This is a genomic window from Microvirga sp. GCM10011540, assembly GCF_042650665.1.
Lineage (GTDB): Bacteria > Pseudomonadota > Alphaproteobacteria > Rhizobiales > Beijerinckiaceae > Microvirga > Microvirga lenta.
In genome coordinates, this window is sequence record NZ_JBHSBQ010000005.1 from 165,902 (window position 1) to 221,779 (window position 55,878).

At 67.8% G+C, this 55,878-nt stretch carries 50 protein-coding genes and 4 tRNA genes (2 of these 54 only partly in view); 33 read left to right on the forward strand and 21 right to left on the reverse strand.

The window, feature by feature from the left end; translation table 11 throughout:
- The 3 genes from ACFOYU_RS01435 to htpX form a co-directional block, all read right to left on the reverse strand.
- A protein-coding gene (locus ACFOYU_RS01435) for a heparinase II/III family protein (RefSeq protein WP_377032167.1) crosses the window boundary here: on the reverse strand, positions 1-1,458 show its 5' portion. It extends 306 nt beyond the left edge of the window; 1,458 of the gene's 1,764 nt are visible here — the first part of the coding sequence; the start codon lies at positions 1,456-1,458; its stop codon lies beyond the left edge, outside the window.
- Positions 1,459-1,552: 94 nt separating this feature from the next.
- Positions 1,553-2,866: a 16S rRNA (cytosine(967)-C(5))-methyltransferase RsmB gene (rsmB, locus tag ACFOYU_RS01440; protein WP_377032168.1), complete on the reverse strand. Its 1,314-nt coding sequence runs from the start codon at positions 2,864-2,866 to the stop codon at positions 1,553-1,555.
- Between the two features lie 6 nt (positions 2,867-2,872).
- Entirely contained in the window at positions 2,873-3,796 is a 924-nt protein-coding gene (htpX, locus tag ACFOYU_RS01445) for a zinc metalloprotease HtpX (RefSeq protein ID WP_377032169.1), read from the reverse strand.
- A 129-nt stretch (positions 3,797-3,925) separates the two neighbouring features.
- Here htpX and ACFOYU_RS01450 point away from each other — a divergent pair, with 129 nt between their 5' ends.
- The 4 genes from ACFOYU_RS01450 to ACFOYU_RS01465 all read left to right on the forward strand — a co-directional run bounded on the left by ACFOYU_RS01450 (position 3,926) and on the right by ACFOYU_RS01465 (position 6,969).
- Complete coding sequence (locus ACFOYU_RS01450; RefSeq protein WP_226737987.1) at positions 3,926-4,162, forward strand: DUF1674 domain-containing protein; 237 nt, start codon at positions 3,926-3,928, stop codon at positions 4,160-4,162.
- Positions 4,163-4,247: 85 nt separating this feature from the next.
- Positions 4,248-4,709: a carboxymuconolactone decarboxylase family protein gene (locus ACFOYU_RS01455; RefSeq protein ID WP_377032479.1), complete on the forward strand. Its 462-nt coding sequence runs from the start codon at positions 4,248-4,250 to the stop codon at positions 4,707-4,709.
- Positions 4,696-5,598, forward strand: coding sequence for a sigma-70 family RNA polymerase sigma factor (locus tag ACFOYU_RS01460; protein ID WP_377032170.1), 903 nt, complete (start codon positions 4,696-4,698; stop codon positions 5,596-5,598). Before ACFOYU_RS01455 ends, ACFOYU_RS01460 begins: the two co-directional genes overlap by 14 nt.
- 69 nt (positions 5,599-5,667) lie before the next feature.
- Entirely contained in the window at positions 5,668-6,969 is a 1,302-nt protein-coding gene (locus ACFOYU_RS01465) for a class I SAM-dependent methyltransferase (protein WP_377032171.1), read from the forward strand.
- Here the strand turns inward: ACFOYU_RS01465 and ACFOYU_RS01470 are convergent.
- The 6 genes from ACFOYU_RS01470 to tsaD all read right to left on the reverse strand — a co-directional run bounded on the left by ACFOYU_RS01470 (position 6,966) and on the right by tsaD (position 12,610).
- The gene (locus ACFOYU_RS01470) at positions 6,966-7,475 is read right to left on the reverse strand and encodes a L,D-transpeptidase (protein WP_377032172.1); all 510 of its coding nucleotides are present in this window, start codon (positions 7,473-7,475) and stop codon (positions 6,966-6,968) included. The two genes, ACFOYU_RS01465 and ACFOYU_RS01470, sit on opposite strands and share 4 nt — an antisense overlap.
- Before the next feature lie 67 nt (positions 7,476-7,542).
- The gene (locus tag ACFOYU_RS01475; protein WP_226737980.1) at positions 7,543-7,809 is read right to left on the reverse strand and encodes a DUF6356 family protein; all 267 of its coding nucleotides are present in this window, start codon (positions 7,807-7,809) and stop codon (positions 7,543-7,545) included.
- A 167-nt stretch (positions 7,810-7,976) separates the two neighbouring features.
- The gene (gene acs / locus ACFOYU_RS01480; protein WP_377032173.1) at positions 7,977-9,938 is read right to left on the reverse strand and encodes an acetate--CoA ligase; all 1,962 of its coding nucleotides are present in this window, start codon (positions 9,936-9,938) and stop codon (positions 7,977-7,979) included.
- Positions 9,939-10,146: 208 nt separating this feature from the next.
- The gene (locus tag ACFOYU_RS01485; RefSeq protein WP_377032174.1) at positions 10,147-10,560 is read right to left on the reverse strand and encodes an EVE domain-containing protein; all 414 of its coding nucleotides are present in this window, start codon (positions 10,558-10,560) and stop codon (positions 10,147-10,149) included.
- Between the two features lie 8 nt (positions 10,561-10,568).
- A complete protein-coding gene (locus tag ACFOYU_RS01490) occupies positions 10,569-11,555 on the reverse strand; it encodes an NAD(P)H-dependent glycerol-3-phosphate dehydrogenase (protein ID WP_377032175.1) in 987 nt (328 codons plus the stop codon).
- On the reverse strand, positions 11,555-12,610 hold the full coding sequence (gene tsaD, locus ACFOYU_RS01495) for a tRNA (adenosine(37)-N6)-threonylcarbamoyltransferase complex transferase subunit TsaD (RefSeq protein WP_226738177.1): 1,056 nt from the start codon (positions 12,608-12,610) through the stop codon (positions 11,555-11,557). Before tsaD ends, ACFOYU_RS01490 begins: the two co-directional genes overlap by 1 nt.
- Positions 12,611-12,735: 125 nt before the next feature.
- Between tsaD and hemC the strand changes: the two genes are divergently transcribed.
- From hemC to ACFOYU_RS01540, 9 genes are all read left to right on the forward strand, one after another.
- On the forward strand, positions 12,736-13,662 hold the full coding sequence (gene hemC / locus ACFOYU_RS01500) for a hydroxymethylbilane synthase (protein WP_377032176.1): 927 nt from the start codon (positions 12,736-12,738) through the stop codon (positions 13,660-13,662).
- The gene (locus ACFOYU_RS01505) at positions 13,662-14,360 is read left to right on the forward strand and encodes a uroporphyrinogen-III synthase (RefSeq protein ID WP_377032177.1); all 699 of its coding nucleotides are present in this window, start codon (positions 13,662-13,664) and stop codon (positions 14,358-14,360) included. Before hemC ends, ACFOYU_RS01505 begins: the two co-directional genes overlap by 1 nt.
- A gap of 151 nt (positions 14,361-14,511) precedes the next feature.
- A complete protein-coding gene (locus ACFOYU_RS01510; RefSeq protein WP_377032178.1) occupies positions 14,512-16,233 on the forward strand; it encodes a hypothetical protein in 1,722 nt (573 codons plus the stop codon).
- A gap of 17 nt (positions 16,234-16,250) precedes the next feature.
- The gene (locus ACFOYU_RS01515; protein WP_377032179.1) at positions 16,251-17,915 is read left to right on the forward strand and encodes a heme biosynthesis HemY N-terminal domain-containing protein; all 1,665 of its coding nucleotides are present in this window, start codon (positions 16,251-16,253) and stop codon (positions 17,913-17,915) included.
- 85 nt (positions 17,916-18,000) lie between these two features.
- A tRNA-Thr gene (locus ACFOYU_RS01520) sits at positions 18,001-18,076 on the forward strand.
- A gap of 146 nt (positions 18,077-18,222) precedes the next feature.
- Positions 18,223-18,298, forward strand: a tRNA-Ala gene (locus tag ACFOYU_RS01525).
- A gap of 23 nt (positions 18,299-18,321) precedes the next feature.
- A tRNA-Gly gene (locus tag ACFOYU_RS01530) sits at positions 18,322-18,396 on the forward strand.
- 13 nt (positions 18,397-18,409) lie between these two features.
- Positions 18,410-18,486: transfer RNA gene (locus ACFOYU_RS01535), tRNA-Asp, on the forward strand.
- A gap of 915 nt (positions 18,487-19,401) precedes the next feature.
- Entirely contained in the window at positions 19,402-19,677 is a 276-nt protein-coding gene (locus ACFOYU_RS01540; RefSeq protein WP_226737917.1) for a hypothetical protein, read from the forward strand.
- A 63-nt stretch (positions 19,678-19,740) separates the two neighbouring features.
- On the opposite strand, the gene ACFOYU_RS01545 is transcribed toward ACFOYU_RS01540, so the two are convergent.
- The 4 genes from ACFOYU_RS01545 to ACFOYU_RS01560 all read right to left on the reverse strand — a co-directional run bounded on the left by ACFOYU_RS01545 (position 19,741) and on the right by ACFOYU_RS01560 (position 26,914).
- Positions 19,741-20,628: a cation diffusion facilitator family transporter gene (locus tag ACFOYU_RS01545; RefSeq protein ID WP_377032180.1), complete on the reverse strand. Its 888-nt coding sequence runs from the start codon at positions 20,626-20,628 to the stop codon at positions 19,741-19,743.
- A gap of 159 nt (positions 20,629-20,787) precedes the next feature.
- Positions 20,788-22,764, reverse strand: coding sequence for a CHASE2 domain-containing protein (locus ACFOYU_RS01550; RefSeq protein ID WP_377032181.1), 1,977 nt, complete (start codon positions 22,762-22,764; stop codon positions 20,788-20,790).
- Position 22,765: 1 nt separating this feature from the next.
- The gene (locus tag ACFOYU_RS01555; protein ID WP_377032182.1) at positions 22,766-26,380 is read right to left on the reverse strand and encodes a FecR domain-containing protein; all 3,615 of its coding nucleotides are present in this window, start codon (positions 26,378-26,380) and stop codon (positions 22,766-22,768) included.
- A 147-nt stretch (positions 26,381-26,527) separates the two neighbouring features.
- A complete protein-coding gene (locus tag ACFOYU_RS01560; RefSeq protein ID WP_226737909.1) occupies positions 26,528-26,914 on the reverse strand; it encodes a response regulator in 387 nt (128 codons plus the stop codon).
- Positions 26,915-27,387: 473 nt separating this feature from the next.
- Between ACFOYU_RS01560 and ACFOYU_RS01565 the strand changes: the two genes are divergently transcribed.
- Both ACFOYU_RS01565 and ACFOYU_RS01570 read left to right on the forward strand, forming a co-directional pair.
- The gene (locus tag ACFOYU_RS01565) at positions 27,388-28,122 is read left to right on the forward strand and encodes a glutamine amidotransferase (RefSeq protein WP_377032183.1); all 735 of its coding nucleotides are present in this window, start codon (positions 27,388-27,390) and stop codon (positions 28,120-28,122) included.
- Between the two features lie 9 nt (positions 28,123-28,131).
- Complete coding sequence (locus tag ACFOYU_RS01570) at positions 28,132-28,644, forward strand: GNAT family N-acetyltransferase (protein WP_226737905.1); 513 nt, start codon at positions 28,132-28,134, stop codon at positions 28,642-28,644.
- Between the two features lie 2 nt (positions 28,645-28,646).
- Here the strand turns inward: ACFOYU_RS01570 and ACFOYU_RS01575 are convergent, their stop codons facing one another.
- Complete coding sequence (locus ACFOYU_RS01575) at positions 28,647-30,080, reverse strand: short-chain fatty acyl-CoA regulator family protein (protein WP_226737903.1); 1,434 nt, start codon at positions 30,078-30,080, stop codon at positions 28,647-28,649.
- Positions 30,081-30,268: 188 nt separating this feature from the next.
- Between ACFOYU_RS01575 and aceA the strand changes: the two genes are divergently transcribed.
- The 12 genes from aceA (at position 30,269) to ACFOYU_RS01635 (ending at position 42,443) form a co-directional block, all read left to right on the forward strand.
- The gene (gene aceA / locus ACFOYU_RS01580) at positions 30,269-31,588 is read left to right on the forward strand and encodes an isocitrate lyase (protein WP_377032184.1); all 1,320 of its coding nucleotides are present in this window, start codon (positions 30,269-30,271) and stop codon (positions 31,586-31,588) included.
- Positions 31,589-31,631: 43 nt separating this feature from the next.
- On the forward strand, positions 31,632-31,838 hold the full coding sequence (locus tag ACFOYU_RS01585; protein WP_226737899.1) for a hypothetical protein: 207 nt from the start codon (positions 31,632-31,634) through the stop codon (positions 31,836-31,838).
- A gap of 184 nt (positions 31,839-32,022) precedes the next feature.
- On the forward strand, positions 32,023-32,937 hold the full coding sequence (locus ACFOYU_RS01590; protein ID WP_377032185.1) for an ABC transporter substrate-binding protein: 915 nt from the start codon (positions 32,023-32,025) through the stop codon (positions 32,935-32,937).
- 90 nt (positions 32,938-33,027) lie between these two features.
- On the forward strand, positions 33,028-34,197 hold the full coding sequence (locus tag ACFOYU_RS01595) for an ABC transporter permease (protein WP_377032186.1): 1,170 nt from the start codon (positions 33,028-33,030) through the stop codon (positions 34,195-34,197).
- On the forward strand, positions 34,190-35,128 hold the full coding sequence (locus tag ACFOYU_RS01600) for an ABC transporter ATP-binding protein (protein ID WP_377032187.1): 939 nt from the start codon (positions 34,190-34,192) through the stop codon (positions 35,126-35,128). Before ACFOYU_RS01595 ends, ACFOYU_RS01600 begins: the two co-directional genes overlap by 8 nt.
- A complete protein-coding gene (locus ACFOYU_RS01605) occupies positions 35,125-35,877 on the forward strand; it encodes an ABC transporter permease (protein WP_226737892.1) in 753 nt (250 codons plus the stop codon). Before ACFOYU_RS01600 ends, ACFOYU_RS01605 begins: the two co-directional genes overlap by 4 nt.
- 108 nt (positions 35,878-35,985) lie before the next feature.
- Positions 35,986-36,552, forward strand: a complete 567-nt coding sequence (locus ACFOYU_RS01610; protein ID WP_377032188.1) for a biliverdin-producing heme oxygenase — start codon at positions 35,986-35,988, stop codon at positions 36,550-36,552.
- Positions 36,549-38,789, forward strand: coding sequence for an ATP-binding protein (locus tag ACFOYU_RS01615; protein ID WP_377032189.1), 2,241 nt, complete (start codon positions 36,549-36,551; stop codon positions 38,787-38,789). The genes ACFOYU_RS01610 and ACFOYU_RS01615 overlap by 4 nt, the downstream gene beginning before the upstream one ends.
- Positions 38,790-39,236 (forward strand): response regulator, encoded by a 447-nt coding sequence (locus ACFOYU_RS01620; RefSeq protein ID WP_226737887.1) that lies wholly within the window; start codon positions 38,790-38,792, stop codon positions 39,234-39,236.
- An 8-nt stretch (positions 39,237-39,244) separates the two neighbouring features.
- The gene (locus tag ACFOYU_RS01625) at positions 39,245-39,931 is read left to right on the forward strand and encodes a histidine kinase dimerization/phosphoacceptor domain -containing protein (RefSeq protein WP_377032190.1); all 687 of its coding nucleotides are present in this window, start codon (positions 39,245-39,247) and stop codon (positions 39,929-39,931) included.
- A gap of 50 nt (positions 39,932-39,981) precedes the next feature.
- Positions 39,982-40,302: a hypothetical protein gene (locus ACFOYU_RS01630; RefSeq protein ID WP_377032191.1), complete on the forward strand. Its 321-nt coding sequence runs from the start codon at positions 39,982-39,984 to the stop codon at positions 40,300-40,302.
- Positions 40,299-42,443 (forward strand): sensor histidine kinase, encoded by a 2,145-nt coding sequence (locus ACFOYU_RS01635; RefSeq protein WP_377032192.1) that lies wholly within the window; start codon positions 40,299-40,301, stop codon positions 42,441-42,443. The genes ACFOYU_RS01630 and ACFOYU_RS01635 overlap by 4 nt, the downstream gene beginning before the upstream one ends.
- A 15-nt stretch (positions 42,444-42,458) precedes the next feature.
- Here ACFOYU_RS01635 and ACFOYU_RS01640 read toward each other — a convergent pair whose 3' ends face one another.
- From ACFOYU_RS01640 to ACFOYU_RS01670, 7 genes are read right to left on the reverse strand one after another with little or no spacing between them, the layout of a single operon-like run.
- A complete protein-coding gene (locus ACFOYU_RS01640; RefSeq protein ID WP_226737881.1) occupies positions 42,459-43,427 on the reverse strand; it encodes an isoaspartyl peptidase/L-asparaginase family protein in 969 nt (322 codons plus the stop codon).
- A gap of 12 nt (positions 43,428-43,439) precedes the next feature.
- The gene (locus ACFOYU_RS01645; protein ID WP_226737879.1) at positions 43,440-44,489 is read right to left on the reverse strand and encodes a P1 family peptidase; all 1,050 of its coding nucleotides are present in this window, start codon (positions 44,487-44,489) and stop codon (positions 43,440-43,442) included.
- Positions 44,489-45,388 (reverse strand): polysaccharide deacetylase, encoded by a 900-nt coding sequence (locus tag ACFOYU_RS01650; RefSeq protein ID WP_377032193.1) that lies wholly within the window; start codon positions 45,386-45,388, stop codon positions 44,489-44,491. The genes ACFOYU_RS01645 and ACFOYU_RS01650 overlap by 1 nt, the downstream gene beginning before the upstream one ends.
- A gap of 50 nt (positions 45,389-45,438) precedes the next feature.
- On the reverse strand, positions 45,439-46,194 hold the full coding sequence (locus ACFOYU_RS01655; protein WP_377032194.1) for an SDR family NAD(P)-dependent oxidoreductase: 756 nt from the start codon (positions 46,192-46,194) through the stop codon (positions 45,439-45,441).
- Positions 46,191-47,207 carry a ketopantoate reductase family protein gene (locus tag ACFOYU_RS01660; protein ID WP_377032195.1) on the reverse strand — a complete coding sequence of 339 codons (1,017 nt, stop codon included), beginning with the start codon at positions 47,205-47,207 and terminating at the stop codon, positions 46,191-46,193. The genes ACFOYU_RS01655 and ACFOYU_RS01660 overlap by 4 nt, the downstream gene beginning before the upstream one ends.
- On the reverse strand, positions 47,207-47,902 hold the full coding sequence (locus ACFOYU_RS01665) for a creatininase family protein (protein ID WP_377032196.1): 696 nt from the start codon (positions 47,900-47,902) through the stop codon (positions 47,207-47,209). Before ACFOYU_RS01665 ends, ACFOYU_RS01660 begins: the two co-directional genes overlap by 1 nt.
- The gene (locus ACFOYU_RS01670) at positions 47,899-48,975 is read right to left on the reverse strand and encodes a GntR family transcriptional regulator (protein ID WP_377032197.1); all 1,077 of its coding nucleotides are present in this window, start codon (positions 48,973-48,975) and stop codon (positions 47,899-47,901) included. The genes ACFOYU_RS01665 and ACFOYU_RS01670 overlap by 4 nt, the downstream gene beginning before the upstream one ends.
- Positions 48,976-49,071: 96 nt before the next feature.
- Between ACFOYU_RS01670 and ACFOYU_RS01675 the strand changes: the two genes are divergently transcribed.
- From ACFOYU_RS01675 to ACFOYU_RS01700, 6 genes are all read left to right on the forward strand, one after another.
- Positions 49,072-50,652 carry an ABC transporter substrate-binding protein gene (locus tag ACFOYU_RS01675; RefSeq protein ID WP_377032198.1) on the forward strand — a complete coding sequence of 527 codons (1,581 nt, stop codon included), beginning with the start codon at positions 49,072-49,074 and terminating at the stop codon, positions 50,650-50,652.
- 164 nt (positions 50,653-50,816) lie between these two features.
- On the forward strand, positions 50,817-51,791 hold the full coding sequence (locus tag ACFOYU_RS01680; RefSeq protein WP_377032199.1) for an ABC transporter permease: 975 nt from the start codon (positions 50,817-50,819) through the stop codon (positions 51,789-51,791).
- Positions 51,788-52,699 carry an ABC transporter permease gene (locus ACFOYU_RS01685; protein ID WP_226737862.1) on the forward strand — a complete coding sequence of 304 codons (912 nt, stop codon included), beginning with the start codon at positions 51,788-51,790 and terminating at the stop codon, positions 52,697-52,699. The genes ACFOYU_RS01680 and ACFOYU_RS01685 overlap by 4 nt, the downstream gene beginning before the upstream one ends.
- Positions 52,696-53,715: an ABC transporter ATP-binding protein gene (locus ACFOYU_RS01690; RefSeq protein WP_377032200.1), complete on the forward strand. Its 1,020-nt coding sequence runs from the start codon at positions 52,696-52,698 to the stop codon at positions 53,713-53,715. The genes ACFOYU_RS01685 and ACFOYU_RS01690 overlap by 4 nt, the downstream gene beginning before the upstream one ends.
- Entirely contained in the window at positions 53,667-54,671 is a 1,005-nt protein-coding gene (locus tag ACFOYU_RS01695; RefSeq protein WP_377032201.1) for an ABC transporter ATP-binding protein, read from the forward strand. The genes ACFOYU_RS01690 and ACFOYU_RS01695 overlap by 49 nt, the downstream gene beginning before the upstream one ends.
- A gap of 18 nt (positions 54,672-54,689) precedes the next feature.
- Positions 54,690-55,878 carry the 5' portion of a carboxypeptidase M32 gene (locus ACFOYU_RS01700; RefSeq protein ID WP_377032202.1) on the forward strand. Its footprint extends 335 nt past the window's final position, so 1,189 of the gene's 1,524 nt are visible here — the first part of the coding sequence; the start codon lies at positions 54,690-54,692; its stop codon lies beyond the right edge, outside the window.

The following is a 55,878-nucleotide window of genomic DNA, read 5'->3' on the forward strand; positions in this document are numbered from 1 at the left end:
GCTCACGCTCGTGCCCTCGCCCCAGAACACGTCCTCGCCCTCCAGCACCTCGCCGTCGGGATGGAACTGCCAGCGCCGCTCGTGGGTGAGGCCGAAACGGGCCCGGTAGCCGTCATGGTTCGCGTTGAGGAGCTGGATGTGATCGCGCTCGCTGCGTTCCGCCGTCACCTTCTGGGGGCCGTTGATGACCACGGGCCCGGTCCGGCGCAGCACCCAGGCCGCCACGCGCCTGTCGATCCAGTTCCCCTTCACGGCCACGATCTGGCAGGAGGACACGTCGTCAATGGAGGCGGTGGAATGCGCCACCGTCGAGCGCGCGGCCTGGATCACGGCCTCCGTGGCGATGCGCGGCGTGCCGCAATTCACCACGATGCGCTGCGCGCCGCTGGAGAACTCGAAGGAGAGGCAGCCGGCGCCCGCTTCCGCCGAGAGAGGCGTCGGCGGGGCGGGTCCCACATCGGCCACCAGCAGGGAGCGCCCGGCTTCCAGGCGCTCGTAGCCGGAATGGGGCGCGTGGTGGATCGGCTGGCTGCGCATGTCGTCGTAGGTGAGGAGCGTCGCCAGATGGTCGGCCGCCGTCACGCCCATGCCGTTGAAATGCGAGAGGGTGCCGTCCCCGTGCCGGAACAGGCGCACCATCGGCAGCATCCGGTCGATGGCGTGGAGCAGCGCTTCGGGCGTATCGACCTCGCGGCTGGCATACATCTGGCGCAGGGGCAGAAGGTCGAACAGCAGCTCGACCACCAGGCGCGGATTGCGGCTCGCATGGCCTCCGTCGGCGAGGATCTGGCGGTAGAGTTCCCGCGCCAGGAGGCGCGTCGAGCGCTTGAGCGTGCGTTCCAGGCCCTCGCAGCACAGGCCCGCATAGCACAGGGCGATGGCCGCCATGAGCTGCTCGAAGGGAAGCGCGCCGGACCGGACGCGGCGTTCCAGGTCGCGGACCGCCTGCCCCAGGATCCTCAGGAAGCGCTGGTAGAAGGCGTGGTCCGCCCCCTCCAGGATCAGCGGCGACTGGCTGATGAAGGACATGAGGCGGCGGGCGACGATCTGCGTCTCGCAGGCGGTGCGCTTGTCGCCCAGACGCGATGTGACGAACTCGTCCACGAGGGAGCGGGCATTGGCCTGCGCCAGCGCGGTGCCGGCGGCGCGCAGATGCCTGAGCCAGCCGAAGCCGTAGAGCGCCTCGGCCCAGGCGCGGCTCGGCGGCACGAAACTGAAGGGCGAGCGCCCGCCCGTGGTGATGGCGCGGCCCGCAAAGGCGAAGAAGCCGGAATAGATGTCGGTGGCGATCGTCGGATCGGCCGTGCGCAGATCCTGCGGGGCGAACAGCAGCCGGTGCGGAACCGGCGTACTGAGCCGGAGCTTCGACAGGCTCCAGCCCATGGCTCCGCGCGTGGCGCGACCGGCCTCGCGCAATGCGAGACCGTATAACCGCCAGCGGTCGGGCCCGAAATCCACGCGTGGCGCTCCTCTTCTCATGCCGAATTCGACTGCAGCCTAAGGAAGGAGTTCCAGCTTTTTGGTTAACATCCGGTAAGCGGGCCGTCTTTTGTCAGGAGCCGCCGCGCACGAACCGGGCCATGAAGAACCCGTCGAGGCCGCTGCGGTCGTGGCCGGCCACCGTGAGATGGCAGGGCAGGGTGCGCACGTCGCCCGCGGGCGTCAGGCACTCCGCCAGGCCGCCGACCTCCTCGGGCGTGACCGGGCTGCGCACGAAATCCGGGTGCCGGGCCAGGAAGGCCTCCGCCTGGCGTTCGCCTTCCTCGGCCTCGAGCGAGCAGGTGCAATAGACCAGCCGGCCGCCGGGCTTGAGCAGGCCCGCCGCCTTGTCGAGCAGGCGGGACTGGAGGCCGGCGAGCTTCTTCACGTCCTCCTCGCCCTTGGTCCAGGCCACGTCCGGATGGCGGCGGATGGTGCCGGTGGCCGAGCAGGGCGCGTCGAGCAGGATGGCGTCGAAGGGCGGTTCGTCGAGCTTTTCCGCATCGACGGCCCGCGTTTCGGCCTGGAGCCTTAGGCGGGCGAGATTCTCCTCCAGTCGCTTCAGGCGCTTGGCCGAGCGGTCCACGGCCAGCACTTCGGCTCCGGCGGCGGCGAGCTGGGCGGTCTTGCCGCCGGGCGCGGCGCAGAGATCCGCGACGCGCTCCCCGGGCTTGGCGCCGAGCAGGCGCGCCGGCAGGGCGGCGGCGGCATCCTGGACCCACCAGGCGCCTTCCTCGTAGCCGGGAAGGTCGCGGATCGAGGTGCGCTCGGTGAGGCGGATGCTGCCGGTGGGCAGGAGAATGCCCCCCAGGCGCTCCGCCCATCCTTGCGCATCCTCCTTCACGGTCAGGTCGACGGAGGGCAGGGCCTGGTGCGCCCTGGCGATTTCGGTGGCGAGCTCCTCGCCGTATTGCGCGGTCCAGCGCTCCTCCAGCCAGTTCGGGGTGTCGAGCCAGGGCTCGGCCGAGGCCAGAATGGCGTCGCGCTCCCGCGCCACCCGGCGCAGGACGGCGTTGATGAGGCCGCCCGCATGTTTCAGCCGCCGGTCGTCCTGGGCGAGCTGCACGGCGGTGTCGACCGCCGCATGGTCCGGCACGTCGAGGAAGAGGATCTGCGCCGCCCCGATGGCGAGGAGGTTGAGCAGGCGCTCGTCGCGGGCGCCCTTGTCGAGCCGTTCGCGCAGGGCCCAGCCGATGGTGCCGAGCCGCCGCATGGTCACGATGGCGATGGCCCGGGCCAGGGCCTCGTCGCGGCCCGACAGGCGCTCCTGGGGCGCGAACTCGTCGAGCATGTCGTCGAGGGGGACGCGCCGCTTCAGCGCCTCCGTCACGGCGTTCCAGGCGAGGCGGCGCGGCCCGAGGCCGGAATGTGCGTCTGACTGATCCACGATGCCCTAACCCCACGGTCCGCGGCGGGAGGCGGAGCCCCAGGGGCTCCCCGAGGACGGCCGGGGGGCTGGGCCGCTCCGCAGGGCGGGGCCCATCTGCCGGGCCAGGGCCTGGAGGGCGGCGATCCGGTTTTCCGTCGCCGGGTGAGTCGAGAACAGGTTGTCCATGCCGTGGCCTGAAAGGGGGTTGACGATGAAGAGCGGCGCGGTCGCCGGGTGGCGCTCCGCGTCCATGTTGGGAATATGGGCGACGCCGCCCGCGATCTTGGCGAGCGCCGAGGCCAGAGCCATGGGCTGGCCGCAGATCTCGGCGCCCATCTTGTCCGCGTCATACTCCCGCGAGCGGCTAATGGCCATCTGAATGATCATGGCGGCGATGGGCGCGATCAGCGCGGTCGCCAGCATCACGATGGGGTTGGGCCTTTCGCCGCCCCTGCCGCCGAAGAGAAAGCCGAACTGGGCCAGCGTCGCGATGGCGCCCGCGATGGTGGCGCTCACGGTCATGATGAGGGTGTCGCGGTTCTTGATGTGGGCGAGCTCGTGCGCCATCACGCCCGCCAGCTCGTCGTAGGAGAGCATCTGCAGGATGCCGGTGGTCGCCGCCACGGCGGCGTTCTCGGGGTTGCGCCCGGTCGCGAAAGCGTTGGGCTGGGGATTCTCGATGATGTAGACCCGCGGCATCGGCAGGCTGGCGCGCTGCGCCAGGTCCCGCACCATGCGCACGAGTTCGGGCGCCGTGCGCTCGTCCACCTCGACCGCGCGGTGGGCGGCGAGCGCCAGCCGGTCGGAGTTCCAATAGGCGTAGATGTTGGTCGCGACCGCCAGGCCCAGCGCGATGAGCATGCCGTTCGCCCCGCCGAGCATGTAGCCGACAACGCCGAAAAGGGCCGTCAGGGCCGCCAGAAGCATCCCGGTCTTGACGGTGTTCATCAGGGTCTCCACCTCGTGTCCAACGCGGATCGTCCGCACGACCCTCATGTGGGAACGGTCCAGGTCTCTCCCAAGGCCCGTTCCCGCAGCGCTCGAAAAAAACCGGGCGCGCATGACATAAGGCGCCCCATGACTCCGAACGACAAGACAGACCTCGATCCGGCGGCCTTCCTCGAAGGTGCCGCCCCCGACAAGCCCCTCTCGCCGGCCGCCCGGCGGGCCCTGGAGGAGGCGGCCGAGCGCCGCCGCGCCATCGACGCCCGCGCCGCGGAGCTGGCCGCCCGCAAGGAGCACAACGGCCGCGGCGGGCTGGAGCCGGTCCGCTACGAGGACTGGGAGGTGAAGGGACTGGCGAGCGATTTTTAAAAATTCCGGCGGGGCATGTCACATCCGGCCCCGCCGTCTCGTCTTGATCCCGTCAACCCAATTGGCAGAGGATTGTAGGACGATGATCGAACCTCGTTTGGACTTCTTCGCGGCCGCCCCCGCCACCATGAAGGCCATGCTCGACCTGGAGAGCAAGGTGAAGGTGAGCGGGCTGGAGCCCAGCCTGATCCATCTGGTGAAGACCCGGGCCTCGCAGATCAACGGCTGCGCCTATTGCATCCACATGCATACCCGCGAAGCGCGGGCCGACGGCGAGACCGAGGAGCGCCTCTATCTTCTCGATGCCTGGCGTGAATCCTCCCTTTACAGCGACCGGGAGCGGGCGGCACTCGCCTGGACCGAAGCCTTGACGCTGGTGGCCCAGACCCATGCGCCCGATGAGGACTACGCTCTCCTGAGGGCCCATTTCTCGGACGAGGAGCAGGTGAAGCTCACCCTGGCGATCAGCGCCATCAATGCATGGAACCGCTTCGCCATAGGGTTCCGGTCGATCCACCCGGCCGGAGCGCAGCGTGCAGCCGCCTGACGAACCCGCGGCGGACCCGTTCCGGCCGCTCCGGCCGCGGCTGGTCCGCCTCGCCTACCGGATGCTCGGTTCGATGGCCGAGGCGGAGGACATCGTCCAGGAGGCTTGGCTTCGCTGGCACGGGGCGGACCGCGCGGCGGTCCGGGATCCGGCCGCGTTTCTCTCCCGGACGGTGACCCGCCTGTGCCTCGATCACCTGAAATCGGCGCGCGTGCGGCGCGAGACCTATATCGGGCCCTGGCTGCCCGAGCCGGTCTTCGATGGTGACGCTGAGGAAGGCGGGGACGACCTGTCCCTGAGCCTGATGATGGCGCTCGAACGGCTGTCCCCGCTCGAGCGCGCCGCCTTCCTGCTGCACGACGTGTTCGGGGTCGGTTTCGACGAAATCGCCGCGACGCTGGGCCGGGAGCCCGCCGCATGCCGTCAACTCGCGGCACGGGCGCGCCGCCACGTGCGTGCCGCCCGGCCGCGCTTCCCGGTGCCCGACGACGAGGGGCAGCGCATGGTGGAGGCCTTCTTCGCGGCCTCGCGCAGCGGCGACCTCCAGGGTCTGCAGGCGCTGCTCGCCGAGAACGTGGTTGCCTATACGGACGGCGGCGGCATCAAGAATGCGGCCCTCAATCCGCTCCTCGGCATCCGCCGGGTTACGGGGCTACTCGTAGGCGTCGCCCGGAAAACCGGCTTCGTGAAGCCGCCGGTATTGTATCGCGGGCTGATCAACGGCCTGCCGGGCTTCGCGACCCTCGAGGCCGGCGACACCCTTCAGACCACGGCGCTCCAGATCGAGGGCGGGCGGATCACCGCCATCTACGTGGTGCGCAATCCCGAAAAACTCCGTCACGTTGCGGAACTCGCTTCCTCAGGGCCCGTGCCGACACCCGGAACCTGAGACCGACAAAGGGACCATTGTTCCGCTCCCCAGCACCCGCTACCGTGCTGCCAACAGGGGAGGGGTGGAGTGAGCGGGGCGGCACGCCTGGAAATCTTCCGGGATCTTCTCGACGAGGCGCACCGGGCGCTGAATCTGGAGTTCGGGTTCGAGCTGTGGGACGGCTCGACCGTGCCGCGGAACCTGCCGTCCTACGCCATGCGCCTCGTGATCAAGCGGGAGAGCGTGATCGCCAGTCTCGTGCGGCGGCCGACCCTCGACACCGCCGTGAACGCCTATGTGGCAGGGCTCCTCGACCTCAAGAACGGCACCCTCTTCGATCTGGCGGGGCAGCGCCCGCAGGGGAAGGTCGGGCGGCGCCTCCGGGGCGTGAGCAAGCTCAAGGCGCTCAAAGCCGCGTTCCGGTTCTTCCGCGCGCCCGCCGACATGCCGCGCCCCCTCGACCGGCCGGCGCAAGGCACCGGCTCCCGCGACGGCAAGCCCTCCACCAACAAGGCCAACATCGCCTATCACTACGACGTGTCGAACGCCTTCTACCGGCTCTTCCTCGATCCGGAGATGGTCTATACCTGCGCCTACTTCCAGCCCGACTGGCACGACGACCTCGCCCGCGCCCAACGGGACAAGCTCGACATGATCTGCCGCAAGCTGCGCCTGAAGCCCAACGAGCGCCTGCTCGACATCGGCTGCGGCTGGGGCGCGCTCATCTGTCATGCGGCGCAGCATTACGGCGTGAAGGCCGTGGGCGTGACGCTCGCCGAGGAGCAGGCGGCCCTGGCGCGGGAGAAGATCGAGCGCCTGGGCCTGCAGGACCGGGTCGAGGTGGTGCTCAAGGACTTCACTCAAGTTGAGGGCGAGTTCGACAAGATCTCCTCCATCGGCATGTTCGAGCATGTGGGGATCGCCAACCATCCCGCCTATTTCCGCACCGTGCACCGGCTGCTGCGGCCGCGCGGCCTCTACCTGCATCACTGCATCGCCCGCCGGGCGAAACGGTCTGACAAGGCGTTCCGCCGGCTCAAGCCCGAGGCCAGGGCGATCATGCGCTACATCTTCCCCGGCGCGGAGCTCGACCATCTCGGCATGTCGGTGGCCAATCTCGAACGGTACGGTTTCGAGGTGCACGACGTGGAGGCCTGGCGCGAGCACTACCGGCGCACCACGCGCCTGTGGTGGGAGAACCTCAACGCGAACCGCGAGAAGGCGGTGGCGGAGGTCGGTCCCGAGACCACCCGCGCCTGGCTTCTCTACCTGGCGGGCGTGTCGCTGGGCTTCGAGCGCGGCGTGATCGGCGTCAACCAGACCCTCGCCTCGAAGCGGACCAAAGGCCCGTCGGGCCTGCCGCCGTCACGGGCGGATCTTTACGCCTAAGGCGTCACCACCACCCGCGTCCCCACGCTCACCTGATCGTAGAGGTGGATGATGTCCTCGTTCAGCATCCGGATGCAGCCGTAGGACGCGAAGGTGCCGATGGAGCCCGGGCGGTTGGTGCCGTGGATGGCGTATTCGTCGAGGTTGAGGGTCAGGGCCCGCGCGCCCATGGGGTTGTTAGGAGCCCCGCCGGGGATCACGTTCGGCAGCCTCGGGTTGTCGCGCTTCACCTCCGCGGGAGGCGACCAGGCGGGACGCACGTATTTGCCGTCGATGCGCGCCTCGCCGAACCATTGCTTGCCGGGCTTGCCCACCGCCACCCGGTAACGCAGGGCGGTGCCGTCCCCGCGCACGTAATAGAGGCGCCGCTCCCCGGTCTTGATCACGATGGTCCCGGGCGAGACCCGGGCCTGGAACGGCACGATCTCGCGGGCCGAGGCTCCCGACGGCGCGAGGGTGAAAGCGCCCGTCGCAAGGGCAAGGGTGAAGGCGATCCGCCCGACCATGTCCGATCCTCCTGGCAAAGCTGCGCAGGAGGGAGACGCGAAACGAAAGGCTACGGTTCCAGACGGGTCAGATCACCGGGTCCCACGCCATCATCCCGTCCTGGGCCGGCGCATCCCGCACCGGGCGCGGCGCGCGGTTCACCATGCGGGCATGGAGGCGCTTCACGGTGGAACTCGCCGTGGTCACGCAGAGAAACGGCAGCACGGCGTGAACGAGCGCCGCCAGCCCGGCGACGAGCAGCGGCCCCGCGAAGCTCAGGGCCACGCCCATATGTTCGAAATAGGATTCGCCGACCGCTTCCGGATGTTCGGTGAACAGACGCTTCAGGGACATGGCACCCTCCTTAGGGAACGCTGTAGCGTAGGCGTGAAGCGAGAAAGGCTCAAGGCATCCGGAGGGATGAGCGGTTCAGGTGCCGCCGGCCCGTGACGGCTCGCAAAAAACGAATGGCCGGGCGAGCCCGGCCATCACGGTGAACGGATGCGGAGGACCGGCGCCCCTCAGGCCGCCTGCACCCGCTTGTTCTGGCGGTTCTGGACGAGGTCGTCGACCACGGCAGGGTCGGCGAGCGTCGAGGTGTCGCCCAGATTGCCGAACTCGTCCTCGGCGATCTTGCGCAGGATGCGGCGCATGATCTTGCCCGAGCGGGTCTTGGGCAGGCCCGGCGCGAACTGGATCAGGTCCGGCGACGCGATAGGGCCGATTTCCTTGCGAACCCAGGCCACCAGCTCCTTGCGCAGCTCTTCCGATGGCTGCTCGCCCGCCATCAGGGTCACGTAGGCGTAGATGCCCTGGCCCTTGATGTCGTGCGGATAGCCGACGACTGCGGCCTCGGAGACCTTCGGATGGGCGACCAGCGCCGATTCCACTTCCGCCGTGCCCATGCGGTGGCCGGACACGTTGATCACGTCGTCTACGCGGCCGGTGATCCAGTAATAGCCGTCCTGGTCGCGGCGGCAGCCGTCGCCCGTGAAGTACTTGCCCGGATAGGTGGAGAAGTAGGTCTGCACAAAGCGCTCGTGGTCGCCGTAGACCGTGCGCATCTGGCCCGGCCAGGAATCGGCGATCACGAGATTGCCCTCGCAGGCGCCCTCCAGCACCTTGCCCTCCGCGTCCACCACCTGCGGCTTGATGCCGAAGAAGGGCCGCGTGGCCGAGCCGGGCTTGAGCTTGGTGGCGCCGGGGAGCGGCGTGATGAGGATGCCGCCGGTCTCGGTCTGCCACCAGGTGTCGACGATGGGGCAGCGGCCGTCGCCCACCACCCGGTGATACCATTCCCAGGCTTCCGGGTTGATCGGCTCGCCCACCGAGCCCAGCAGGCGCAGGGTCTTGCGCGAGGTCTTCTTCACCGGGTCCTCGCCCGCCTGCATGAGCGACCGGATGGCGGTGGGCGCGGTGTAGAAGATGTTCACGTTGTGCTTGTCGATCACCTCCCAGAAGCGGGAGATCGACGGATAGGTGGGCACGCCCTCGAACATGAGGGTCGTGGCGCCGTTCGCGAGCGGGCCGTAGACGATGTAGGAATGGCCCGTCACCCAGCCCACGTCGGCGGTGCACCAATAGACGTCGCCGTCGTGGTAGTCGAAGACGTGCTGATGGGTCATCGCCGTGTAGACGAGGTAGCCGCCCGTGGTGTGCAGCACGCCCTTCGGGGTTCCGGTCGAGCCCGAGGTGTAGAGGATGAAGAGCGGATCCTCCGCGTTCATCTCCTCGTAGGGGCAGTCGTCGGAAACCTGGGCCGCCGCCTCGTGGTAATAGACGTCGCGGCCCGGCTCCATGTTCACGGGCGAGCCGGTGCGGCGCACGACCAGCACGTGATCGACGCCGGCGCCGTTGCCGAGGCGTGCGATGGCCGCGTCCACGTTCTCCTTGAGCGGAACCTTGCGGCCGCCGCGCAGGCCCTCGTCCGCCGTGACGATGAAGGCGGATTTGGCGTCCTGGATGCGGCTGGCGAGCGAGTCGGGCGAGAAGCCGCCGAACACCACCGAGTGGATCGCGCCCAGCCGCGCGCAGGCCAGCATCGCATAGGCCGCTTCCGGGATCATCGGCATGTAGATCGTGACCCGGTCGCCCTTGGAGACGCCCCGGTTGCGCATGACATTCGCCATGCGGCCGACCTCCGCATAGAGCTCGCGATAGGTGATCTTCTTCGACTCCGACGGATCGTCGCCTTCCCAGATGATGGCGATCTGGTCGCCGCGGGTGTCGAGATGCCGGTCGACGCAGTTATAGGCGACGTTGGTGGTGCCGTCCTCGAACCAGCGGATCGCCACGTTGTCGGGGCCGAAATTGGTGTTCTTGATTCGCGTGGGCTGCTTGAACCAGTGAATGCGCTTGGCTTCCTCGGCCCAGAACCCTTCCGGGTCCTTGAGCGAGGCCTCGTACTTCGCCTGGTAGCCCGCATCGTCCAGATAGGCCCGGCGGCTCCATTCCGGCGACACGTCGTAGATCTTGTCTTCCATGGCGCTTCTCCCAGTCGCTCGTCCCAGTCCCTGGGACTTAGTTGGCACTAGCTTTACGGAAAGTGGGGGGCATCGGGAAGCCGCCCCGGATCGGACTTTGGTCGTTCATACTTTTGTCAGTGCGGCGCGGGATTTGCCGGGAGGGGAGCGGTTCGGTGCCATCGGTGCGTTTCGCCGAACCGGCGAAACCATCGCTGTGAGGCAGCGGTCACAATCCGCCCATGCGACAGACGATGTCCCATTCCTCGTCCGTGACCGGCTGCACCGAGAGGCGGGAATTGTTGACGAGGATCATCTTTTCGAGGCCGGGCTGCCTCTTGATCTCGTCCAGCGTCACGGGCTTCGGCAGGGCTTTGACGGCCTTCACGTCCACCATGCCGAACTTGCCGCTCTCGTCGGTGTGGTCGGGATAGTACTCCTTGATCACCTCCACGATGCCGACGACCGCCTTGCCCTCGTTGGAATGGTAGAAGAAGCCCCGCTCGCCCAATTTCATCGCCATCAGGTTCTGCTTGGCGACGTGGTTGCGCACCCCGTTCCAGTGCGTGCCCTTGTCGCCTTGCGCGACTTGGTTGTCCCAGGACCAGACGGAGGGTTCGGATTTATAGAGCCAGTGGGCCATGCGGTTACTCAATGCTCGGACTTGATCGGACGGTTCATGAGGGAATCGACGGCTTGGTCCAGGGTCCAGCCGCCGCTGAGGACTTTCTCCACCGCCTCCGAGATCGGCATGTCGATCCCCTTGGCGCGGGCGAGCGTCACCAAGGCCTTGGCGGTCGTGGCGCCCTCCACCAGCTTGCCGCCGGCGGCCTCGTCGGGGGACAGGCCCTGGCCGAGGCGCATGCCGAAGGCGAAGTTGCGCGACTGCGCCGAGGAGCAGGTCAGCACCAGGTCGCCGAGGCCCGACAGCCCCATGAGGGTCTCGGGCGTGCCGCCATAGGCGCGGGCGAAGCGCAGGAGCTCGGCGAAGCCGCGGGCGATGAGCGCCGCCTTGGCGCTCTCGCCGAGGCCGCGCCCGACCACGGCGCCGCAGGCGATGGCCAGCACGTTCTTGGCCGCGCCGCCGATCTCGACCCCGCGGATGTCGGTGCGGTGATAGACGCGCAGGGTGGGGCCGGAGAGGGCGGTGGCGATTCCCTCGGCCAGGGCGGCCTCCTTACAGGCCAGGGTCACGGCGGTGGGCAGGCCGCGCGCCACGTCGTGGGCGAAGCTCGGGCCGGACAGCACCGCGACCGGCGCACCGGGGCGCGCCTCCTCGACCACGTCGCACAGGAAGGCGCCGGTCTCCCGCTCGATCCCCTTGGCGCAGAGCACGAGGGGCGTGGCCGGCGGCAGGAGGCGCGCGAGCGCGGCGGTCATCTCACGGGTGGTCTGGGCCGGAGTCACGAGCAGCACGGATCGGGCCGGGGCGAGATCCGATAGATCGGCGGTGGGGCGGATGCGGTCGTGGAGCCGGATGCCGGGTAGGAAACGCTCGTTGGTGCGCGAGGCGGAAAGCTCCGCCGCCTGCTCGGGCGAGCGCATCCACAGCACCACCTCGTTGCCGGCGGACGCGGCCGCATTGGCGAGCGCCGTGCCCCAGGCGCCAGCCCCGGCAATCCCGATCGGAGCAGGCATCAGGCCTTGGCTCCCGCCTCGTCCCGGCTCGAATCGAGAGGCCAGCGGGCGCGGGCGGGGGCCGTGATGTCGTCGATGAGGCCGAGGCGCATGCGCTCGAGGCCGGCCCAGGCGATCATGGCGCCGTTGTCGCCGCACAGGGCCAGGGGCGGGGCCACGAGGCGAAGCCCCGTCTCCACCGCGAGGCGCTGCAGGGCCTGGCGCATGGCCTGGTTGGCGGCGACGCCGCCCGCCACCACCAGGGCGGCGGGATGGCCCGCGATTTCCCGGAAGGCGCGCAGGCCCACGCGGGTGCGGTCCACCACCACGTCGACCACGGCGGCCTGGAAGCTGGCGCAGAGATCCGCGACGTCGCTCTGGGTCAGCGGCGCGATGCGCTCCGCCTCCAGGCGCACGGCGGTCTTGAGGCCGGAGAGCGAGAAGTTCGGCTCGGGCCGTCCCTGCATGGGGCGGGGCAGGGCGAAGCGTTCCGGGTTGCCCTTGGCGGCTTCCGCCTCCACGTGCGGACCGCCCGGATAGGGCAGGCCCAGGAGCTTCGCCACCTTGTCGAAGGCCTCGCCGATGGCGTCGTCGATGGTGGTGCCGATGCGCACGTAATCGCCGACCCCGCGCACGGCCACGAGCTGGGTATGGCCGCCCGAGGCCAGGAGCAGCAGATAGGGAAAGCCGATCCCGTCGGTGAGCCGCGCGGTCAGCGCATGCGCCTCCAGGTGGTTCACGGCGAGCAGGGGCTTGCGGGTCACGAGGGACAGGGCCTTGGCGGTGGTCAGGCCCACCAGCACCCCGCCGATGAGGCCGGGGCCGGCCGCCACCGCGATGCCGTCGAGGTCCTTGACGGTGCAGCCGGCGGCCTTGAGCGCCCGCGCCACGAGGCGGTCGATCACCTCCACATGGGCGCGCGCCGCGATCTCCGGCACCACGCCGCCGTAGCGGGCGTGCTCGGCGATCTGGCTCAGGACCTCGTTGGAGAGGATCTCGCCCTTGCCGTCGAAGCCGACGCCGACCACCGCCGCGGCGGTCTCGTCGCAGGTGGTCTCAATCCCGAGAATGCGCATGGTCGTGGTGGCGTCCCTTGAGGATACTCTTTCGGGCTTCACGGCCCGCCTGTCCTCCCCCTATAGTCCGCCGCGCCGCACAAGATCAAACGCCGATCGCTCTCAGACAAGGAAACCCAGCCAGAATGGCCGACACATCCACCCTGGTCATCGGAACGCGAGGCAGCCCCCTGGCGCTCGCCCAGGCGCACGAGACGCAGGCCCGGCTGGCGGCGTCCCACGGCTGGACGCCCGAGAGGCTGCCGCTCTCGATCATCAAGACCACCGGCGACGCCATTCAGGACCGGCCCCTGTCGGAGGCGGGCGGCAAGGGATTGTTCACCAAGGAACTCGACATCGCGCTCCTCGACGGCTCCATCGACCTCGCCGTCCATTCGGCCAAGGACCTGCCCACGGCCCTGCCGGAGGGCATCGTCATCGCCGGCTACCTGCCGCGCGAGGACGTGCGCGACGCCTTCATCAGCCGCCGCTACAAGAGCCTGCGCGACCTGCCCCAGGGTGCGGTGGTGGGCTCCGCGTCCCTCAGGCGCCAGGCGGAGATCCGCCGCCTGCGGCCCGACCTCCAGGTCACGCTCCTGCGCGGCAACGTGCAGACGCGCCTCGCCAAGCTCGACCGGGGCGAGGTCGATGCGACGCTTCTCGCCATGGCGGGCCTGCGCCGCCTCGGGCTCACCGACCACGTGACCGCCGTTCTCGACGTGGAGGATTTCCTGCCGGCGGTGGGGCAGGGCGCCATCGCCATCGCCACCCGCGCCGACGACGACCGGGTCCGGCAGGCGGTCGAGACGATTCTCGATGCGCCGACGGGCCATGCGCTCGCCGCCGAACGGGCCTTCCTGACGGTGCTCGACGGCTCGTGCCGCACCCCGATCGCGGGCCATGCGCGGCTCGACGGCGGTGCGCTCGAATTCCGAGGGCTCGTGCTGCGTCCCGATGGCTCCGAGACCCTGGAGGCCGTCCGGCGGGGCGACGCGTCCGATGCCGCCGCCCTCGGGCGCGAGGCCGGGCTCGAGCTGCGCTCGCGCATGCCGGCGGGGTTCCTGAACGCCTGATGCGGGTCCTCGTCACACGCTCGCCCGGCGATGCCGAGCGCACCGCGCGCAAGCTCGCGGCGCTGGGGCACGCGCCCGTCGTCGCCCCCGTCACGCGGATCGTGCCGACGGACGAACCCCGGCCCGTGGAGGGCTGGGATGCCCTCGTGGTCACGAGCGCCCATGCCCGCGACGCCCTAGCCTTGCTGCCCGACAAGGCGCCTCAGGTTTTCGCGGTGGGCCCCCACACGGCCGCCGCCGTGCGGGAGGCCGGTTTCGCCGATGTCGTGGCCGCCGAGGGCGATGCCCGTTCCCTCTCCGGGCTAATCCGGGGCTCCCTGCCGGGCGGCAGGACGCTCCTCCACGTCACCGGACGCCACCACAAGGAGGAGCCGGCCGCTTCGCTCGCGGCGGCGGGTTTCCGGGTCTTGGCCTGGAAGGCCTACGAGGCGCAGCGCGTCGAGGCCCTACCTCCATCGGCGATCGGGGCGCTGCGGACTGGCCAAATCGACGCCGCGCTCCATTATTCCCGAAGGAGCGCCGACATTGTCCTTCGGCTGGCGGAGGAGGCAGGCCTGACACCGACCCTTCGGACCTTTCCCCACCTGTGCCTGTCGGCGGACGTGGCGGCATCCTTCCAAGGTCTCGGAATGGCGACCCTCGCCGCCGCCCGGCCGGACGAGGAGGCGCTCCTTGCTTTGCTGAAGGGCCTCCCGTGACGGTCGGCGCCGCTTCGTCTACGATCCTTCAGTGAAGATCATCGTCGTCCAGGCATGGTCCCGAAAACCGGTGGTTTTTCGGAATGATGCCCCAGACAGGGAACGAAACGCTGCGCTCAAGCTTGCCATATTTGCATCTCAAGAGTGATCCGTGACCGATTCATTTGACCCCAAACGTCCGAAATCCTCCCGCAAGAAGCCCGGGCGCGAGCCGGCGACCATCGACCTGAAGGCGACCGTCGTCGATCCCGGCGCCAAGGGTCCCGGCGTAAACCCGGATGAAACGCAGCCACCGGAACGGAACCCGGCGGCGGAGCCCACGGCCGTGGCCGAGAACGCGGCGGCGGAGCCCTCCGCAACGCTCGATTCGGGGCCGGGAACGGATTCCATCGAAGCCGCAGCGCCCGCTTCGGATGCGCCGGCACAGGACGGTTCAGGTCGGGACACCCTCGGGAAGGACACCCTGGGCCAGGATGCCGCCGGGCAAGACACTCCCTCGCCGCAGGACACTCCCTCGCCGCAGGACATTCCCGTGGCCGAGACGCCGCCCCCGGACAGCCCCGCCTGGGAGAACGCGGCCCGCGACGAGGCCGAGCGGAACGACCCGCAGGGCGCCTCTTCCGGAGCCACGGTGCCCCCGGTCGGCGGGTTCTCGGACGGGCCTTCCCGTGCGGAGCCGGCCCGGCGCAGCAATGTCGGCGCCATGATCGGTTCGGGCCTCCTCGGCGGTCTCGTCGGCGCAGGCCTGCTCTACGGCCTGCAGGAATGGCAGCAGCCCGCCGCACCCGTGCAGCAGAACGATCAGCGCATCGCCCAGCTGGAGCAGCGCATCGGCGCCCTGTCGCAGCAGCAGGGCGGCGCGCCGGCGCAGCCCGCCGATACCGGCCCGCTGGAGGAGCGCCTCGCGGCGGTCGAATCGGCCACGCAATCCTTCGATCAGCGTCTCCAGGCCGCTCAGGGCGCCGCCGAGCAGGCCACCGCCCAGGCCCAGGAAGCCCTGAACCGGCCGTTGCCCGAGGCTCCCGCGCCGCAGAACGAGGCGGCCGTGGGCGAGCTCTCCGCGCGCCTTGCCGGCGTGGAGGACCAGGTCCAGACCGCCCTTCAGCAGGGGCAGCAGATCCAGCAGGTCCAGGCCGGCCTGCAGCAGGTCCAGTCGGATATCGAGCAGGTCCGGGCCGACATGCAGCAGATCCGCGGCGAGATTCAGAACGCGGCCCAGTCCGCCCAGCAGACCGTGGAGGCGCGTGCGGCGGAACTCGAGCGCCGTCTGGCCGAGCAGAACCAGCGCGCCGCCGAGCAGGAGCAGCGCCTTGCCGACCTGTCCCGCCAGGCCACGGAACGGGCCGAGGCGACGACGCAGCCGGCGATCCGCGTCATCCTGGCCGAACGCCTCGGCACCGCGCTGCGGAACGGGGAGCCGTATGCGGACGTTCTGTCCGCCTTGAGGGGCGCGGAGGCCGAGCCCGGCCGGCTCGGCGCCCTCGAACCCTTCGCCGAGCAGGGCGCGCCGACGGCGGCCGAGCTCGCGCAGAGCTTCGAGCCCCTGGCGGCGACGATGGTGCGCGACGAGCGCCCCGCCGACGGAACCTGGGCCGACCGGCTGATGCGCATGGCCGACCGGGTGGTCACCATCCGGCCGGTGGACGCGCCGGAATCCGCCGGCGCCACCGGCACGATCGCCCGGATCCAGCGGGCGCTGGAGCGGGGCAACGTGGCCGAGGCGGTCGCCGCCTGGGAGACGCTGCCCGAGCCGGCGCGGCGCGCCTCCGAGGATTGGGCCCGTCAGGCCAGGGCCCGCGCCGAGGCGGAGGCGGCATCGCAGGCAATCGCCTCCGACGCCGTGACCGCCCTCAACAACCGTACGACGCAGTAAGTAAGGATCTGGCCAGCATGTGGCGCGCTCTCGTCTTTATCGGTCTTCTCTGCCTTGCCGCCTTCGGTGCGGTCTGGCTTGCCGACCGCCCCGGCACGGTCCTGGTCACCTTCGGCGGCTACGAGCTGCAGACCTCGGTCGCGGTGGCGGCCGTCGCGCTGGCGGGCCTCGCGCTTCTGCTCGCGATGATGTGGGCGGCCGTGACCACCATCATGAACCTGCCGTCCCGTCTCAGCTTCGCCTCGAAGGCCCGCCGCCGCGCCCGGGGCTATCAGGCCGTTTCCCGCGGCATGGTGGCGGTCGGCGCGGGCGATCCCATCGCGGCGCGCCGCTATGCGGGCGAGGCCGAGCGCCTGCTGGGCCACGAGCCGCTGACGCTGCTCCTCAAGGCGCAGGCCGCCCAGGTCTCGGGCAACAGGGCCGCGGCGGAGACCGCCTTCAGCCAGATGATGGACGAGGACGAAACCCGCGTGCTCGGCCTGCGGGGCCTCTTCGTGGAGGCGCGCCGGCGCGGCGACAATCTGGCCGCCCGGGAATATGCGTCCGAGGCGGTGCGGATCGCGCCCGCCGCCGCGTGGGCGAGCGACGCCGTTCTCGAGGCGCGCTGCGCCGAAGGCGACTGGCGCGGGGCGCTGGAATCCATCGACCGCCGGGCGTCGCTCGGACTGCTCGACAAGGCCACCGCGAAGCGTCATCGCGCGGTGCTTCTCACCGCCGATGCCCTCGACCGGGCCGAGCGCGATCCGGACGGTGCGCTCAGAAGCAGCCAGGACGCGGTCAAGCTCGCGCCCGATCTCGTGCCCGCCGCGGCCCTTGCCGGAAAGATCCTGTCGCACAAGGGCGACCTGCGCCGCGCCGCCAAGATCGTCGAGGCCGCCTGGCGCAGCCAGCCCCATCCGGATCTCGCGGACGTGTACCTCAACCTGAGGCCCGGCGATTCGGCCCTCGACCGCCTGAAGCGCGCCGAGACCCTGCAGCGGCTGTCGAATCACGCGCCCGAGGGCCAGCTCGCGGTGGCGCGCGCGGCCCTGGAGGCCCGCGAGTTCGAACGGGCCCGCCGTGCCCTCGAACCCCTGCTCGAGGACCGGCCCACCATGCGGGTCTGCCTCCTCATGGCCGATCTGGAACAGGCGGAGCACGGCTCCACCGGCCGCAGCCGCGAATGGCTCGCCCGCGCCACGCGGGCGCCGCGGGATCCGGCCTGGATCGCGGACGGCGTCGTGTCGAACCGCTGGGCGCCGATCTCGCCCGTCACCGGCCGCATCGATGCCTTCGTGTGGCAGGCGCCGCCCGACGTGCTCGTGGCGCCCGAGCTGACCATGAGCGACGATGTCACGGGCGACGTGGACGTGGAGCCCAAGATCCTGCCGCCGATCGTGCCGGACGAGGTCGCGGTCGCTCCCGCAGACGAATCGCCGCAGCCCGCAGAGCCGCAGCCGCCCGAACCGCCCCACACGGAGCAGCCGAAGGTAGAAACCGTCCCCGTTCCGCCCGCGGACGAAGTTGTTCTGGAGCCGGTGAAGAAGGAAACGGCACAGGAGCCCGCCAGCGACAAGCCCACCAACGACAAGCCCGCCGAGCCGGGCCAGCCGCGGCCGGAACCGGTGGTTTTCCCCGCCACGCCGCCCGATGTTCCGAAACTGAAGGAGGCCGGCGGCACCCGGCGCGGATTTTTTCGCTAGGGAAGGCCTTCAAGGCGCGAGCATCCCTTGCCAAGCGCCGGGCTTGGGGTTATGAGGTCGCCCTCTTCGATCGCAAGGTCGCAGCGCCGCAATAGCTCAGCTGGTAGAGCACCTCATTCGTAATGAGGGGGTCGGGGGTTCGAATCCCTCTTGCGGCACCATTCCTTTTTTCCTTGCAAAACAAGGGGCTAGGAGTTAGGCAGGCAAGCCTCCCAGGGCTTGCTGGTTTCCCGGTCTTCTCCGGGAGACGGCGACGGGGAGACAGGCTCCGGACCGCAAGGTCCGAGGCCGGATTAGATTGGTAGTTGGGGCCGTAGCTCAGTTGGGAGAGCGCGTGAATGGCATTCACGAGGTCAGCGGTTCGATCCCGCTCGGCTCCACCAATCTAATGAGGACGTTGGAGTGTGCGGGTGTAGCTCAGGGGTAGAGCACAACCTTGCCAAGGTTGGGGTCGAGGGTTCGAATCCCTTCGCCCGCTCCAAACGAACTGATACGCGGGCGTAGCTCAGTCGGTTAGAGTGCCGGCCTGTCACGCCGGAGGTCGCGGGTTCGAGCCCCGTCGCCCGCGCCACTCAGTTCCTTTCCCGGTTCGTCACCGGTTCATTCCCGACATCGATGATCGAACATGGCAGAAGCAGGTTGCGCTCAAAAGAAGAGCGCCTGTCCGGCTGGCGCTCGAGGTAGGCCGCCTTTCGCGACCAGATCCAGGGAGAGCTACACAATGTGCCCCTCGGGGCACGGAAGAAGGCTGCGCCCGAAGCGTAAACAAATCGTTAACCGGCTTAGGACGAACCCCTGTTCCCGAGGCTCTAGAACCCACGTGCGGCAGTCTGCCTCAACGCCTCATCCTGAGACGATGCTGGAGGTTCGAAGAACGACCGGGTGCTCCCTGGATCACCCTTCGAGACGGCGCTTTGCCTCCTCAGGATGAGGGCTGGAGGCCGGTTTCGATGCGTGAGTGCGACCGGGCTCTCTCTTTCGCATAAATGTAGACTCTGTCGAAGACTCGCCGGAAGCGTCGCGTTGCTCTCCTCCCCCTTGTGGGGAGGAGGTGGAGGTGGGGGTGTGGGCGATAGCCTATGAAGGCATGGCGCCGGCACCCCCACCCTGGCCCTCCCCACAAGGGGGAGGGAAGACCGTTGCGCTGAACACCGCACATCCACGACAGTCGCAACCACTCCCAACCTCATCCTGAGGAGCCGCGCGGCGGCGTCTCGAAGGAGGGTCCGGTTCACTCTGGAGACGCCCTCGTCCTTCGAGACGGTCGCGCGCGATCTCCTCAGGAGAGGCTGCGGGTGTGCGGGACAACCCAACCGGCCGCAACGTTGGATGAGTTTAATCCCAATATAGACAGCTGTTCGCCAAGTAGTCTGAATAGGCGTTCAGGTTACTTGCAGGGAATACGTTCATGATCGTTTTATTCGGAACCACGACATCGAAAAGGACGTTCATTTCCCACGTTTTCTCTGTGATGGAGACTTGAGAAATGCCCAAGAACATCTTGCTGGCGGCAGCCGCCGTCCTGGGCTTCGGAAGCATCATGGCCTCCGGCGCCCCGGCTCAGGCCCAGGTGGGACTCGAGATCGGCCCCGGCGGCGTACGCGTCTACGAGGACCGGCCCCATCGGCCCGTTGTCGAACGTCGTCGTGTCGAGCGTCGCGTCATCGTCGAGGACGAAGGCGAGGATTGCCGGGTGGAGGTGCGTCGCCGCATCAACCGCTTCGGTGAGCGCGAGGTAAGGCGCGTCACGATCTGCGAGTAAGGCGACAGCCTTCGAGAGCAGGCGCGGCCCGACGGGGCGCGCCTGTCTTCACGTTCCGGCTTGCTAGAGCACCACGATGCCGGCGTGCTTGGCCTTGTCGTCGGGCTCCACGTGGATCGTGATGAGGGCGTCCTCGACCTCCGCCTTCAGTGCCCGCTCCAGGCGGTCGCAGATGTCGTGGGCGTCGGTGACGCTCATGGCGCCCGGGACCACGAGATGGAAGTCGATGAAGGTCATGCGCCCGGCATGGCGCGTGCGCAGGTCGTGGGCCTCGATGGCCCCTTCGGCATTGATCGCGATGATCTCGCGCACCCGGTTCAGAACGGTCTCCGGAAGAGCCTCGTCCATGAGCCCGCCGATGCTCTCCTTCATGAGGCTCCAGCCCGACCAGACGATGTTGAGCGCCACGACGATGGCCAGCGCCGGATCGAGCCAGAGCCATCCCGTCACTGAAACCAGCAGCAGGCCGGCGATGACGCCGGCCGAGGTGATCACGTCCGTGAAGAGGTGGCGTCCGTCGGCGGCGAGCGCCGGCGAGCGCAGGCGGCGTCCCTGCCGGATCAGCACCTGGGCCCAGACCGCATTGATGGTGCTGGCGACCGCGTTGACGGCGAGACCTTCCATCGGCGCATCGATCGCGCGAGGGTCCAGGAGTGCAAAATAGGCCTCCCGCAGAATCGCCAAGGCCGCCACGATGATCAGCACGCCTTCGAGCACGGCCGAGAAATACTCGACCTTGTGGTGGCCGTAGGGGTGGTTGGCGTCGGCGGGCTGGGCGCTCAGGCGCACGGCCAGGAAGGCCGCGATCGCGGTCACCACGTTGATGACGCTCTCCAGGGCATCCGAATAGAGCGCAATGCTGCCCGTGAGGTAATAGGCAGCATATTTCAGGACGAAAACGACGGTTCCGACGAAAATGCTGCCGATGGCAAGTTTCTGGATCTTGTCCATGGCATCGCAGGGCAAAACGGGTCAGCGGGAAAGACGGAGGCGACCTTATAAAGCCGGCGGCTCAGGCCGCAAGGCATTGTTTCTCTTTGCAAATGGCTCGCAAAAGCACTCGCGGCGGCCAAGCCGCTGTGCCTGAAAGCGATCCGTTCCCGAAGGCCCTCAGGCGATCCTGGCAAAACGCGCCGCCAGCCGGTCGTAATAGCCCGCAAGGGAGGGAGCCAGGGTCCGGCAGCGTTCGACGAGCCTGGCCGCGTCCTCCATCTCGCCGGCGCGCAGGCTCGCGAGGAGGCGGGGATGCAGGTCCTCGAGCTCGGCAACCGCCGGATCGGCTCTCCCGTCCGCCGGCGCGACGACCGTGTAGATGGCGGATTCGGTGGCGCGCCCGCGCACGGCGATGCGGTCGAGCTCGATCAGCACGTAATGGTTCCGCACCGCCTCCGCGGTGGCCGGACCGAGGATGAGCGAGACGCCGAACTCCTTCGACAGGCTCTCCAGGCGCGAGGCGAGATTCACCGCGTCGCCGAGGACGGAATAGTCGTAGCGCCAGCGGGAGCCCACATTGCCGACGACGCAATCGCCCGTGTTGATGCCGACGCCCACCGCGAAGCTGGGGGCGTTCTCGCCCTCCTCGCGGCGCAGGGTCCGGTTCAGCTCTCCCACCGCCTCCATCATCCCGAGCGCCGCGCGCACGGCGCGCAGGGGATGGTCCGGATTGCGCAAGGGGGCGTTCCAGAACGCCATCACGCAGTCGCCCATATACTTGTCGATAGTGCCGCGCTCGGCCAGCACGGCTCCCGACAGGGCGTCGAGCAGGCGGTTGATCAGCGTGGTGAGCCGCTCGGGCTCGTCCTTGAGCCGCTCGGACATGCTCGTGAAGCCGCGCACGTCGCAGAACAGGATCGTGAGGTTCCGGCGCTCCCCGCCCAGCTTCAGCGCACTCGGGTCGCGGGCGAGCTGCGCCACCAGTTCCGGCGCGAGATAGCGGGAAAAGGCTTCCGAGACCGCGTGGCGCAGCTGCCGCTCGCGGATGAAGTCCAGGCCGAAGCGGGCGCCGAAGACGCCGAGCGCCGCCCCCACCGGCAGGGCCGGAGGCGCCCAGATGCGGCCGAAGCGCAGGAGCGCCCAGGCTCCCACGAGAAGCGAAGCGATTCCGAGAACGGCCAGGAAGCCCGCCCGCCTGGACATGCCCCGCAGACAGAGCGCGGCGGCCAGCAGGGCCGAGAGGACGATGAGCCCGGCCATGGCGAGACGGGAGACCGGCACCGCGTAAAGGCCGTGGCGCAGGTTGTCGAGGATCGTCGCCTGAACCTCGACGCCCGCGGTCAGATTGCCGGTGGTCAGGGTATAGGCGGTGGGAAAGGTGTCGGGGGCGCCGGTATCGGTCGAGGTCGCGGCCTTCAGGCTCAGGCCGATGAAGACCGTCTGGCCCCGGAGGCGCCCGGGCGGCAGGAAGGTCTCGGGGTCGAGGGCTTGGTAATAGGAGATTGTCGGGTAGGTCCGGGGCGGTCCGAAATACTGGATCAGCGCCCCCTCCGGCGGCGGAGCGACGGGGGTTCCCGCCAGGCGCAGGGCCTCGGCGGCGAAACCGTCGGGTCCACGGGGCATGAGGCGCAGATAGGCGTCGCCGTCGAGATCGACGGAGGTCACGCCGGGGACGGCACCGGCATCGAGAAAGGGGTCGACGGGATTGACCCGGGTGGTCTGGACGCCCTGGTCGAGAAGGGTCGTCACGTCGTCCGATGCCAGCACGACATCCGGACCGAGGGCGGATGCGAGCGCCCGGTCCGCCTCTTCGGTGGAGGGTTCGGAGAAGATGATGTCGAAGGCGATGACCTTGGCGCCCGCCCGGCGCAGGCTTTCGATGAGCTGCGCGTGCAGGCTGCGCGGCCAGGGCCAGCGCTGCCCCACCTCGGAGAAGGAGGGCTCGTCGATGGCCACGATCACCGCGCCCGGCTGCGGGGGCAGGGGCGGCGCGATGGTCGAGAAGATGTCGTAGAGCCGCCCCTCGACGAGGTGGAACGGCTTGAAGAACGAGACCGGGACGAGCAGGGCTGCGATGAGCCCCGCCATCGCGAAGTGGCGCCAGACCGAATCGTGGCGCCCGTCTCCGTCTTCCGCCGAGCGGCTCTCGGTCACGTCAGAAACGCGCCTTGATGCTCGCAGCGACGGTTCTTCCGGGACCCGGAATGGAGGGTGCGAGCTCGTATCCCCGGTCGAACAGGTTGAGCACCGTCACGCCCAGGAGCAGCCGCCGGTCAGGCGTCTCCCAGGTGACGGAGGCGTCCGTCGTCCAGTAATCGTCGAGCGGCGCACCGGCAATGTTGCCTGCGATGTCTCCGAGGAAGGTCTGTGCCAGGGTCACCTTGAGGCGGCTCGGATGGACGAAGGTGACGCCGGCGCGGGCGAAGCGCTCCGCCACGTAAGGAACCGGCAACCCATAGACGTTGCCGGAGCGGATCTCCGACGAGGCGGCGCCGACCGTGCCGAACACGCCGATGCCATGGCCCAGCCAGAGATTGGCCGTCGCGGCCACCCGCTCGATCTTCGCCTCGTCGATGGGGATCGTGTCGAAGCTTTCCGGAATCGGAAGGCTCAACGAGGTCACGTCCTGCCGCTGGTATTCCACCGACGTGAAGAAGCGATCCGACCATTCCGCGTCCCAGCGCAGGGCGAGCGTGTCGGTCCTCCCGCCGACCCCCACGGGGAGGGCGTTCGGGAGGAGACCGACCGTCGTCAGCGGCGCGAGGGTGGATGTGGCCGGCAGGGACACGTCGCTGCGGTAGGCGGCCCGCAGCCAGTGTCCTTCGAAGGGCGAGACGCCGATGCCCATGCGGGGCAGGGCGTACATGTCCGAAGGCTCGTTCTCGATGTCGAGCGAAAGGCCCTCGATCCCAGCCTGCGCCTCGAACCAGTCGTTGGGGCGCCAGAAGGCGTCCGCATAGAGCCGCCCGCCGTCGAACGAGGCGTCGCCGCCTTCCGACGGAAGGACGACGCCGTTGAGGCGCCTGTCGACCTGGGCCTTCGTCTCGCCCACGAAGCCCTCGGCTCCATAGCGGAAGGTGAGGTTGTCGAGGCCGAACATGTGGCTCAGGGCGACAAGGGTCGCGTTCGAGCGGGTCCGCCGGTTCTGGAGCAGCTCGAAGAGGGAAAGATTCTCGTCGAAGCCGACGATCTGTTCCCCGATCCGGTCTTCGCTGCGGGCGGCGAAGACGGCGGCCGTGAGCACGTTGCGGTATCCGAAGGTGTGGCTCCAGCCGGCGCCGAGCTGATACTCCGTCGTGTCCCTCATGGCCGCCGTGGCCTGCGTCGGAAATTCGAGGGTGATGGATCCGGGTTCGAGCCTCGCCAGGGTTCCGAAGGCCAGGAACCGGTCGGCGGCGGAGGGAGCCGCTCCGATGAAGAGGGCCGCGTTGTCGAGCCTCTCGTCGTCGAACGAATAGGGCCCGTTGGTCCGCAGGCGTCCCGCCGTGAAGGAGAATGCCGTCGGCACCGGCTCGTTGGAGAAGCCGTTGACCGTCGCGGTCGACTGCCAGCCGATCCGGCCTTCCTGGGAAATGATGCTCCCGCCGATTTCCGCGTCGAGGAACGGGCGCCGCAGGAGGTCGATCCGGCCGATGCGGCCGCCTGCCGCGAGCGGATCGAGAAGCAGGCCCTGAACGATGAGATTGAAGGCGGAGAGGCCGGGATCGGCGCCGGTCTCCACGCTCGAAAGGCTGGGCTCTCCGCTGAGGACATTGGCGCGGACGTTCGCGGCCTGATCGAAATAGCTCGATGACGCGAACGGATCGAAGGTGCGGTCGCCGTAGAAGCGCCCCCATTCGTGCAGGCCGATGAACCGGTAGGCGTCGGCCGGGTAGGATCCGCTTTGCCGGTTGGCCGACAGGCCGGCATAGTCGCCGCCGCGGGCCCGGGAGCGCTTCACGGCCTCGCGGGCGAAGCGGACGGCATCGTCGGCCCGGTACTGGTCCAGGGCGATGGCGGTGCGCACGATCGACGTCACGGGATCGTTCGGGTCGAGCCGGTTCGCATTGTCGAGGGCCTGGTCGGCGAGCTCGACCTCCCCGTTCTGGTAATAGGCGACGGCGGCGGCCACGAGACCGTTGGAATAGGCCGGGTTCGCCGCCGATCCGGCCAGGATCGACTCGATGGCGCCGGGAAGATCGCCCTTCTGCAGGAGGTAGCGACCCCGCGCGATGTAGGCGACGTGAAACTCGGGATCGAGATCGAGGGCCTTTTCGACCAGCGCCCCGGCCTCCTCGACCCGGCTTTGGTCGAGCAGGTGGATGGCGAGATTGCCATAGGCGATCGGGTCCTCCGGATCGGCCTCGATCGCCTTCCGGAAGGCCGCCTCCGCCTCAAGGGGGGCGTCGAGTTCCGCCTGCACCATGCCGATCTCGTTCCAGATGTCGGCATTGCCCGGAGCCGCTTCGGCGGCCTGATAGAGATCGGCCAGCGCCCCCTTCCGGTCGCTCTCGAGATCCGCCTTGATGCGGCCGCTCATGGCCAGCACCAGATGGTCGCCGGGATCGACCGAACGCGCACGCTCCACGGATGCGCGCATCTCGTCGTGGCGATTGAGCGCGAGCGACAGTTGCGCGGAGAAGATGGCGAGCCGCGTATCGTTCGGGAATTGCTTCTCCGCCTGCTTTGCGAGTTCGGCGGCGACGTTCAGGTCCTGCTTGAACCCGGCCACGAAGGCATTCGCGAGAGCCGCGTCGGCGCTGCTCCGGCCGGTTCTCGGCTCCGTCAGGGCACGTTTGGGATCTGCCAGGGAAGCGGCGATGTAGCGGCCATAGGCCGCCGTCACGCGCCGGGTCGAATCCACGCCCCGTTCGGCGCGGGCCAGCAGGGCGACGGCGTCGCTCCACCGGCGCTCCCGTCCCGCGATCAGTCCCTCGACGAGATCGGCGCGGGCGCGCTGAGATGCCGTCAGCCTGTGCTGGCGGACCTGGGCGAGAGCCTCGGTCGCAATCCGCCGATTGGCGTTGGTGATGGTCACCTCGGCAAGGTTCAGCCAGTCCTCGACGCGCCGCGCCTCCGGAGGAATGGCCAGAACGCGAGCGCGTTCCGCGCGGCGGGCAGCGCCGCGCAGGGGGCTCGCCGGCAGCCAGGTGAAGCCGTCGCGCAGAGTCAGATAGAACAGCATCTGCTCGCGGTCGTTCGGCCGGACGAGGATGAACTTGGTCGGGGCCTGGCCGATGGCCGCCACGGCGCCTTCGCCTTGGCGGACCGTGACGGAGCCCTGCGGGTTCGACAGCTCCACCACGCCTTCGAGCACGATCAGCGAGGTCTTGCCCGAGCCGTCCACCGACAGGGACCAGTCGGTCCCGCGGATGGCCGCCACGGCCGCCGGGGTCTTGACGTCGACGCCGGTGCCGCCGCGATTGGCGCGGGCCCAGATGTTGCCGGCCTGGAGGTTGAGCTGCGTCGCCCCGTTGCCGGGTCCGGCGACGTCGTTCACGGTCAGGGTCGAGTTGCGTCCGACGCGGATCTGGGTCTGGTCGGCGAACAGAATGGCCAGGTTGCCGATCGTGTTTGTGCGCAGCACGTCGCCGCCCAGGAGGTCCTGCCGGATCTCCGCGGCCCGCCAAGTCTCTTCGCGGGTGAAGCGCAGTTCCTCGCCGCCCTTGGCGGCGACGATGGAGCCGGCCGGGGGAGCCGCTCGCGGGACGGGGGACTGCGCCTGCGCCGCGGCCAAAGAAAGAGCCATGGCGCTGGTGGCGACCAGAAACCGGAGAGAACAGGCGTGCATAGGAAGATCGACTTTAAAGTTACAACATACCCGGGCTAAGCCAACCTTAGCAGGGATAACATAACTTCAAAGCGAATTCCGCAGCGAAATGCCGTGTTTTACGGCACACCGTGAACGCCGCGGCGAAAAAGGAGGGGTGTGCAGCCCTCAGACGGCGGTGCTGCGCGCCATCAGAAGCTTCTGCTTCAGATCGTTCTGCGCGAAGGGCTTCTGCAGCACGGGACGGTCGCGGAAAGTGTCGCGGATGCCGGCGCTGCCGTACCCGGTCGAGAAGACGAACGGGATCGAGCGCTGGGCGAGGGCCTCGGCGACCGGGTAGATCGGCTCGCCGGCGACGTTCACGTCCAGGATGGCGAGGTCGACCTTTTCGCGCGAGACGGCATCGAGGGCCGCAGACAGCCGGGCCGCGGGGCCGATGACCTCGCAACCGAAGTCGAGCAGCATGTCCTCCAGAAGAAGGGAGATTGCCGCTTCATCCTCGACGACGAGAATCCGAAGGCCATTGAGGTCGCCGCTGGTTACGCTTTCGGTCACAGGTCCACTTTCTTCCACGAATGGCTCCGCAAGGGTGTTACGGCAGCCCGAATCAACCGCTTCTATCATCCCCCCGACGCACTGCGAAAGTGCGACGGAAGACTCAAGGACCGAGAGCTAGCCGGCCGTCGTTGAATTTAGGGTGAACGATCCCAGTTGCAAAGGTCCGGAAGAGCTTGACTTTACTCGGGAAAGCGATGGCGGGGCACCAGGTCGCTTCACGGCCCCGGTGCGACTCTTCGCCTTGGCCCTGGCCCGGTTCCGCCGCCGGGATCCGGGGCAGGATCCGGGGACGGAAGCCTTCGTGCATACAGGCCATTCGGCAGGAGCCTCTTGCGGAGAATGCCGTCCCGCCCGAATAATCCGCCCCATGTCCGCGATCCCCCGTCCGCATCACGCTTCCACCCTGTCCGCTGCCGCCCTGTTCTCCCGTGGGGCCGATACTCAGACGAATCCCGCTCCGGATGGCGCCCATGGCTAGGGCTCAGGCGCGCCGCTCGCGAAAGGCGCCGGTCCTCGTCGTCCTGCACCAGGAGCACTCGACCCCCGGAAGGGTCGGGCGTCTCCTGCAGGAGCGCGGCCATCCCCTCGACATCCGCCGGCCCCGGTTCGGCGATCCGCTGCCCGAAACCCTGGCGGACCATGCCGGCGCGATGATCTTCGGCGGACCGATGAGCGCCAACGACCCCGACGACTTCATCAAGGCCGAGATCGACTGGATCCGCGTGCCCTTGAAGGAGAAGAAGCCCTTTCTCGGCCTCTGCCTGGGGGCGCAGATGCTCGCCAGGCACCTCGGCGCCGGGGTCTGGGCGCATCCGGACGGCCGGGCGGAGATCGGCTATTATCCGCTGCTCCCGACGCCGGCCGGGCAGGCCTTCGGCGAGAGCCTCGGCGCGCCCTGGCCGACGCATGTCTATCACTGGCACCGGGAAGGCTTCGATTGCCCGACGGGCGCCGACACCCTCGCCACGGGCGACGATTTCCCGACTCAGGCCATCCGGGTGGGGGACGCGGCCTTCGGCCTCCAGTTCCACCCGGAGGTGACCCACGCGATGATGTGCCGGTGGACCGTCGTGGCCGCCGAGCGTCTGGAAATGCCCGGGGCTCAGGACCGCATCCGCCAGATCGACGGCCGCTTTCAGCACGACCCCTACGTGGCGCGCTGGCTCGACATGTTCCTCGATCACTGGCTCGCCGAGAAGAACTGAGAGCCGGAGATGAATAGCCCCGTTCTACAGAGCGAGCGCTTGTGCTTCCACCCTTGGGATCCGGAGGATTTTCCGCTGCTGGCCGTCCTGCACGGCGACCGAGAGGTGCAGCACTTCCTGCAGATGGGCGATCCGCCATGGGACGAGCCTTATCTGCGGGCGAAGTTCCATGGCTTCCTGGCCGATTACGAAGCCCATGGCTGGACGAAGTTCAAGGTCACGGACAAGGACGGGATCTTCCTCGGCCGTGCCGGGTTCGGGTGCTTTGGCCCGACCGGGGAGCTCGAACTTGGCTACAGCTTCAAGCGCCCGCTCTGGGGGCGGGGCTACGCGACGGAAGCGGCCGCAGCGCTGCTGGCTTGGATCTACCGGGTCGAGCCCGTCGATCACGTCATCGGCTTCGCGGTGGCCGAGCACGGGGCCTCCCGCAGGGTTCTGGAGAAGGCCGGCATGTCCTTCACGGGCATCCGTGACGTCGACGGCATTCCCAACGCCTTCTACCGGCACGATCGCCCGGCCTAACCTCAGGTCGCGTCGAACTCGAACGGCGAGACGCCGCGCTTCATCTCGTCGACGATCAGGGCGTGCATGAGCGGCGGGGCGGCCCGCTGCGGGCAGGCGACACGCTCGCACAGGCGGCAGTTGATGCCGATGGGGGTCGGGTCCGGCGCCGACAGGTCGAGGCCGCGGGCATAGACGAGCCGGTGGGCGTATTTCAGTTCGCAGCCGAGGCCCACGACGAAATGCGGGTCGGGCATGCCCCAGGGATTGAAGGCGCGCTTGACCGAGCGGGCGACGGAGAACCAGCGCGAGCCGTCCGGCAGTTCGACGATCTGCGTCACCACCTGTCCGGGCGTGCGGAAGGTGGTGTGGAGGTTCCACAAGGGGCAGGTGCCGCCGAACTGCGAGAACGGGAACCGCCCCGACGAGAAGCGCTTGGAGACGTTCCCGGCCGAATCGACCCGCACCAGGAAGAACGGGATGCCCCGTGCTCCGGGCCGCGCGAGGGTGGTGAGCCGATGCGCCACCTGCTCGAAGCTCGCGCCGAAGCGGGCGCCCAGCACCTCCACGTCGTATCCGAGCGCCTCCGCCGCCGCGTGGAACTTGCCGTAGGGCATCATCAGCGCGCCGGCGAAGTAATTGCCGAAGGAGACGCGCAGGAGGCGTCGCGCCGGCCCGTCCTCGGGCTCGAGCCGCGCCGCCAGGGCATCGATGGCGCCGCGCATCTCCGCGAAGGCGAGCTGGTAGGCGGCCTGGAAGGTGCGGCCCGAGGGATCGACCAGCTCGGAAATCAGGAGCTGGCGCCGGTGATGATCGAAGCGGCGCAACGAATCCGGCATCACGTCGATGGGCATGATCCGCACGCGGATGCTGTGCTTGGCGTGCAGCCGCTCCGCGATGGCGTAGAACGGCTCGTGCCCCGTCAGGGCGAGGTCGGAGGCGAGCGTCTCCGCGGCCTCGTCGAGCTCGGGAAAATGGTTCTTGGCTTCGTGGATGAGGTGCCTCACCCGGTCGACCGGGTTGTCCTGCGGCGCGTCCTCGGCCCGGTCGCGGTCGCTCAGGCGGGGCGTGAGCGCCTCGCTGGCGCCGCGCAGGGAAAGATAGGCCCGGTAGAGACGGTTGACCGCGTCCACCAGGGTCGGGGCGCTTTCCACCGTCTCGCGCAGTTCGAGGCGCGAGACCGGCGCGCTGCGGAAGAGGGGATCGGCGAAGACTTCGTCGAGCTCCGAGACGGTGCGCTCGTGATCGTCCGTGGCGAATTCCCGGGGATCGAGGGAATAGGCATGGGCGAGGCGGATGAGGACCTGCGCGGTGATCGGGCGCTGGTTGCGCTCCATCAGGTTCAGATAGCTCGGCGACAGCCCGAGCTCCTCGGCCATGCGGGCCTGGCTGAGATTGCGCTCCCGCCGCAGGCGCTTGAGGCGCGGGCCGACAAAAAGCTTTCTGGACTCATCCATTTGTAAACATCTTTACAGATTTACTTGTCTATTCGTGTCGCGTTGTGACAACTCGACTTTTCTTCCCGAAACATACGTTGAAACAAAGGCTTCTTCAGCGATTAATACTGACAGAAGCTCTGCCGATACCACGAGATTGTGGGCCGCAGACCTCACTTGTCAATGAATGTAAACGGAAGGATGAGACAATGACAGCGCAGACGCCCCCGGGTTCGCTCCACGATCTGGTGCCCTCCGCCCCCGCCGGCCGGTTCGACGGCATCCGCCGTCCCTACTCGGCGGACGACGTGCTTCGGCTGCGCGGGTCCTTCCCCATCGCCCACACGCTCGCGGAGCGCGGCGCCCAGCGCCTGTGGCAGCTCCTGCACGAGCACCCCTACGTGCATTCCCTCGGCGCCATGACCGGCAACCAGGCCATGCAGATGGCCCGTGCGGGGCTGGAGGCGATCTATCTGTCCGGCTGGCAGGTGGCCGCGGATTCGAACGTGGCCGGCGCCATGTATCCGGACCAGTCGCTCTACCCGGCCAATTCGGGCCCCGAGCTGTGCCGCCGGATCAACCGCACCCTGCAGCGCGCCGACCAGATCGAGCACGCGGAGGGCGGCGCGAATCGGGACTGGTTCCTGCCCATCGTGGCCGATGCCGAAGCGGGATTCGGCGGGCCGCTCAACACCTTCGAGATCATGAAGGCCTATATCGAGGCCGGCGCCGCGGGCGTGCATTTCGAAGACCAGCTCGCCTCCGAGAAGAAGTGCGGGCATCTGGGCGGCAAGGTGCTGATCCCGACCTCCGCCCACGAGCGCAACCTGACCGCCGCGCGCCTCGCCGCCGACGTGATGGGCACCTCGACCCTGATCATGGCCCGCACGGACGCGGAATCGGCCAAGCTCATCACCTCGGACGTGGACGAGCGCGACCGCCCCTTCATCGAGCCCGACAGCCGCACGCCGGAAGGCTTCTACCGCCTCAAGGACGGCACCGGCCTCGACCATTGCATCGCCCGCGGCCTGGCCTATGCGGAACTCGCCGACCTGCTGTGGTGGGAGACCTCGCACCCGGATCTCGACGATGCGCGCAAATTCGCGGAGGCGATCCACAAGCGCTATCCGGGCAAGCTCCTGGCCTATAACTGCTCGCCGTCCTTCAACTGGAAGAAGAAGCTCGACGACGCCACCATCGCCAAGTTCCAGCGCGAGCTCGGCGCCATGGGCTACAAGTTCCAGTTCGTGACGCTCGCCGGCTTCCACCAGCTCAACTACGGCATGTTCGACCTGGCGAGCGGCTACCGCGACCGCGGCATGGGCGCCTATTCGGAACTCCAGGCGGCCGAATTCGCGGCGGAAGCCGACGGCTACACGGCCACCCGCCACCAGCGCGAGGTCGGCACCGGCTATTTCGACCAGGTTTCGCTGGCGATCACGGGCGGCAAGTCCTCGACGACCGCCATGAGCGATTCCACCGAGACCGCGCAGTTCCACTCGGCCACGAAGCTTCAGGCGGCCGAGTAAGCGTCGAAAAACCCTCACATCCTCTCATCAATGGAGATCGACAATGCATAAGTCACGTTTCTGGGTGGTCGGCGGCGAGTACACCTCCTGCGACTGCGAAACCCTCGTCCAGGGTACCGAGCGGGTGGTCGGCCCCTTCGAGAGCCGCACGGAGGCCGAGCACACCTGGCGCACCCTCTCGGAGGATCACCGGCCGCAGGCCCAGGTGCGCTTCACCATCGCGCAGGAGCCGCCGGCCCTGAGCGCCTGAACCGCCCCACGCCGATCGAATCGCGCGAGGCGCCGCCCGTCCCCAGGAGACGGGCGGCGTCTTGTTGCGCATTCACGCGGTTTTGTCGTCTATTCGGGAGAACTTCTTGGCGGCACCCTCTGCCTAACGGCGGCGAGTGACCTAAAACAGCAGAGCTGTCGCGCCGTCATCCGAGGGAATACCCATGAGAGCCGTCCTGAAACCGCTGACCGCAGCCCTGGCACTGGGCCTGACGGCCATATCGGCCGCCAAGGCCGACGTCGTCGTCTCCTCCAAGATCGACACCGAGGGCGCGGTTCTGGGCAACATCATCCTGCTCACGCTCAACGCCAACGGCATCAAGACGCAGGACCGCATCCAGCTCGGAGCCACGCCCGTCGTCCGCAAGGCGATCACCGCCGGCGAGATCGATATCTACCCGGAATATACCGGCAATGCCGGCTTCTTCTTCAACAAGGCCGACGACCCGCTCTGGAAGGACGCGGCGAAGGGCTACGAGGCGGCCAAGAAGCTGGACTACGACGCCAACAAGATCGTGTGGCTCACCCCCTCGCCGGCTAACAACACCTGGGCCATCGCCCTGCGCAAGGACGTGGCCGAGCCGAACAAGCTCGCGACCCTCACCGATTTCGGCAAGTGGGTCTCGAACGGCGGCGAGGTGGTGCTCGCGGCATCCGCCGAATTCGTGAACTCCGCCGCGGCTCTTCCGGCCTTCCAGGCGGCCTACGATTTCAAGATGAAGCCCGAGCAGCTCATCGTGCTGTCCGGCGGCGATACGGCCGCGACCATCAAGGCGGCGGCCGAAAAGACCAACGGCGCCAACGCCGCCATGGTCTATGGCACCGACGGCGGCATCGCGCCCTCGGGCCTCGTGGTGCTCGCCGACGACAAGAACGTGCAGCCGGTCTATGCGCCGGCCCCGATCATTCGCGAGGAGGCGCTGAAGGAGAACCCGAAGGTCGCCGAGGTCCTCAAGCCGGTCTTCGAATCCCTCGACCTCACCACCCTGCAGGACCTGAACGCCCGCGTGCAGGTGGGCGGCGAGCCGGCGAGGGCCGTCGCGACCGATTACCTGAAGTCCAAGGGCTTCCTGAAATAGCGCGTCGCCATAGAATTGCGCGATGCGGGCAGGTGACGAAAAGCCGGGCTGATTGTGAACTCGACCTCCTTTCCAGCGAGCACGCTCGGCATGGCTTCCTCCCGCAAGGGTTTCAGGCTTGATCGACTCGGCGGCGTCATCGCCGTGCTGATCGGGCTTGCGCTCTTCGCCGCGCCCTTCGCCACCTACCGCGCCAACCGCATCGTCTCGGGCGAGCCCCGCATGCTGCTCGATGCGCTGCCGCCAGGTCTCGCCTTCGGCGTGCTGGCTGCGGCGCTCGCCGTCGCGGTCATGGCGGCCACCCTCCGGGCGGCGCCGATCCGGCTCGCCGCCGCCGGTCTCGGATTCGCGGCCGTCGCTCCGGCGATGGGCATGGCCGCGCTCTTCCTCACGCCCGAGGGCAACACCTTCGCCCGCGTCTCGCCGGCCTTCGGCTTCTGGCTCCTGATGCTGGCCTTCGGCCTGCTGGTGGCGGATTCGCTCACGCGCCTGCGCCTCGGTCCATGGGGGCGCCTCGCCGCACTGGGCGTCGCTTCCGCCTTCGTCGCATTGCTGCTCCTGTCGGGGGCCTGGAGCGACCTCTCGATCATCAAGGAATACGCGGCGCGGTCGGACAGCTTCTGGCGCGAGGCGGGCCAGCATCTCCTTCTCGCGCTCGGATCGCTTTCCGCCGCGCTCCTGGTCGGGCTGCCGACCGGCCTTCTCTGTCACCGTCTTCCGCGCCTGAGATCGGGCACTCTCCAGGTGCTCAACGTGGTTCAGACGGTTCCGAGCATCGCCCTTTTCGGCATCCTGATGGTGCCCCTCGGCTACCTGGCCGCCACCGCACCCCTGGCGGCGGCCTTGGGGATCCGCGGCATCGGCGCCGCTCCCGCCCTGGTGGCGCTGTTCCTCTATTCGCTGCTGCCCATCGTGGCCAACACGGTGGTCGGCCTCGGCCAGGTGCCCGCCGCCGCCGTCGAGGCCGCGCGAGGCATGGGACTGTCCCCGCGACAGCGCCTGCTGCAGGTCGAGCTGCCCCTGGCCCTGCCCGTGATCCTCGCCGGGGTGCGCATCGTCCTCGTCCAGAATCTCGGCCTCGCCACGGTCGCGGCTCTCATCGGCGGAGGAGGGTTCGGCACTTTCGTGTTCCAGGGCATCGGCCAGACCGCCATCGATCTCGTGCTGCTCGGCGCAATTCCGACCGTGGCGCTGGCCTTCGCTGCCGCGGTCGTCCTGGATGCGGCCATCGAACTGGCCAATGGAACCTCCCATGATTGAGATCGAGCGCCTGACGAAGCGTTACGGGAACAGCACCGTCGTCGATGGGGTGACGATGCGGGTCGAGGAGGGATCCATCGCCGTCGTCGTCGGCACGTCGGGGGCTGGCAAATCGACCCTGCTGCGCATGATCAACCGCCTGATCGAGCCGACCTCGGGTCGCGTGCTCATCGACGGGCAGGACACGATGTCCGTCCCCGAGGACGAGCTGAGGCACCGCATCGGCTACGTGATCCAGGGCTACGGGCTCTTCCCGCACCGGACCGTGGCCGAGAACATCGCGACCGTGCCGCGCCTCCTCGGCTGGAACCGGAAGCGCATCGCCGACCGCGTCGAGGAGCTGCTCAATCTCTACCAGCTCGATCCCGCGGAATTCGCGAACAAATACCCCCATGAGCTCTCCGGCGGACAGCAGCAGCGGGTGGGTGTCGCGCGGGCGCTCGCGGCAAGGCCCGCCCTCCTTCTCATGGACGAGCCGTTCGGCGCCCTCGATCCGGTGATCCGCGCCAAGGCGCAGGACGACCTCCTCGCCATCCAGCGCCGCCTCGGCACCACCATCGTGCTGGTGACCCACGACATGGAGGAGGCCTTCCATCTCGGCGACCGGATCGCCGTCATGGACCAGGCCCGCCTGCTTCAATACGCGCCGCCGGCCGAACTGCTCACCCGTCCTGCGGAGGCCTTCGTCGAACGTCTCGTCGGCTCGGCGGAGCGTCCTTTCCGCCTCCTGTCGCTCTCGACGGTGCGGGATGCAACCGAACCGGGTCCCGCGAGCGGCGAGCCGATCGAGGCTTCCGCCAACCTGCGCGAGGCCCTGTCGCGGCTCGTGTGGTGCGGCCGGGATGCGCTGCCGGTCGCCGGTGCCGACGGCGCCGTCATGGGGCGCGTCAGCATCGACGGGATCCTTCGCTTCGGAAGGCCGTCCCGGTGACCAGGCCTTCATCTCTCCTGCGTGTCGCCGCGCTTGCGCTGCTCGCGGTCTTCGTCACGGCGCCGCATCTCTTCGCCTTCGCGTTCGAGCCCCTGACCGAGAACGAGGCGCCCGCCATCTACAACCAGGGCAGCCTGCTCTCCCTCACCCTGTCGCACCTCGTCACGGTTTTCGGCGCCACCCTCGCCAGCACCGCCGTGGCGGTTCTTCTCGGCGTGTTCGTGACGCGGCCCTCGGGTCTCGAATTCCTGCCGCTCTCCCGCAGCCTCGTGCATATCGGTCAGACCTTTCCGCCCATCGCGGTTCTCGCCATCGCGGTTCCGCTCGTCGGGTTCGGGGCGAAGCCGACGCTCATCGCGCTTTTCCTCTATGGTCTCCTGCCGATCTTCGAGAACACCCTTACGGGGCTGACCCAAGTCTCCCCGCTCACGCTGGAGGCCGCCAAGGGCATGGGCATGAGCCCGCGCCGGCGCCTGTTCGAGGTGGAACTGCCCCTGGCCCTGCCGGTGATTCTCGCGGGCGTCAGGCTCTCCGTCGTGATCAATCTCGGCACCGCCACCATCGGGTCGACCGTGGCCGCCAAGGGGCTCGGAGAGGTGATCATCGCCGGGCTGCAATCCAACAACACCGCCTTCATTCTCCAGGGCGGACTCGTCGTCGCACTGCTGGCCGTCCTCATCCATGACGGTCTCATGACGGTGGAGCGTGCCGCCGCGAGAAAGCTTGGCGGTTTCGCAGGCGTGTCATGAAGATTGTTACGTCTTCACTTTGAGGTGAAATTGCAGGCACAAGACCTGATCCAATTTGTATCGCGGCCTATACGCGGCAGAAAACTTTCCCTAAGGTTCGTCCCTTCCATGACACTGCTTGAACGCTTGAAAATCGAAACGCGGACGGCGCACGACCGGATCGAGACGGCCATCGACCTCGACCGGCGAATCGCGTCGCGCGACGGCTATCGGGCGTTGCTCTGCCGTTTCTACGGCTTTCACGTCGCCTGGGAGGGAATAGCGGGCGATTTCGCGCCCGACCCCCACTTCTTCCGCCGGCGCTGCAAGACGGATCTTCTCGTCAAGGACCTGAGGGCGCTCGGCATGACGGCTCGCGAAATCTCCCGGTTGCCCCGGTGCGACAGCCTCATGCCCCTGCCGGCCCCTGCCGCCGTGTGGGGGAGCATGTACGTGGTCGAAGGCTCCACCCTGGGCGGCGCCGTCATCGCGCGCGACGTGGAGCGGCGTCTCGGACTGAACGCGGAGACCGGCTGCGCCTATTTCCGCAGCTACGGACGGGAGACCGCCGTCATGTGGAAGTCCTTCGGCACGATGCTCCTGACGGCCTCCTCGCCGGAGGTGGACGATCTCATCGTCGAGACGGCGAACCGAACCTTCGACGTGATGCACGATTGGCTGTGCGAGGCGCCATGAACATTCAGACGACGCCCGACATCGACCTGACCGCCTGCGAGCGCGAACCGATCCATATTCCCGGCAGCATCCAGCCTCACGGGATCCTGCTGGCCCTTCGGTCCACGGATCGCGCCCTGGTCTATGCCAGCGCCAACATCGCCTCCCTGCTCGGCCTGGAACCGGCGGCGGCGCTCGGGCGTCCGTTCGGGGATGTCATGCCCGACCTAGCGGCCCGGTTCGACGGCGATCTCGCGGAGCCGGCGCAGCAGGGGACCTCCCGCTATCTCAGAACGATCACGCTGGAAACGAAGCAGGGAGAGCGGGCCTTCGATGCCGTGCTCCACCGCTCGGGCGACTACACCGTCCTGGAACTGGAGGAGGTTCCCGCCGGTTCCAGCGCGAGCCTGGACACCCTCTATCCGACCCTGCGCCGCTTCGTGGAGCAGTTGCAGACCGCCACGACCATCGACGATCTGTGCCGGGTGGCGGCCCAGGACATCCGGCGCCTGACGGGGTTCGACCGCGTTCTCGTCTATCGCTTCGACGAGCAGTGGAACGGCACCGTCATCGCGGAGGATCGCAACGAGAATCTGCCCTCCTATCTCGACCTTCGCTTTCCGGCTTCCGACATACCGGCCCAGGCGCGGGAGCTCTATCGCCGCAACCGCCTGCGCATCATTCCCGATGCCAACTACACCCCGATTCCGATCCAGTCGCACGACCCCGCTCCGCTCGATCTCAGCGATTCGGTGCTGCGCAGCGTGTCTCCCGTTCACCTGGAGTACATGCGCAACATGGGTACCTTCGCGTCCATGTCGATCTCGATCCTGCGCGAGGGGGCGCTCTGGGGGCTGATTTCCTGCCACAACAGGGATCCGCGACGGGTTCCGCTGCAGGTCCGCAATGCGTGCGACTTCCTCACGCAGATCTTCTCCCTGCAGCTCGAGGCCCGCGAGAACACCATTCTGGCCGAGAAACGCATCCGTCTGCGCTCCGTGCAGGCGCGTCTCCTCGCCCACATGGCGGCGGAGGACTACTTCATCGACGGGCTGGTGCAGCATCCGGCGGAGCTGATGCTTCTGGCCGGCGCGGAAGGAGCCGCCATCGTTTCCGGAGAGCATTGCTGGCGCTTGGGCCATACGCCCTCGGAGGAGGAGGTGAGAGACCTTTTCGCCTGGCTCTCGACGCATCACGAGGAGGACGTGTTTGCCACCGACGCCCTGTCGGACCACTTCGCCGAGGCGGCGGATTATGCCGACAAGGCAAGCGGCCTTCTCGCCATCTCCATCTCGAAGATGCACGCGAGCTACGTGCTCTGGTTCCGGCCGGAGGTCGTGCAGACCGTGAAATGGGGCGGCGATCCGAACAAACCGGTCCAGGAGGTCGCGGGTGTCCAGCGCCTCCATCCCCGACGCTCCTTCGAGATCTGGAAGGAAACGGTGCGGTGCCGCTCCCTGCCGTGGGATGCGAGCGAGATCGAGGCGGTGAAGGAGCTGCGCAACGCGGTCGTCGGCATCGTCCTGCGCCGGGCCGAGGAGCTCGCCTCGCTGACCGACGAGCTGAAGCGCAGCAACAAGGAGCTCGAAGCCTTTTCCTATTCCGTGTCCCACGATCTGCGCGCGCCGTTCCGCCATATCGTCGGCTATTCGGAACTCCTGAAGAAGCAGGAGGCGGACAAGCTCTCCGAGCGCGGGCACCGCTACGTCGATACCATCATCGAATCCGCCTATACGGCCGGAACGCTGGTGGACAACCTTCTCAGCTTCTCCCAGATGGGACGGACCGCGCTGAAGCCTCGGCGCATCGACATGAGGCAAATGGTCGACGAGGTTCGCCAGAGGCTCGCCATGGAGGTGGGCGACCGGCGGATCTCGTGGCAGATCGGCCATCTGCCTGCGGCTGTCGCCGATCCGATCATGATCCGTCTCGTGATCGAAAACCTCCTGTCGAACGCGGTGAAATACACCCGCCCGCGGGAGCAGGCCCGGATCGAGATCGGCGCCACCCGGGAGAATGGGGAAGTCGTCTTTTTCGTGCGCGACAATGGCGTCGGTTTCGATATGACCTATGTCGGCAAGCTGTTCGGCGTCTTCCAGCGGCTGCACCGGATCGAGGAGTTCGAGGGAACCGGGATCGGCCTGGCCAATGTCCGCCGCATCGTCGAGCGACATGGCGGGCGCGCCTGGGCCGAGGGCGTGCTCGACAAAGGCGCCACCTTTTACTTTTCTCTTCCCGATATTGAAGGAGCGGCGTGAATGCCGGAACTGAAACCTATCCTTCTGGTCGAAGACAACCCGAAGGATATCGAGCTCACACTGGCTGCCCTGGAGCAGAGCCAGCTCGCCAACGAGGTCGTGGTCGTTCGCGACGGCGCGGAAGCGCTCGACTTCCTGTACCGGCGCGGAACCCACGAGAGCCGCAACACCAGCGACCCGGCCGTGGTGCTGCTCGATCTCAAGCTGCCCAAGGTCGACGGCCTCGAGGTGCTGGAGAAGGTCAAGGCGGACCCGGTTCTCCGCAACACGCCCGTCGTCATGCTGACCTCCTCCAGGGAGGAGAGCGACGTGGTCCGCAGCTACGAGCTGGGCGTCAACGCATTCGTGGTAAAGCCGGTGGGCTTCCGGGAATTCTTCGACGCCATTCAGGATCTCGGAGTATTCTGGGCCATCCTCAACGAGCCGCCGCCGCGGAACGGCCAATAGAGCGTTCGATGAAGCAGTCCGACGTCGCCCAGTCCGATCGGAGCTTGCGCGCCCTCCTCCTGGAGGACAGCGCCCTCGACGTGGAGCTGGTGACGGAAGCGCTGGCCGCGACGGGACTCGCCGTTACGGTCCACAACGTGGTGGACCGCGCCGACTTCTCGAATGCGGTTCGGGAGACGAGCTGGGACCTGATCCTGGCCGATTACGTCCTTCCTGCCTTCGACGGTCTGAGCGCGCTGAGCCTTGCGCGCGAGCTCTGCCCCGACACGCCTTTCATCTTCGTCTCCGGCACTCTCGGCGAGGAAGTGGCCGTCGAGGCGCTCAAGCGCGGGGCGACGGACTACGTTCTGAAGCAGCGGCTCGAACGCCTGCCCACCACGGTCCTGCGCGCCCTGTCGGAGGCACGCGCCCGGGCCGAGCAGCAGCGCACCCAGGAAGCGCTGCATCGGCTTCTGGAGGAGCGCACCGCCCTCCTGCACGAGCTCGATCACCGGGTGAAGAACAACCTGCAACTCCTCCTCTCCCTCCTCGGCATCGACATCCGCCAGACCCGGAACAGGGAGGTGCGCGAGGCGCTCGGCTACATGAAGCAGCGGCTCCAGGCTCTCGCGGCGGCTCACCGCGACCTCTACGACGGCCGGGGGCGGCGCGGTTCGATGCGACGACCTTCGCAAGGAGCCTGTGCGAGGAGCTGACCACGCAGATCGACCGCGTCCGGATCACACCGGAATTCCAGCTGGAGGCCGTGGAGGTCGAGGCGGCGAAGGCGGCGCCGATCGCGCTTCTCTTCAACGAGATCGTCGTCAATGCCCTGACCCATGCCTATGAGCACCGGCACGGCAAGCTGAGGCTGATGATGGGCAACCGCGATGGGCGCCTGCTCTTCCAGCTCTCGGACGATGCCTTCAGCCCCGGGGAAAAGAACGCGGCCCGAAAAGGCAGCACGGGGACGATCCTGAGAGCCCTCGCGCGTCAGCTCAATGCCGACGTGGAATGGCCGGACGACGATCCGGCGACTCTGGTGCGCGTCACCATGCCCATGCAGGGAGGCGGTCAGCACCCATGATTCAGGCAAACCGAACGGCAACCCGAACGACGGAACCGGGCAAATCCTCCGCAGGAAGAGCGCAGACCTCCCTGCGGCAGGTTCTCTGGGTTCTCGTGCTGGCTCTTGCCCTGCCGGCCATTCTGGTGGCCGGAGGCGGGCTCTATTCGGTTTATCGGGCCGAGCAGCGGGCCACCGACCTGCGCCTGCAGGAAATCACCCGCGCCATGTCCCTGTCGCTCGACCGCGAGATCGAGAAGGCCGAGGCCGCCCTGCGTGTTCTGGCGTCCTCGCCCTCCATACGAACCGGCGACTTCGCCGCCTTCCACCGGCAGGCGATGGAGGCTGGGCTTGCGGAGCCGGCCTGGATCGCCCTGTTCGAACCGGACGGCAAGGTGCTGCTGAACACGCGGGTTCCCTACGGTACGCCGCTGCCGGACAGCATTCGTCCGGAAACCATCCGCCGCGTCCAGGAAACGCGCAGGGCCGAGCTGTCGGACCTCGCCGTCCGCCCGGCGACGGGGCAGGCGCTCGTCACCCTGGACGTCCCCGTCGTGATCGACGGCAGGGTCGCCTACATCCTCTCGTCCGCCATCGGGCCGGAGGTCTTTCAGAAGCTCATTCAGGACCAGCGGATCGCGGCCGGCTGGAATGCCGCCGTGCTCGACCGGAGCGGCAAGATCGTCGCGCGCTCCCGGTCGCCGGAGCAGTTCATCGGACAATCGGCCCGCCCGCGGCTCCTCGAGGCGATCACCGCCTCTTCCGAGGGGCAGATCGACAACGTGACTCTCGACGGGATTCCCGCCCGCACGTATTTCAGCCGCTCGCAGCCCTTCGGCTGGTCCTTCATCATCAGCTTGCCGGCCTCCGAACTCCGGGCCGCTCTTCAGCGTCCTCTGATCTGGCTCCTCGTCCTCGCAGGCGTCATCGTGGCGGGCATCGTTCTGGCGGCCCACCTGTCGCGTCAGATCGCGAAACCGGTCGATCAGCTCGTCGCCTCGGCGAAGGCACTGGGCAGGGGAGAGCCGGTGACCGACGCCTCGACCCATGTGCTCGAATTCGATGCGATCCGGAAGGCGCTCGCAGAGGCCGCGACAGCCATCCGGATGCAGAAGCAGTCCCGCGAGGAAGTGATCGCCCATGTGGCGGAGAGCGAAGCTCGCCTGCGCCTGGCGCTCAACGCCGGCGATCTCGGGTCCTGGGAGTTCACCCCGTCGACGGGCGAATTCGTGACCTCAGCGACCTGCCGCGCCAATTTCGGCCGCGCAGCCGACGAGTCTTTCACCTACACGGACCTCGTCGCCTCGACCCATCCGGAGGACCGCGCCAAGCAGGCCGAGGCGGTCGCCGAGGCCATGACGAACCGGACCGACCTTCATGTGGAGTACCGGGTAATCTGGCCGGACGGGAGCGAGCACTGGATCCGGGTCAGCGGCCGCACCCGCATCGGCACGGACGGCTCCCTTTCCATGGTCGGCGTTTCCCAGAACATCACCAAGCGCCGGGAGGCGGACGAACGCCAGGCGCTCCTGCTCCACGAGCTGAACCACCGGGTGAAGAACACCCTCGCGACGGTCCAGTCCATCGCCTCGATGACGCGCCGCTCCGCCGAGGCGGGCGATCCGAATGCGTGGGACGCGTTCATGGGACGGCTCCAGGGCCTGGCCAAGACGCACGACCTGCTCACGAGCACCAACTGGAACGGCGCTCTCCTGGAGAACGTGCTGAGGAACGAGCTCGATCCCTATCAGGATCCCATGCAGCAGCGGATCAGGCTGCGCGGGCCCCGGGTCAACCTGCAGCCGAGCGCGGTCCTGGCCATGGGCCTTGCCGTGCACGAACTGGCCACCAATGCCGTGAAGTACGGCAGTCTCTCCATGATGGAGGGGCGCGTCTCCGTCATGTGGGCGGTGACGACGGGACCAGGACCGGCTTCGCTCCTGGTGGAGTGGACCGAAAGCGGCGGTCCGCGCGTGAAGCCGCCGGAGCGGCAGGGCTTCGGAACGAAGCTGATTCAACGGGGGCTGGCGCAGCAGTTGGGCGGCGACATCAAGCTCGATTTCGCCCCCGCCGGAATCCGCTGCGTCATCACCTTCCCCCTCAAGTCCGTCGTGGTCGCACTGGACGCGACGGAGGAGAACGAGGAGCGTTACGCATCGTAACGCTCCCGCCGTCCGTCAGTCCTGCTGCCGTTCCACGAAGGCTTCGTCGTAGATCGCCGTGCGCAGGATGCCGTCGCCGCGCACATAGCCGCGATACATGCCCGAGCAGTTGAAGGGCAGGGAGACCGCGCCCGTGCGGTCGACGGCGATGACGCCGCCGGATCCGCCCGCCGGAGCGAGGACATCCACCACCACGGCCCGCGACGCCTCTTCGAGGGATTGGCCCGCATAGCGCAGGCGCGATGCGATCTCGTGGCCCGCGGCGTAGCGGATGAAGATCTCGCCGTGCCCGGTTCCGGAGACCGCGCAGGTCTCGTTATCGGCCCAGGTCCCTGCGCCGATGACCGGGCTGTCGCCGACGCGTCCCGGTGACTTCGCGGTCATGCCCCCCGTGGACGTCGCGGCGGCAAGATTGCCGTTCCGGTCGCGCGCGACGGCGCCGACCGTTCCATGCTTGCGGGACTCGTCCTGATCCTCCGCGCCGCTCCGGCGCATGGCGAGGGTCTCCTGGAGGGCCTGCCAGCGGGCCTCCGTATAGAAGTAGGACGGCTCCTCGAAGGCGAGGCCCTGCTCGCGGCAGAAGCGCAAGGCGCTGTCGCCGATGAGGAACACATGGCCCGAATGCTCCATGACGGCGCGGGCCGCGAGAATCGGATTGCGCGGACCGCAGATGCCTGCGATGGCGCCCGCGGACCGGTCGCGCCCGTCCATGATCGCGGCATCCATCTCCTGCTTGCCGGCGGACGTATAGACCGCGCCGCGTCCGGCATTGAACAGGGGCTCGTCCTCCAGCGCCATCACGGCGGCGCTCACCGCATCGAGAGCCGTGCCGCCATCGGCCAGTACCACCCGCCCGGCTTCGAGAGCCCGGCGCAGGCCGGCGTGGTACGCAGCCTCGCGCTCGGGCGTCATCTTGCTGCGCAGGATGGTTCCGGCGCCGCCATGGACGGCGAGGACGAAGTCGTTGTCGGATGTGCTGGTCATGGGGTCTCGGACCTAGGTTGAGGACAGGTGTTTCAGGGCGTCGGCGAGGCTGGGGCGGTGATGGCCCGCGCGGCCCGTCATGGGGCCTGCCGCCACGAGTGCGTCGAGCACCGCCTCCTGGGTGGCGTCCGCCATCGCCTCGAAGAGCAGATCGATGCGGTTCTCGTTGAGAATGCCGATCGTCGCGAGGTCGGCCTTCTCGTCATGCGACACGCGATTGGCGGTGGAGAAGCCGAGGGCGATATCGCCGCTGCCGTGACCCCAGAAGGAGCCGAGCCGCGCAAGCCCCACGCCGGCACGGCGGATGACGCGCCTGAGCTGCCGGTCGCTCAGGGGAATGTCGGTTGCCGTGATGATGATGATGGAGCCTTTTTCGGCTGCCGCCGGTTCGGGTACGGCGTCAGGAGACACGCGGGTGCCGTCGGGTAGGCGCAGATCGCCGGAGCGCCCGAAATTGGACAGCACCAGAACGCCGAGATGAAACGGACGTCCGTCGAGGTCCAGTCTCCGCGACGACGTTCCGATCCCGCCCTTGAAGCCGAAGGTGCTCATGCCGCAGCCGGCGCCCACCGCGCCGACGGCGAAATCGGGCGAGGCGTCGTCGAGAGCCGCCTGCGCATCGGCTTCGGTCACCGCAAGCGCCTGGATATCGTTGAGGAACCCGTCGTTGCACTCGAGCACGACCGGGTTCACCGTCGCCGTCTCACGGCCGATATCGGGATTGTTCGCGATGGCATGGCGCACGAGCGTCGTGCAGCAGGTTCCCACCGACAGGGTGTTGGTGAGAAGCAGCGGCGTCTCGATAGTGCCCAGTTCCTCCACCTGCACCAGCCCGGCGCTCTTGCCGAAGCCGTTGAGCACATGGACGGCGGCGACCGGCTTTTCCCGGTAGAGATTCCCCTCGTGAGGAAGGACCGCCGTGACGCCGGTGCGGATGTCGCCGTGATTCAGCGTGCGATGGCCCACCCGCACGCCCGGCACGTCACAGATGCTGTTGCGCTCGCCCGCAGGCAGGGAGCCGCAGGCGAGGCCGAGATCGCGAGCGCGGCGCCCCGTGCTCATCAGGGACATTCCTGTTTCACGTAGGCCGCGATTTCCGCATGGGTCGCGATCCACACGTCGGAGCGCTGAGTGATCTCTTCCAGGAGCTTTTCCAGGATCCAGATACGCGAGCGGTATCCGGTCACGTGCGGATGCATGGTGAGGAGGAACAGGCCGCCCTCCTCGTACGCGCGCTCGAATTCACGGAAGAAGATGTCGTAGACGGCGGTCGGCGGCGTGTGCGGGCGCAGGCCGTTGAAGCGGTGCATGTTGAAATAGACCGCGTCGTCGCGGATCCACTCCACCGGAAGCTCGACGATGCCGGTCGGCTCGCCTTTCTCCACCAGTTCGTAAGGGTCGTCGTCCGCCATGAGGGACGAATCGTAGAGCAGGCCGAGCTCGCGCTCGATCCGCAGCGTGTCGGCGCTGAAGTCCCAGGACGGCGTCCGCAATCCTACCGGACGCACGCCCGTGATGCGTTCCAGCGTGTCGGCGGCGCGGAACATCAGGTCGCGCTCGATCTCGTAGGGAAGCTGGCTGTTGAGCTCATGGATCCAGCCGTGAATGCCGATCTCGTGGCCTTCCGCCACCACGCGGCGCTGCTCGTCCTCGTAGAGCAGGGCGGCCACGGCCGGGACGAAGAAGGTGGCCTTGGCGTCATACTTCGCGAGCGCATTGAGAATGCGCGGAACGCCCTGCCGATTGCCGTACTGTCCCTGAGACATGCGGCCGATGGACTTGCCGCCGTCGCGCAGCTCGTTGGTTTCGTGATCCGAGTCGAAGGAGAGCGCCACGGCACACCGGGCGCCGTTCTTCCAGCGCGCCGGTTTCATGGGACGGCCGGCGCGCACGTGTTCCACCTTGCTGCGCCAGGTATTCTCGTCCCAGGTCCAGGGCTGGCTGAGGCCGATGTCGTTCATGGGGTTTCCTCGGAATTCGTTACGTTCTGTTGAAGGTGCGGCGCGCTGTTTCAGGAGCGTCCGCCATCGACGGAAATGATCTGCCCGGAGATCCAGCCGGCGGCATCGGAAGCAAGGAACATCACGGCATCGGCGATGTCCTGCGGACGGCCGAGGCGGCGGGTGTGGATGCTCTCCACCAGCCGCGCCTGGCCTTCGGGACCGTAGCTTTCCCACTGGCGCTGCGTGGCGGGGTTGGACAGGACGAAACCGGGCGCCACGCTGTTGACGGTGACCCCATGGGGGCCGAGCTCGAAGCTCAGCTGCTTCGTCAGTCCGACGAGAGCATGTTTCGAAGCCGTGTAGGCCTGAATGCCCGTAAGGCTGGGGCGAAGCCCGGCACCGGACGAGATGTTGACGATCCGCCCGAAGCCCTGGCGCTTCATGTGAGGTGCCACGCCCTGCGAACACCAGAAGGCGCCATGCACGTTGGCCTCGAACAGCACGAGCCAGTCCTGCTCGCTCACCTGTTCGATCGGCCTCGCCACCTGGCCGCGCACGCCGCCGGCGCAGTTGACCAGAATGTCGATGCCGCCGAGGCTCTCGGCCATCTCGTCCATCACCTGGGCCACGGCGGCGCGGTCGGCGAGGTCCAGGGTGCGGGTGGCCTTGGCACCGGCCTCGGCGGCGACGCGCAGGCCCTCCGCATCGAGGTCGAGGGCCCAGACCTGGGCGCCCTCGGCCGCCAGAGCCTGAACGATGGAGCGCCCAATGCCTTGGGCGGCGCCGGTGACGACGGCGCGGCGGTTCGTGAAATCGAGCTTCATGATTCGAGCATCAGATCGAGGGTGGACCAGGATTGTTCGCGGCGTCCGTCCTCGATGTCGTGGATGAGGTCGACGAGCCGGGAGACGGTGGGCGTCGCAATGCCGGCCTCGGTGCCGAGGGTGGCGATGATCGCGATCTGCGCATCGACCTCCGTCTTGCGCTTGCGCACGGCGAGATCGCGCCAGATGCCCGAATGGGTCTTGGCGGTGTGGCGGTTGAACTCCGCCATGGCGGCGACGGAGCGGCGTGCGGCCTCCTCGTCGGCGCCCGGCATGAAGGCGTCGGGGTCGAAGCCGTTGAAGCCGAGCGGCCTGACGCCGCGCGCCTTCGCGACCGCCATGACCTCCTGGCCGAGGCGGTGAAACACGGGGAAGTGCTTCTCGGAGGCGAGATTGTCCGACATGGTCTCGTTGGTGAGCGCCGTGGCGAAGAGCAGGGCGCCGTAACCCAGCTTGCCCCAGAGATAGCCCCAGATGTTGTCGGTCAGCACGGCCTGCGGCTCGAAGATGGAGAGCAGGCGGTGATAATCCTTCGCGCGCTCCGTGACGCGTTCGTCGATCTCGCCGATGGCGACCGCGGCGCGGTTGCCGAACAGGATGCGGCCCGGCTCGAGCCAATCCGCGCCGAAATTGACGAAGCAGCCGACCGTGCGCTCCGCCCCGATTTCCTCGGCGATGACAAGTTCGTTCAATCCGTTCTGCGCCGACAGCACCGAGCCGTCGTCGGTCAGGTGCGGCTTGAGCGCGCGGGCGGCATCGCGGGTATGGTGCGCCTTCACGGCGAGGATGATGCGCCTGAACCGGCCGGACACCTGGTCCGGCGTCACGGCGCGGACAGATTGCCGGAAGGTTTCGACGGGCCCTTCGATGGCGAGGCCGTCCTTGTTCATGGCGTCCACATGAGGCCCGACGATGTCGACGAGCAGCACGTCCTCGCCCGCGCGGGTCAGATAGGCGCCCAGCGTTCCGCCGATGGCGCCGGCGCCCCAGATCAGGATCGTATCGTCGTTCATCACCAGCTCTCGATCAGGGTGCGGGTTTCCGCGATGGCGACGGACCAGATCGCGTCCATCTCCTCATCGGGCCGCTGATAGCGTCCGCCGAAATTGCCGTCGCCGAGGATCTCGCGCACCCCGTCCGGACCGAAGGTGCGCATGCGGTCGAGATCGACCATCGGCTTCTGGTGGTCGGGCTGGGCGATGTTGGGAAGACGCGTCCAGGGGAAGTTCTCCATCCAGGAGGCGTGCGATGCGACCGGGTCGATCTCCTTCACCTTCGCGAAGGTGAGCGGCGCGTTCCACCAGTTATGGAACTTGACGCGGCAATCCGGGTTCTGGCCCATCCATTCGATGGCCGCGGTGTGGCCCGGCGTGTTGCCGCCGTGGCCGTTGACGAACAGGATGCGGCGGAAGCCTGTGCGGCGCAGCGAATCGAGAATGTCGGTGAGGATGCGCAGATAGGTGTCCGCCTTCAGCGACACGGTACCCGGATAGGCCATGAAATACGGCGTGATGCCATAGGCCACCACGGGGAACACGGGCACGCCGAGAGGCTCCGCCGCCTCCAGGGCCACGCGCTCGGCGAGAATGCTGTCGACCGAGAGACTCAGGTAGGCGTGCTGCTCGGTGCAGCCGAGCGGCACGACGGCGCGGTCGTCCGTCTTCAGGTAATCCTCCACCTGAAGCCAATTCATCTCGCTGATTTTCATGCAGGTTGGTCCTCGTTGGTATTCGTTGCCGAACGCAGCCGTTCGATCACCGGCAGCAGGCTCTGCCTGATGGCATGGGGATCGGGCACGTATCGGAATTCGATGGCCTGGCGGCCGGGCGGCAGGAACGCCTTGACCTTCGCCTCCGCGCCGCTGGCGTAAATGGCGACGTCGACCGAGCCGAGAAAGGCCTCGAAATCCGGAGCCGTGATCAGGCGCACGTCGACCTCGGAGACATGGGGCGCGAAGCGCAGCACGCCAGGCTTCATCAGGGCCATGAAGGTGGGGAAGATCGAAACGATGCCCACACGCGCCATCGGGTCGATGGCGGCGAGAAGCTTGCGCGTCTCCTCGGCCGGAATGAAGCTGAGACCGACGACCGGAATGCCGGTCGGGACAAGGTGCTCCACTTCGCTGCGGCGGTGGGCCAGGGTGATGCAGACATCGCAGGGCTGAGGGAAGGCATCGCCCGCCTGCAGGGCATCGACGGTGGTCACGGCGATCGTGTCGCCCGCGCCGAGATAGTCCTGAATCCGATCCGCGTATTGCTGGGTCGTATCGACGAAGTTCCCCACCATCACGAGCCGGACCGGGCGGGTCGCCGTGCGTCCGCGGGCGGCGCGGGCATTCACGAGGGACGAGACCACCGTGGGGGCGAGCCCGAGCTGCTCGGCCTCTTCGAAAAGCGCCTCGATCCGTTGCTGGATCTTCCGCATGGCCGTGGTGCGCACGCCGTCGCTGATATGTCCGTCGCCCACATAGGTGCCGGCGCCGGGACGCGACTCGATCAGCCCCGCCTCGCGCAATTCCCGATAAACCGTCGCGACCGTCATGTTGGCGATGCCGGCACGCTCGGCGAGTTCGCGCACGGATGGCAGGCGCTGGCCGGTCGGCAGTTCCCCCAGGGCGATGCCGAACTCGATCAGGCCGCGCAGCTGGATGCCGAGAGGCACGGGAAGCGTGCGGTCGAGCGCGTTCGCAAGACGGGCCAGGATACGATCCTCGGGCGTCTGTTCCGTTCCACTATAACGGTTGCCTACGGAAACGGCAGCTGATGTTTGAGTTTTGAGCACGTCGCAGTTGACTTTGTTTGACGCGGTGACCTACCGTTCTAATCGACAAGAACACCTTGGACGAAAAGTCAGGTTCTTAGCAAGAGGGGATATGCAGTGAAACAAACTTTCAAGCTCGGCGGGGCGCTGGTCGCGGCCCTTCTTCTCGGAACATCCCTCAGCGGCGCCGCTTCGGCGCAGACGCTGACCATGGGTCTGCGCGCCGGTCCCGACTCCATCGATCCGCATTGGTCGACCCTGGGCAGCCAGGCGGAAGCCCTGCGCCACATCTTCGATACACTCGTCATGTCGGACGAGAACCTCGGGCTGAAGCCCGGCCTCGCCACCTCCTGGAAGCCGATTGACGACACCACCTGGGAGTTCAAGATCCGTGAGGGCGTGAAATTCCATGACGGCTCCGAGCTCACCGCCGAGGACGTGAAATTCTCCATCGACCGCATCCCCGTGGTGACCGGTCCGATGAGCATGACGATCTACACGAAGCAGGTCGAGTCCACGTCGGTCGCCGACAAGTACACCCTGCACGTGAAGACGAAGAAGCCCGCGCCCACCCTGCCGAACGACTTCATCCGCCTCTTCGTGGTGTCGAAGAACATCGGCATGGACGCCCGCAACGAGCAGTTCAACTCCGGCAAGGCCGCTATCGGCACCGGCCCCTACAAGTTCGTCTCCTGGGAGCCGAAGGGCGATCTCGTTCTCGAGCGCTTCGACGGCTATTGGGGCGAGAAGCAGCCGTGGGAGAAGGTGATCCGTAAGGAGATCCCGAACGATCCGGCGCGCATGGCCGCCCTGAAGTCGGGTCAGGTCGATCTCGTCAACTACGTCCCCGCCACCGACTACGCGGCGATGCAGCGGGACAAGTCGGTCGACACCTTCGTGGCCGACTCGGTCTACTTCCTCAATCTCACGCCGAACGTGAAGGAGACCCTTCCGAAGAAGGTGAAGGTCGACGGCAAGGAAATCGACGCCAATCCGCTGCGCGATCCCAAGGTGCGTGAGGCCATGGACCTCGCCATCGACCGCAAGACGCTCGTGCGCGTCGTGCTCGAAGGTCTGGGCCGCCCGGCCAACCAGCTGATGCCGGCAAGCTTCTTCGGCGGCAACAAGAACCTGCCGGAGCGCCCCTACGACATCGCCAAGGCCAAGAAGCTGCTGGCGGAGGCGGGCTATCCGAACGGCTTCGAGATCGACTTCCACTGCACCAACAACCGCCTGCCGGGCGACTCGGCGGTGTGCGAGGCGCTCTCGCAGATGTGGGCGCGCGCAGGCCTGAAGGTGAACGCCAATGCGCTCAACGGCACGGTGTTCTTCCCGGCGCAGCAGAAGGGCGAGTTCTCCCTGTGGATGAGCGGCTGGGGCACCCTGACGGGTGAAGCCAGCTACACCTACGGCTCGCTGGTGCACACGGCGAACCCGGAGCTCGGCCTCGGCGCGTTCAACAAGCAGGGCTACTCCAACCCCGAGGTGGACAAGCTCCTCCAGGAAGGCGCCCGCACCATGGACGACGCCAAGCGGCGCGAGCTGTTCGAGAAGGTGACGGAAGTCTCCATGAACGACCGCGCGCTGATCCCGACGGTTCAGCTCCAGACGGTCTGGGCCGCGAAGAAGGACAAGCTCACCATTCCGCCTCGCGTCGACCAGGAGACCCTGGCCTACGAGATCAAGCCGAAGAGCTGATCGCAACCGCTGCCGGCCGGGTCAGTCCGGCCGGCCTTCTCTCCGGCTTGGCCGCGTCCTTATGGATCGAGGCCAAGCCGGAAAGTCTTTGTACGATGCATTTCGGGCAGGTGGGCCCGCATCCGTCCGCCTGCTTGTTCATTTGAAGCCATGCACGAGACAGCATGATCGGTTTTTTCATTCAGCGCGTCCTTCAGGCGCTCATGGTCATCATCGCGATGTCGGTCATCGTGTTCCTGGGCGTCTACGCCATCGGGAACCCGATCGACGTGATGATCGATCCCGCCTCGGACCAAGCCCTGCGCGAGGCGCTGATACAGCGCTATGGCCTCGATCGTCCTCTGATCGAGCAGTATTTCGTCTTCATGGGCAACCTGCTGCAGGGCGACCTCGGCGAGTCCTTCATCTATCGGCTGCCCGTACTCAACCTGATCCTGTCCCGCTTCCCGGCGACGCTCGAACTGGCGCTCACGGCGATGATGATCGCCACCTGCCTCGGGATTCCGCTCGGGCTGTGGGCCGGCTACAAGCCGGATTCCCTCTCGGCCAGGGTCATTATGGCCGTCTCCGTTCTCGGCTTCAGCGTGCCGACCTTCTGGGTCGGGCTGCTGCTCATCATGACCTTCGCGGTCGAGCTCGGCTGGCTGCCCTCGGGCGGACGGGGGCCGGTGACGGAGGTGCTGGGCATGCCGCTCTCCATCACTACGCTGGAAGGCTGGAGCTACATCATCCTGCCGGCGTTCAACCTCGCCCTGTTCAAGCTCGGGCTCCTGATCCGCCTCACCCGCGCAGGCACCATCGAGGTGATGAGCTCGGACTACGTGCGCTTCGCCCGCGCTCAGGGGCTCTCCGAGGGCAAGGTCGTGGGCCTGCACGTCCTGAAGAACATCTCGATTCCGATCGTCACCGTATTCGGTCTCGAACTCGGTTCGACGCTCGCCTTCGCGGTCGTCACCGAAACCGTGTTCAACTGGCCCGGCATGGGCAAGCTCATCATCGATTCCATCACCGTGCTCGATAGGCCCGTGATGGTCGCTTACCTCATCCTCGTGGTGTTCCTGTTCGTCGTGATCAATCTCGTCGTCGATCTGATCTATGGCCAGCTCGATCCGCGCATCCGTGTAAAGGCCGCGTCATGAGCAGCGCTCCCGTCATTACCGCTCCGGTCGAGACCCGCTGGGTCCGGCTCGGCAATTTCTGGTCGGACTTCAAGCAAAACCCCGCCGCCGTTGCAGCTCTGATCGTCATCGTTTCCGTCGTCCTGATGGCGGTTCTCGCGCCTCTCGTGGCGCCCCAGGACCCCTACAACCAGGAAACGCTCGACCTGTTCGACGCCCGACTCGAGCCGGGCGAGGTCGGTTCCGGCGGCTATGTCCATTGGCTCGGCACCGACGCGGCCGGCCGAGACGTGTTCTCGGCCATCCTCTACGGGCTGCGCACGAGCCTCATCGTCGGTGTCATGGCCGGTACGCTCGCGCTCGTCCTCGGCGCCACCGTCGGGCTCGTCGCCGCCTATTACGGCGGTCGCGTCGAGGCGGTCATCATGCGCGTCATCGACCTGCAGCTCTCGCTGCCGGCGATCCTGCTCGCCCTCGTTCTCGTGGCGATGCTGGGGCAGGGGCTGCCCCAGCTGGTGACGGCGCTGGTCGCCGCGCAATATGCCTACTTCGCCCGCACCACCCACGGTGCGGCGAGCGCGGAGCGGCGCAAGGACTACATCGAGGCCGCGCTCTCAACCCCGCTTCCGGCGCGGCAGGTGCTCTTCCGCCACCTGCTTCCCAATGCGCTGCCGCCCCTGATCGTGGTGGCGACCGTGCAGGTGGCGAACTCGATCGCTCTCGAGGCGACCCTGTCGTTCCTGGGTCTCGGCCTTCCGCTGACGCAGCCCTCGCTCGGCTCCCTCATTTCGAACGGCTTCCAGTTCCTGCTCTCGGGCCGCTACTGGATCTCCATCTATCCCGGCATCGCACTGATGCTGACCGTCGTCGCCATCAATCTCGTGGGCGATCAGGTTCGTCACGTCCTGAACCCGAGGCGCAGCCGATGAGCAAGCCTGTCCTGAGCGTCAAAGATCTCCGAACCCAGTTCCACACGCGGGCCGGTGTCCTCAAGGCCGTGGATGGCGTCAGCTTCGAGGTCGGGCGCGGCCGCATTCTCGGCCTCGTGGGGGAATCCGGCTCCGGCAAGAGCGTCACCGGCTACTCGATTCTCGGCCTCATCGAGGCCCCGGGCGAGATCGCCGGAGGCGAGGTGCTGCTGAACGGGCAGGATCTGACCCGCCTCAAGGGCGAGGCTATCCGCCGCGTTCGCGGTGCGCAGATCGCCATGGTCTTCCAGGACCCGATGATGACCCTGAACCCGGTTCTCAAGATCGGGACCCAGATGATCGCGGCCGTGCGCGCCCACGACAAGGTGTCCAAGAAAGCGGCCCGCGCCCGGGCGCGCGATGCGCTCGCCAAGGTGGGCATCCCAAGCCCGGAGGAGCGGCTCGACGCCTATCCGCACCAGCTCTCCGGCGGCATGCGGCAGCGCGTGGCCATCGCCATCGCGCTGCTGCACAGTCCGGCGGTGATCATCGCGGACGAGCCCACCACGGCGCTCGACGTGTCGATCCAGGGCCAGATTCTCGCCGAGGTCCGCCGCCTCGCGGATGAGACCGGCACGGCCTTCGTGTGGGTGACGCACGATCTCGCCGTGGTGTCGAGCCTCGCCGACGACATCTGCGTCATGTATGCCGGCCGCGTCGTGGAGACCGGTGCGGCGGCGGACGTGATCGCCGCACCGCGCCATCCCTACACGGCGGGCCTTCTCGCCTCCGTTCCGGCCGAGCACGAGCCAGGAACGAGATTGCCGCAGGTTCCCGGCTCCACCCCCTCCCTCGCCAACCTTCCGGCGGGCTGTGCCTTCGCGCCGCGTTGCTTCAGGGCCGGACCGGCCTGCACGACCACGCCGCCCGTCCAGGATTTCGGAGACGGACGCACCGCCCTTTGCCATTACCCGATTGAGACCGATTCATGTCAGCCGCTCTCCTCGACATCGACCACGTATCGAAGCGCTTCGTAAAGCGCCCGAGCCTCGGCGAGCGTATCGCCGGGGTCATCGGGGCCGGACGCAAGACCGAAATCGTCCGCGCCGTGAGCGACGTCAGCCTCAGCGTGCGCAAGGGCGAGGTCGTGGGCCTCGTCGGCGAATCCGGCTGCGGCAAGTCCACCCTCGGCCGCATCGTCGCCGGGATCTACGCACCGAGCGACGGCAAGATCCTGTTCCAGGACAAGCCGGTCGCCAGGGAGCAGGGGCGGCATACGCAGAAGCTGACGACCCGTGTTCAGATGGTGCATCAGGACCCCTTCGCCAGCCTCAACCCGCGCATGCGCATCGGCGACACGGTGGCCGAAGGGCCCGTCACGCATAAGATCGTGAAGTCCCGCGACGCGGATTCCTACGTGGCCGACATCCTCGGCCGCGTCGGCCTCGATCCGAGCTATCGCCGGCGCTTTCCTCACCAGTTCTCCGGGGGTCAGCGCCAGCGCATCGCGATCGCCCGCGCGCTTGCCATGAAGCCCGACCTCCTGGTGCTCGACGAGCCGGTCGCCTCCCTCGACGTGTCGATCCAGGCGCAGGTGCTCAACCTGTTCATGGATCTGCGCCAGGACCTCGACCTGACGGCGATCTTCATCAGCCACGATCTCGGGGTGGTGCGCCACGTCTCCGACCGCGTCGCGATCATGTATCTCGGGCGCATTGTCGAACTCGCGCCGACCGCCGAGCTCTACGCCGCGCCGAACCATCCCTATACCCGCGCCCTCTTCGAGAGCGTTCCCCGGGTCGGCGTGGGTCGCAAGAGCTTCCATCCCATCGCAGGCGAGATCCCGTCGCCCCTCCACCCGCCGAGCGGCTGCCACTTCCATCCGCGCTGCCCCTTCGCAGGCCCCCGCTGCATAAGGGAGGCGCCGCCCCTTGCCGCCATCGGCCCCGGCCGCTTCTCGGCCTGCCATCTCAACACCGGCGGTACGGAATAACCGAAGAAACGGCACCCCATGACCCAACAGGCTTCCATCGCTGCGCTCAACGAGCGTGTCGCCGCCGTGAACGACGTGCTCAACGCCACGTCGGTTCTCACCTGGGATTCCCGCACCATGATGCCGCCGGGCGGGGCTGAGACGCGCGGATACCAGATCGCGACCCTCACCAGGCTCGCGCGCGACCTTCTCCTGTCTTCCGAGACCGAAGCCGCCCTGGATGCGGCCGAGCAGGCCGTCGCCGGATTGGCGGAGGACGCCCCGGAGCGGCGCATCGTGGCGCAGACGCGCCACGCCTTCGAGCACCACCGCCGGGTGCCCGCCTCCCTCATCCAGGAGAGGGCGGCCCTTCGCACCGTAGCCCAGTCCGCCTGGATCGAGGCCCGTGCGAAGAGCGACTTCTCCATCTTCGCGCCGCACCTTTCCAGGACGGTGGAGCTTTCGCGCGCCTATGCCGACTGCATCGGCTGGAGCGAGCATCCCTACGACGCCATGGTGTCGATCTACGAGCCGGGCGAGACAGCTTCGAGCCTCAAGCGCCTCTTCGCGACGCTGCGCTCGGGAATGCAGCCGATCCTCGACGCGGCCCGGTCCCGTCCCGCGCCGCGTTCCGACTTTCTCTTCCGCGACTTTTCCGAGGAGGGGCAGAAGGCGTTCGGCCTCCGCATGGCGGAAAAGCTCGGCTATGACCTAAGCCGCGGGCGCCTCGACACGACCGTGCATCCGTTCGAGGTTTCGTTCACCCGCAACGACGTGCGCATCACCACGCGCTATAACCGCAACTACCTGCCCGCCTCCCTGTTCGGGACCGCCCACGAGACCGGGCACGGCCTCTACGAGCAGGGCGTCGATCCGGCCTATACCCGCACGACCCTCGCGACGGATCTCGTCGGCCTCTACGCAGTCGGCGGCACGAGCTTCGGGGCGCATGAATCGCAGTCGCGCCTGTGGGAGAACCACATCGTGCGCAGCCGCGCCTTCTGGCAGCTGCACTTCCCGGAGCTGCAACGGCACTTCCCCGATCAGCTCGGAGACGTGACCGCCGAAGAGTTCTACCGCGCGGTCACCCGTGTGGAGCCGGGTTTCATCCGCGTCGAGGCGGACGAGCTGACCTACGATTTCCACATCATGCTGCGCGTCGACATCGAATGCGCGCTCATGGACGGTTCGCTCAAGGTGGCCGACCTGCCGGCGGCATGGAACGCCG

Excerpts from the sequence above, each read along its gene's own strand:
- htpX (WP_377032169.1), bottom strand. The coding sequence starts at position 3,796 with ATGAACACCGTCAAGACCGGGATGCTTCTGGCGGCCCTGACGGCCCTT.
- ACFOYU_RS01450 (WP_226737987.1), top strand. The coding sequence starts at position 3,926 with ATGACTCCGAACGACAAGACAGACCTCGATCCGGCGGCCTTCCTCGAA.
- ACFOYU_RS01470 (WP_377032172.1), bottom strand. The coding sequence starts at position 7,475 with ATGGTCGGGCGGATCGCCTTCACCCTTGCCCTTGCGACGGGCGCTTTC.
- ACFOYU_RS01475 (WP_226737980.1), bottom strand. The coding sequence starts at position 7,809 with ATGTCCCTGAAGCGTCTGTTCACCGAACATCCGGAAGCGGTCGGCGAA.
- acs (WP_377032173.1), bottom strand. The coding sequence starts at position 9,938 with ATGGAAGACAAGATCTACGACGTGTCGCCGGAATGGAGCCGCCGGGCC.
- ACFOYU_RS01485 (WP_377032174.1), bottom strand. The coding sequence starts at position 10,560 with ATGGCCCACTGGCTCTATAAATCCGAACCCTCCGTCTGGTCCTGGGAC.
- ACFOYU_RS01490 (WP_377032175.1), bottom strand. The coding sequence starts at position 11,555 with ATGCCTGCTCCGATCGGGATTGCCGGGGCTGGCGCCTGGGGCACGGCG.
- tsaD (WP_226738177.1), bottom strand. The coding sequence starts at position 12,610 with ATGCGCATTCTCGGGATTGAGACCACCTGCGACGAGACCGCCGCGGCG.
- hemC (WP_377032176.1), top strand. The coding sequence starts at position 12,736 with ATGGCCGACACATCCACCCTGGTCATCGGAACGCGAGGCAGCCCCCTG.
- ACFOYU_RS01505 (WP_377032177.1), top strand. The coding sequence starts at position 13,662 with ATGCGGGTCCTCGTCACACGCTCGCCCGGCGATGCCGAGCGCACCGCG.
- ACFOYU_RS01515 (WP_377032179.1), top strand. The coding sequence starts at position 16,251 with ATGTGGCGCGCTCTCGTCTTTATCGGTCTTCTCTGCCTTGCCGCCTTC.
- ACFOYU_RS01540 (WP_226737917.1), top strand. The coding sequence starts at position 19,402 with ATGCCCAAGAACATCTTGCTGGCGGCAGCCGCCGTCCTGGGCTTCGGA.
- ACFOYU_RS01545 (WP_377032180.1), bottom strand. The coding sequence starts at position 20,628 with ATGGACAAGATCCAGAAACTTGCCATCGGCAGCATTTTCGTCGGAACC.
- ACFOYU_RS01555 (WP_377032182.1), bottom strand. The coding sequence starts at position 26,380 with ATGCACGCCTGTTCTCTCCGGTTTCTGGTCGCCACCAGCGCCATGGCT.
- ACFOYU_RS01565 (WP_377032183.1), top strand. The coding sequence starts at position 27,388 with ATGGCTAGGGCTCAGGCGCGCCGCTCGCGAAAGGCGCCGGTCCTCGTC.
- ACFOYU_RS01570 (WP_226737905.1), top strand. The coding sequence starts at position 28,132 with ATGAATAGCCCCGTTCTACAGAGCGAGCGCTTGTGCTTCCACCCTTGG.
- ACFOYU_RS01575 (WP_226737903.1), bottom strand. The coding sequence starts at position 30,080 with ATGGATGAGTCCAGAAAGCTTTTTGTCGGCCCGCGCCTCAAGCGCCTG.
- aceA (WP_377032184.1), top strand. The coding sequence starts at position 30,269 with ATGACAGCGCAGACGCCCCCGGGTTCGCTCCACGATCTGGTGCCCTCC.
- ACFOYU_RS01585 (WP_226737899.1), top strand. The coding sequence starts at position 31,632 with ATGCATAAGTCACGTTTCTGGGTGGTCGGCGGCGAGTACACCTCCTGC.
- ACFOYU_RS01590 (WP_377032185.1), top strand. The coding sequence starts at position 32,023 with ATGAGAGCCGTCCTGAAACCGCTGACCGCAGCCCTGGCACTGGGCCTG.
- ACFOYU_RS01595 (WP_377032186.1), top strand. The coding sequence starts at position 33,028 with ATGGCTTCCTCCCGCAAGGGTTTCAGGCTTGATCGACTCGGCGGCGTC.
- ACFOYU_RS01600 (WP_377032187.1), top strand. The coding sequence starts at position 34,190 with ATGATTGAGATCGAGCGCCTGACGAAGCGTTACGGGAACAGCACCGTC.
- ACFOYU_RS01610 (WP_377032188.1), top strand. The coding sequence starts at position 35,986 with ATGACACTGCTTGAACGCTTGAAAATCGAAACGCGGACGGCGCACGAC.
- ACFOYU_RS01615 (WP_377032189.1), top strand. The coding sequence starts at position 36,549 with ATGAACATTCAGACGACGCCCGACATCGACCTGACCGCCTGCGAGCGC.
- ACFOYU_RS01620 (WP_226737887.1), top strand. The coding sequence starts at position 38,790 with ATGCCGGAACTGAAACCTATCCTTCTGGTCGAAGACAACCCGAAGGAT.
- ACFOYU_RS01625 (WP_377032190.1), top strand. The coding sequence starts at position 39,245 with ATGAAGCAGTCCGACGTCGCCCAGTCCGATCGGAGCTTGCGCGCCCTC.
- ACFOYU_RS01635 (WP_377032192.1), top strand. The coding sequence starts at position 40,299 with ATGATTCAGGCAAACCGAACGGCAACCCGAACGACGGAACCGGGCAAA.
- ACFOYU_RS01640 (WP_226737881.1), bottom strand. The coding sequence starts at position 43,427 with ATGACCAGCACATCCGACAACGACTTCGTCCTCGCCGTCCATGGCGGC.
- ACFOYU_RS01645 (WP_226737879.1), bottom strand. The coding sequence starts at position 44,489 with ATGAGCACGGGGCGCCGCGCTCGCGATCTCGGCCTCGCCTGCGGCTCC.
- ACFOYU_RS01650 (WP_377032193.1), bottom strand. The coding sequence starts at position 45,388 with ATGAACGACATCGGCCTCAGCCAGCCCTGGACCTGGGACGAGAATACC.
- ACFOYU_RS01655 (WP_377032194.1), bottom strand. The coding sequence starts at position 46,194 with ATGAAGCTCGATTTCACGAACCGCCGCGCCGTCGTCACCGGCGCCGCC.
- ACFOYU_RS01660 (WP_377032195.1), bottom strand. The coding sequence starts at position 47,207 with ATGAACGACGATACGATCCTGATCTGGGGCGCCGGCGCCATCGGCGGA.
- ACFOYU_RS01665 (WP_377032196.1), bottom strand. The coding sequence starts at position 47,902 with ATGAAAATCAGCGAGATGAATTGGCTTCAGGTGGAGGATTACCTGAAG.
- ACFOYU_RS01680 (WP_377032199.1), top strand. The coding sequence starts at position 50,817 with ATGATCGGTTTTTTCATTCAGCGCGTCCTTCAGGCGCTCATGGTCATC.
- ACFOYU_RS01685 (WP_226737862.1), top strand. The coding sequence starts at position 51,788 with ATGAGCAGCGCTCCCGTCATTACCGCTCCGGTCGAGACCCGCTGGGTC.
- ACFOYU_RS01690 (WP_377032200.1), top strand. The coding sequence starts at position 52,696 with ATGAGCAAGCCTGTCCTGAGCGTCAAAGATCTCCGAACCCAGTTCCAC.
- ACFOYU_RS01695 (WP_377032201.1), top strand. The coding sequence starts at position 53,667 with ATGTCAGCCGCTCTCCTCGACATCGACCACGTATCGAAGCGCTTCGTA.